Genomic DNA, 57,671 nt, shown 5'->3' on the forward strand with positions numbered 1-57,671 from the left:
ACCGAAGTCGGTTATTTTGACAAAGGGCTTGATTCGACAATGGAGATTTTAAAAGAACATGGTGTGATCAAAGCGTTGAAAGGGTTTGATTATTTTTCTTCGATGCATGATGGAATCGCTAAACGTGTGAGTCATCCAAAAATGCAAGATATCTTAGGGTATTTCAGCAAATATGTCGGTTCCTCTCCTTATGATGCGCCAGCGGTTTTAAATATGATGAGTTATATGCAGCATGAGCAAGGAATTTGGTATGTTCCGGGCGGAATGCATAAAATTGCTGAAGGAATCGTCAACCTTGGGAAAGAGCTCGGCGTAGCGTTCCATACTGGCTGTCAGGTTGAAAAACTAAATGTAGTGGATGAACAGATCCGTTCGGCACGACTAGCGGATGGGACGGTGATCAAAGCAGATTATTTTGTTTCGAATATGGAAGTGATCCCAGCTTATGAACAATTATTAGATGAAAAACCAGCGTTTACAGAGAAATTAGAAAAGAAATTTGAACCCGCAAGTTCAGGTTTTGTCTTGCATCTAGGTGTTAATAAAGAATACCCACAATTAGCCCATCATAATTTTTTCTTTTCGAATGCTTCTAAAGAAAACTTTGATCAAAACTTCCATCAGCATCAGTTGCCAGACGACCCAACGATCTATCTTGTGAATGTCAATAAGACTGATCCTTCTCAAACCATCGAAGGACATGAGAACATCAAGATTTTACCGCACATCCCTTATTTACAAGATCAACCATTTACAGAGGCAGAATACGATGCCTTTCGGGAGCGTATCTTGATCAAATTAGAAACGATGGGGTTAACGGATTTGAGAAAACATATTGTCTATGAAAATCGTTGGACCCCGGAAGATATCCAAAAAAATTATTTATCCCATCGTGGAGCAATCTATGGGACTGTATCTGATCGTAAGAAAAATCATGGGTTCAAACATGCAAAACATAGTGAGCGCTATGACAACTTATACTTTGTAGGTGGGACAGTCAATCCAGGTGCAGGTATGCCAATGGTCACTTTGAGTGGGCAACAAGTGAGTGACAAGATTGCCCGAAGAGAAGCGGATGTATAGGAAGGAAGGCTTATTTTGTTACTAATAATGATCGTCCTTTTTGTCGCTTGGCTTTCAGGTTGGTGTATCTTTTATCGACTGCCATTCATCACAAACCTAACCTCTGCAAAACGTTTTGACACAAATGTTTCAATTATTATTCCTGTACGTAACGAAGTAAATACGCTCCCCAAATTGCTACAATCGATCCAAAGGCAAACGATCCAACCACGAGAAATCATCGTCGTGGATGATGCTTCCACTGACGGTACAGCAGAAATCGCCAAAAACTTAGATGCAACAGTTTTCTCAAATGATCGTGAACAGCATGGAAAGGCGGCTGCTTGTTGGTTAGGTGCAACAAAGGCCCAAAGTGAGCATTTCTTATTTTTAGATGCAGATACATTTTTTCAGACAGACAATAGTTTGGAAAGACTATTGAATGAATACGAAAAAAGAGGGAATAGTGGCTTGCTGTCGCTTCAACCGTTTCATCAAACTGTTCGCTTTTATGAACAGCTCTCGTTTGTTTTCAATGTGGTCATTCTGGTAGGGTTGAATACTTTTTCTGTGCTAGGTGAAAAATTAAAAGCAGCGGGGGCGTTCGGGCCGTGTATCTTATGCTCGAAAACCGATTACTTCCAAGTCGATGGGCATAAAGATATACCTAGTGGGATCTTAGATGACATGGCTTTAGCCAAACGGTTTCAAAAGGCAGGATTCCCCATCCATTTATATGGTGGGAAAGAGTTGATTGCTTTTCGCATGTATCCTGAAGGTTTCAAGCAATTGATCCAAGGATGGACAAAGGATTTTGCCACAGCTTCTAGAGCAACCAATCCCTTTATTTTGTTAGGAGTCATCCTCTGGATAAGTGGCGGAGTTGGTACGGTGTTGGCTTTTGGTATGGCACAATGGCCGCTTGTACTGGTCATCTATTGCCTGTATGTGCTCCAATGTATTGTATTTGCCAAACGTGTAGGAAATTTCAAGCCGATTTTCTTGTTCGTTTTTCCGTTCTTTTTTATCTTCTTTCTTTTCTTGTTTTTGTGGTCGTTGATCCAAACCTATCTTTTGAAATCAGTGACTTGGAAAGGAAGAAAAATCAAACTTTAGGAGGTTTTTATGCCACTGATCCATTTGACCACTGGAGTATTAGTGATGCTTGACATTCTTGCCTGGTTTATTTTCCATTTAGGTATTTCTTACGGTGTCCGCCAAATCGCTGACTCATTTTTTGAAAGAAAGCGTCGTTGGTTTCGTTCCTTTTCTTTTGAAAAGCAAGGAGTGATTTGGGAGAAAAAATTTCGGATAAAAAAATGGAAAGATAAGCTGCCAGATGGTACTGTGATTGCTAAGCGAGGATTCGATAAATCTAGGCTTGGTAAGACTGATTCCGCCGCACTGAAGAAATTCATCATCGAAACACAAAGAGCAGAGCTGACGCATTGGCTATTGATCACGCCAGCGTTCCTTTTCTTTTTGTGGAATCCAAAATGGGCGGGGTGGGTCATGGTTTTTTATGCGCTTCTTGTCAATGTCCCATTCATTATGATTCAACGCTATAATCGGCCACGATTGGAACGAGTCCTAAAAAAAGTAAAAAAATAGCATTTAGTTGGGGCGCAATCGGTTTAGCTCTGAGAAATAAGGCGGAACCTACAAAATTGCTTTTCAATTTTTGTGGGTCCCTCTTTATGTCGATAATGGTTTCTTCGATTCGCAGCGTTTATTCCATGTTAAGTTGAAAAGGTCTGGTCATTCGGTCTATCTCTTTCTAAAAACGAATAAATGGTTTTCTAGAAGTGAATACTACATAAACAAGCACCAAAATCCATTGATGAATAATTGTGGGGTTTTGGTGCTTTTTAGCGGAGCTTAACACTTTTATCAGAATCTCACAAACTGTCTTTTGTGCAAAGTTAGTGATTCAAAATGTAGGAATGCTCAAAATAAAGTTGATTTTTTTGAAACTTTTCTTAGAAAACGATCGTCTAATTAAGTATAAAAAAAGAAAGCGGAGTGAGCGTATGAAACATGACAAAAACTATTCATTTTTAACGATAGAGCTAATTTTCCTAGTCTTATTGTTCCTGTTTACTAGCCTCTTTTTATTGATGTATTCAATGGATACATTTTCAATCAGAGAAGAAAAACAAAAGGAAATAGAGATAAATGAATTAAAGAGAAGGGAAGATACGCAACTAAGTAAGGAAGCAAACAGGGATTTTACGAAAATACTGGGTCATATATATTATTTGAGGTGAAACAATCAATGCAAATCATTTTTCTGAGAGAGGGAGGTGTCTAATATTTTTAATCGGATCGCAAAAAAGCATCGAGTCAAATATTATGAATCTCAGTTAGAACAGTTGATTGAGACACAATATCAAAAAATGTATCGGATCGCTTATAGTTATACACACAGTTCGGAGGATGCACTAGATGTTATCCAAGATAGCTTTCAAAAGGCGTTGATGGATTTCTCAAAGGTAAAGAAGATTGATCATTTTCAAGCTTGGTTTTATAAGATCTTAGTCCGAACAGCAATTGATCATTGGCGTAAGAATAAACGAATGCCTTTGAATTTTGAATTGGAAGACGGTCCAGGACTTGAATTCATCGATTTTCAAAATGATGTTTCTTACATGGAATTACGAGAATTATTGAGCCAAACGCCTAGCCCAGAACGCGAGATCATTATCTTGAAATTTTTTGAGGGATTTACATTGAAAGAAATTGCGCATATTTTAAATTTAAATGAAAATACCGTGAAAACAAAAATGTATCGCTCGCTAGATAATTACAAAGAAATTTTAAAATAAAGGAGAGTGAATAGCGAAATGGGAGGAACAAAGAAAAAAATAAGTATGATGAATCAGGCGTATCAAGCGGGTGAAATCCCTGAACAACTAGAAGAAGAACTTTTTAAGCGTTTTGTGATTGCAAAGAAAAAAGTGAAAGTGAAACGACAAGTGAAAAAAGCTAGTCGTATCAGCTTGGGGATCGCCTGTTCAGCACTTATTTTGTTCGCAAGTGTTCAAAATAGAGACTTTCGCGTATGGGCGACAGAAATCCCTGTTCTCGGAGAGTTGGTTTCGATCATTACTGGTAAAACCTATTCATTCCAAGAAGAAAAAGCAGGTGTCTCGATTGCTGTACCAAAAATAATGGGGAAAGAAGAAATCCATGACCAGTTGAATCGAAAATATCTCGCAGAGGGACAACGAGCTTATGAGGAAGGAATGAAAGAAATCAAGAAAAACGGGCAACAGATTGATACAACAGGTGGATATCGCATATTGGTCAATGATGAGCGTTTTTTAGTGATTGATCGTTCAATCGAACAGACAATTGCGAGTACGCAAACGAACAATCAATTTGACACGTTAGATAAACAAAATGAGGTAATTGTGTCATTGCCTTTATTATTTAAAAATGATGATTATCTCATTGCTCTTTCAAAGGAAATTGAAGAACAGATGAAAAATCGTATGGAAAAAAATCCAGAATTAACTTATTTTGCTCTAGAGGATCATGGCTCATTTTTATTAAAAAAAGATCCTAGTTTTTATATCAATAAAGAACACCAGCTTGTTATCTTCTTTGATAAATACGAGGTAGCACCTGGTGCTATGGGGACACAAGAATTCATTATTGATACAAATAAAATCCAATCTTTATTGGCTGACCCAAACTATTTGAACTAAAGCTTTCAAACTTTACGAATAGAATCGTTCTTTGCCGAGAATAGTAGCATCAACCGGTAGAATCTTTTTTACATGTTTACCGGTTGACGCTTTTTAGGTTGAGAGAAATAGCATTCAATAATGGCCGAAGAATCCAATGCTTATCTGAATTACTCAATCGCTTGCTTGACGATTTCTTGCCAAAAATGAAAATATTCCTCTTCTAAATCGATCGAATCAAGTTCATCCCAAGCGATAAAGCCCTCGTTTACATAAAAGCCATCTTCTGTCATCTTTTTTTGAATCGTTCCTCGATAGTTTTCTCCTTTTTTTGTTTGGATCGTAATTTCTTGTTTGGCAATATAAGCAGTGATTATGACAGTCTCGAAATGATTCTTTACCATTGTCATCGGTAGCGCCTCCCTTTTATTCATTTTCCTCTTCAAAATATTGATAAAATTCATCTTTGATCAATTGCAGTTCAGCTTGTTGCTTTGGCTTGTTCCAATCGATTGATCGGGAGATTTGTTCGTCATATGTCTTGTTGGTACTAAACTCAAACCATTTTATTTCTTGTTTCAACCCAACGTGACGAATGTTCTCCCAGAGAATATGGTACTGGTCAATCGTCAGATATTCTTCATCACATTCGCCTAAGAAAACGCCCTCGATATTTTCTCTATATCGACCAAATTCATCTTTTGTGTTTAATTGGATGGTCACTTTTTGTCGGTAGAGAAAGGACTGTAATAGTACTTGGTCGATTTCCTCTCTCGTCATTTGCGATTGGGAAGGGAGGTCTTTTAAGGCGGCTTCTGCATTTTCTTCGATCCCTTTCACTAGTTCATCCATGGCAAAAGCGGTTCCCCATTTCAAGCCAAAGGGGCGATCGCGGTATTCATTGTAATCGAGAAATTCTTTTTTCGTGCGTCGCATGTCCTTCACCTTCAATACCAGCCATTCCGCCAGCATGACCGCCTACAAGCGAACTGCGGGCGATTGCTCGACCACCTTCCAGTAAACTATGTGCATGGACGATTGCTTTGAATCCATATTTTTGTCGAATCTTATCCACGACAAAGTCAATCTTTGCCGCATTGACTTGCTCTTTAGGATCATCGAATAGATTCAATTGCAAGCCAGTCGCATAAACTAAACGAGAACAATTGACGCCGATACTTCGGATATCTTGCCGTTGATAATGTCGATCAAAAATCATCAATAGTGCTTCTGCTAAGACATGACTGGCGTTGGTCGGCTCGATTTTCATCTGTTGGTGAAACCCGGTTTTTCCTGAAACATCTGTGTAGCCTAAAGAAAAACCGACCCATAGACTAACTACTTGTGCTTTTGCTTCTTCTCGACGTAAGCGTGTGCCAACTTGATCCGCCATTTCCTTGATCACGATTTCAATCTCTTCTCGGCGGGTATAGTCCTTATTGAGGATTTGACTATTTCCGATGCTTTTTGATTTAGGGGTGTAGACTTCACCAAGAAAGCTTCGATCGATTCCCCAGGCATGAGCATAAAGTTGTGTACCAATTACCCCCATTGCACTTTTTAAACGATAGTAATCCGCATGTGCAAGCTCATAGATGCTATGGATGTTCATTTTATTTAAACGAATCGCTGTTTTTCGACCGATCCCCCAAAAATCTGTCAGCTGAGGAATCCGCCAAAGTTTTTCAGGGACGTCTTCATAACGCCATTCGGCGATCATGTCTCGGGTATCCTTGGCTTCATTATCCAGAGCTAATTTTGCCAATAGTGGATTATCACCGATACCGATCGTGGTATAGATCCCTGTTTGATCATAAACGTCTTGACGAATCTTTTTTGCAAGTGCCCGGGCATCAGGAGCATCGAACAAATTCAAACTATTTGTGATATCCAAAAAACTTTCGTCGACCGAATAGACATGATGGTTACTTTCGTCTGCATAGGTTTTATAAATCGCATTGATTTCTTTGTTCTTCTCCATATAATAAGCCATTCGTGGTGGGGCAATATATAAATCACTGGGATAAGGAAAGGGCAAATCACGCGCACGACTGATATTCGTGATCCCGTAGGCTTTTTTTGCAGCTGGACTAGAGGCAAGGATCAACCCGCTACCACGTTCTTCCCATGAATTTCCGGGATACGACATAACAACTAGTTTGGTTGTTAAAGGGTCTAATCCAAGTGAGACACATTCAACAGAAGCATAGAACGACTTACAATCAATACATAAAATATCTCTAGAAGGTTCTTTATGATAGTCAAATACAGGATTTTGATTTTTAAACATAACAGTCACCTCTTCTACATGATTAGAACACATGTTCGTATTTTTTGTCAACGAAAAAATCAACAGGAACTTTAAAAAAACATCGGTCTTCTAAAGGATCATTGGCATAAAGAGAAAAAGATTTGAAAAAGTAGTTGACTTATTTCAGAAAGAAATCTATACTTAAACCAATCTTAAATCAGTTTGGAGCGATTTCTTATGAAAATCACATTGAATTCACAACTGAATACGTATTACTTTAGCTATTTTAGATAGGTTTGTATTCATGACATTCATGGATGCAAACACAACGTTTGTATCTATGATGGCTAAGGATGTTTGAGATGACTTGTCCGCCACATAGATGAAAATCTATAGTGGCTTTTTTGTTAGAATTGGTGAAGGCCCACTGTAGATTTGTCTACGGCGGGCTTTTTTTATACCTAACGAAAGGAGAACCACATCAGTTCATTTTCCAACGAGTTATTTTAAGTAAACAACGAACGATTTTCCATTGTCGATCAAGTGTTCAAACAGTGATAAAAAAATAAAAATAAAAAAGGATGTTATCTTATGATTTTAATTATTAAACCAGGAATTGAAGTAAACCAACTAGAACCAGTACTTTCACGTATCAAGGAAGAGGGCTTGGACGTCCAGATCAACCATGGCAAAGATCGTCTTGTTTTAGGATTGATCGGTGATCCAAAAATTATCCAAGGTGTACCATTTGAAAGATACGACATGGTGGAGCGTGCAGTAAAAATCTCTAATACGTACAAACTGACTTCTCGAGAATTTCATCCGCAAGATACAGTCGTTGATGTGGATGGTTTGAAAATCGGTGATGGTAGTTTTGTGACGATGGCTGGTCCTTGTTCGGTAGAAGGCGAAGAACAAATCATGGAAACTGCTCGTATGGCGAAAGCTGGTGGGGCAACGGTCCTACGTGGAGGAGCCTACAAACCTAGAACGTCACCATACGCTTTCCAAGGATTAGGAGAAGAAGGACTGAAAATGATGCGTAAAGCAGCGGATCATTACGGCTTAAAAGTTATTACTGAAGTCATGGATGAAGCCCATATCGATGTCGTTTGCGAATACACAGATATCATTCAGATCGGTGCCAGAAATATGCAAAACTTTCGTCTATTAGAAGCAGTTGGGAAAACAGGAAAACCAATTGGCTTGAAACGCGGGATTTCAGGGACGATCGAAGAATGGTTGAATGCGGCGGAATACATTGCGGTACAAAACAACCCAAACATCATCTTTATCGAACGTGGTATTCGTACTTACGAAACAGCGACACGTAATACCTTCGATCTAAGTGCTGTACCGATCATCAAAAAATTAAGTCATTTCCCGATCATCGTTGACCCAAGTCATGGTACAGGGGTTTGGGATCTCGTATCACCAATGGCAAGAGCTGGTGTTGCTAGTGGCGCAGATGGGATGATCGTAGAGATCCATCCTGATCCAATCCACGCATGGTCAGATGGACAGCAATCATTGAATGAAAAGAACTACCTAAGAATGATGGAAGAAGTCGAGATTTTAGTTGAAGCAATGAATAAAATCAAAGCCTTATAGAAAAGAGGAGCGTCATGTTAGAAGTTGTCTTACCAGAAAAAAGCTATGAGATCATCATTGAACGAAATGCACTCGATCATGTGTCTGAGTGGATCGAAGGAATCTGGAAAAATAAAAAAATCGCGATTATCAGTGATACGAATGTTTTTCCGATATACGGCGAAAAAATTTGTCAACAGTTGCGGGCAAGCTACGAAGTCGTCCATTATGTTGTTCCAGCTGGGGAGAGTAGCAAATCATTCGACATGGCAGCTAACCTCTATGCGTTTTTAGCAGAAGAACAATTTACGCGTAGTGATGCGGTGATTGCGCTTGGAGGAGGAGTGATCGGCGATTTAGCCAGTTTCGTTGCTTCCACCTATATGCGAGGGATTTCATTTGTCCAGATCCCGACTTCCCTACTGGCACAGGTCGATTCAAGCATTGGAGGAAAAACAGCAATCAATGCACCCATGGCGAAAAATATGATTGGGACATTTGCACAACCAGACGGGGTATTGATCGATCCAGAGACGTTAATGACGTTATCAGAGCGTAGAATCCAAGAGGGAATTGCTGAGATCATCAAGTGCGGCGCAATCAGTGATGAAACGCTATGGCAAGATTTGGCAAGCTTAACAGGAGTTGCTGACTTACTGGCTAATAGTGAAAAAATCATTGAAAAGGCGTTGCGTGTGAAGAAACAAGTTGTTGAAGAAGATCAATTCGATAACGGGAATCGTTTGTTACTGAACTTTGGCCATACGATCGGACATGCCATCGAAAATACTGCTGGTTATGGTCAGATCAGTCATGGCGAAGCCGTAGCGATCGGTATGGTGCAAATCACCAAACAAGCCGAAAGGATGGGACAATCACCAGTGGGTATCACTGCGCAATTGATCCAAATGATCGAAAAGTATCAGTTACCGATCAAGTACCAACCTTGGGAGGAGCAATCCCTTTATGATGCGATCACCCACGATAAAAAGGCACGTGGAAAGACATTGAAAATTATTTTATTAGATAAAATCGGACAAGCAAGAATCCAAGAAATCCCGCTTGAGTCCGTGAAAGACTATTTAAAGGAGGGGAACTAAATGCGTTTTTTAACAGCAGGAGAATCTCATGGTCCACAGTTAACTGCCATTATTGAAGGTATCCCGGCAGGTTTAGAAGTTTCACTTGAAAAAATCAATGAAGATCTTGCGAGGCGACAAGGGGGTTACGGTCGTGGTGGCAGAATGAAGATCGAGAAAGATCGTGTCCAAATCACCTCAGGTATTCGACATGGTAAAACGCTTGGTTCGCCAATCACAATGATCGTGGAGAATAAAGACTGGAAGAATTGGCAGACGGTGATGTCAGTCGAGCCAATCGAAGAAAAACATGTCACACGTCGTCGAGTAGCCAAACCTCGTCCAGGACATGCGGATCTAGTTGGTGGAATGAAATACCAACATCAAGATCTTAGGAATGTGTTAGAACGGTCTTCAGCTAGAGAAACGACCATGCGTGTAGCAATCGGCTCTTTAGCAAAACAGATCCTAGCAGCACTAGATATTGAAATTGCCAGTCATGTAGCAGTTCTTGGAGGGGTCAAAGCAACGATTCCTGAAGTGCTACCTGTGGCGGTGATCAAGGAAAAAACAACGATCTCCGAAGTCAATATGGTAGACCTTGAGATCGAAGAACAAGTCAAAACATTGATCGATGAGACGAAAAAAGCAGGTGATACCTTAGGTGGTGTCGTCGAAGTCCGGGTTGAAAATGTACCAGCTGGTTTGGGTAGTTATGTCCAATGGGATAAAAAATTAGATGGAAAATTAGCACAAGCCATGCTAAGTATCAATGCCTTCAAAGGGGTAGAATTTGGGATCGGTTTTGATGCAGCGACTTTACCAGGTTCTAAAGTCATGGATGAAATCACCTGGGATCAAGAACAAGGCTACCGCCGGACAACCAATCATTTAGGTGGATTTGAAGGTGGGATGACAAATGGGGAACAAATCATCGTTCGTGGTGTGATGAAACCGATCCCTACACTTTACAAGCCGTTGATGAGTGTGGATATCGACACGAAAGAAGCCTATAAAGCAAGTGTCGAACGTTCCGACAGTACCGCTGTACCAGCAGCTTCTGTGGTTGCTGAACACGTTATTGCAACGGCACTTGCCGTGGAGATCCTTGAACATTTCCCAGCGGATAACATGAATGAGCTGAAAAAATCTGTTGCCAGTCATCGGCAGATGATCCAAGACTTTTAGTGAGGAGACTGATATGAAGAAAAAGGTATTTGTCTTAGGTTTAGGTCTGATTGGTGCTTCGCTTTGCCGAGCCATCAAAGGATCGAATGTGACTCTTTATGGATGGGATCATTCAGCAGAAACAAGAAAAATTGCAGAAGAAGTCCAATTAGTGGATCATCTGGTGTCTGGGATCGAAGAAGCAAGTCAAATGGATGTCATTTTATTAGCGGTTCCTGTACAAGTTAGTTTGGACTATTTGCAACAATTAGCGACACTTCCGCTAAAGGAAACTGTATTGGTCAGTGATACTGGCAGTACGAAAGCAGCAATCATGACAGCGGCTAAGGAATTACCTTTTACTTTTATTGGTGGACACCCAATGGCAGGCTCGCATAAATCTGGAGTCAAAGCCGGCAATCCCAATTTGTTCGAGGAAGCTTATTATATATTGACCAATGATCATGAGAGTGATCGTGTAGCTGAACTGATGGAACTATTAGAACCGACTCGAGCAAAATTTGTGTTGATGGAAGCCAAAAATCATGACGAGATTGTGGGTGTTTTAAGCCATTTGCCTCATATCGTGGCTGCTGGTTTAGTGCAAACCAGTGAGGAACTCAATCAGAAACATCCAAGAGCCTCCCAACTTGCCGCCGGAGGGTTTCGAGATATTACGCGTATTGCTTCCTCCGACCCCAAAATGTGGACAGATATTTTATTGACAAATCAAGAAATCATGCTGTCCTTACTAGCAGAATGGCAATCCTCCATGGAAACATTGAAAACACAACTTGCGAAAAATGATGAAGAGGCCATTTATCGATTTTTTGCACAAGCGAAGCAGACAAGGGATCAGTTGCCGAAGAAACGACAAGGAACGATTCCAGCATTCTATGATCTATACGTTGATATTCCGGATATTTCCGGTGCAGTTGCTAAGGTAACAACGGCTTTGAGCCAAGCAGATATTTCAATCATCAATCTAAAAATACAAGAAACTAGAGAAGATATTTTCGGAGTCCTTGAACTGTCCTTCAAAAATCAAACCGATTTAGAAAAAGGACAAGCATTGATTCAAGCGGAAAATTTTCACTGTTGGATCAGGAGTTGAGACAATGAAATTACTTAACGCGACACATGGAATCAAAGGTGAGCTAACGGTTCCAGCAGATAAGTCGATTTCTCATCGCAGCATCATGTTTGGTGCAATCAGTCATGGAAAAACGACGATAACGAACTTTTTAAAAGCAGAAGATTGCTTGAGTACGATGTCCATATTTAAACAATTAGGTGTGAGAATAGAAGAGGAAGAAGAGAAAATCCATGTTTATGGTCATGGCGTAGAGGGATTACAAACACCCACAGAACGTTTAGATGCAGGTAATTCTGGTACAACGATCCGTTTACTTTTAGGGATTTTAGCTGGAAGTAAGATTTCGGCAGAAGTGTCTGGAGATGACTCGTTGAATCGTCGCCCGATGGGGAGAGTGATGAATCCTTTACGTGAAATGGGTGCGGATCTTAAAGGGATCGAACATCCAGATCTACCACCTTTACGAGTGACTGGTGGGCCTTTGAAACCAATCGAATATGAGATGCCGATTGCCAGTGCGCAAGTCAAATCAGCGATTTTATTCGCAGCACTTCAAGCAGATGGTGAGACAACGATCATCGAAAAAGAACGATCACGGAATCATACAGAAGAAATGATCAAACAATTTGGCGGAGAGATAAGAGTAGAAAATAAAGTGATCACACTTGCTGGCGGGCAACGGTTAGTTGGACAAAACGTGGCGGTACCTGGAGATATTTCGTCAGCAGCCTTTTATCTAGTCGCAGCAAGTATTTTGCCAGATAGTGAAGTCTTATTGAAACAAGTAGGAATCAATCCAACACGAACAGGGATTTTAGATGTATTGATCGAAATGGGTGCTTCGATCCAAGAAATGCAGATCGATCAACAAAATCAAGCGGCTGACTTAATGGTACGTTCTGCCAACTTGCAGGCGTGTACGATCGAAGGAGAAATCATTCCTCGCTTGATCGATGAATTACCAATTTTGGCATTAGCTGCGACACAAGCACAAGGCACGACGATCATTCGGGACGCACAAGAATTAAAAGTGAAAGAAACAAATCGCATCGATGCGACAGCGGAAGAATTGATAAAAATGGGCGCAAACATCGAAACAACAGATGACGGGCTGATCATTCATGGTCCAACACCTTTACATGGGGCAATTGTTGACAGTCATGGGGATCATCGCATTGGCATGATGTTACAGATTGCCGCGTTATTGACCGATGAGCCAGTTGAATTGAACCATCCAGAAGCGGTAAATATTTCTTATCCTGACTTCTTCACTGATCTAGCTGATCTGATCAAGGAGAAAAACTAATGGCTGCGATTGTGCTGATTGGTTTTATGGGCGCCGGTAAAACAACGATCAGTCGCAAGCTTTCTATGCAGTTAAAGAAACCATTGATCGATATGGATACAAAACTAGTCGAGGAGTTTGGCTGTTCGATCAGTCAGTATTTTGAATTACATGGCGAAGCTGCCTTTCGACAGGAAGAAACGAACCTGTTGAAAACCTCGTTGCAAGAAGAAGCGATCATTGCGACAGGTGGTGGGGTTATCCTACAAGAAGAAAATCAACGACTGCTGACAGATCATCTGGTGGTTTACTTAAAAGCTGATCCCGATCTTTTAATCAAACGTATCCGCCAAGATCACAAACAAGCCCGTCCGTTGGCACTCGATAAAGATGATACAGAGTTAAAAGAATTATTTTTTTCGCGAAAAAAACACTATGAAACATTAGCAGATCTTACGATAGAAACAACTGGTAAATCACCAGCAGAAGTTGTCTCAGAAATCATAAAGCAGGTGATGAATCGATGAAAATTGGTTATCTAGGCCCAAAAGGTTCCTTCACATATAGTGCAGTAAAGAATTATTTCAACGAAGGCGATTGGTCTCCGTATCAAGCTTTAACAAATTTGATTGATGCCCAGATCAACGATGCGATCGATTATGCGATGGTACCGATCGAAAATTCCATCGAAGGTTCCGTATTGCCCACATTAGACCATGTCTATGAAACCTTACCAACGATCCAAGGAGAAATCGTTTTGCCCATCAAGCAACAATTGATGGTGCATCCTGAGCATCAACAGACGTGGCAAGAGGTAACAAAAATCTGTAGTCATCCGCAAGCGTTGGCACAATCGCAAGTATTTTTGAAGCAACAGTTCCCTGACGTGGAAATCGAGCAAATGGGTTCGACTGCCCAAGGTGCCCAACAAGTTGCCGAGCATCCTGAACAAAAAATCGCGGCAATCGGACCTAAAGAAGCTGCGGAACAGTTTGGTTTGACCATCGTTCAGCAAGATATTCAATCGATCCGCAACAATGAAACCCGTTTTTGGCTACTAGGTTCCTCACCGATGTCATCTAAGTTACCAGTCAGTACTTACAAAGCAACACTATTTGTAGACTTGCCAGAAAATCGCCCAGGTGCGTTATATCAAGTACTTGCGGTATTTGCAGAACAAAAACTTAATTTGACCAAAATCGAGTCTAGACCGCAAAAAACCTCGTTAGGTGAATACTTTTTCGTGATTGAAGTAGAGATTGAACAAGCAGATACAAAATTGAACGAAGCAATCAAGCTACTGGAACAACGATCATTTCCAGTCCAATTGATTGGAGAATATCCAGTGTACCGTAGCCGTGAGAATAGTCAGTCGCTCCAAAGAAAATAAACCAAAGCAGCCAAACTTCGATAGCTGCTTTGGTTTATTTTTTGTTGGATAATTTTTCTTTGTTTATTTTATGATGGTAAATAGATATATATTAACTTAACACGTATAGCACGTGTTTTTACTTTTCTTCACGTGTTACACGTGTTAGTATAGATATGTCGGGAGGTATTGTAACAATGCCAATGACACAACAGGAAATGGTCAAACTCTTGATTTCCATAGGTGGGTTAAAAGTTAAGGGTGGAAAAGGTTCTCATATAAAAGTGAAACTACCAGGAGTAAATCGACCAATCATTGTTCCTTACAAGCTACCTAAAGGGACAGAACATGCGATACTGAGGCAGGCAGGGTTAAAATCGCTCTGTTCCTGTTTCTTGAGAGAGGAGGAGAATCATGCTTGTTTCATATCCGGCATTATTCTATTTAGAAACAAGTGAAGGCTATGACTCGGGATTTTCTGTTTTCTTTCCAGATTTTCCGGAGATGGCTGGTACAAGCGGATCTGACATTCCTGAAGCGCTCGAAAATGCCTCTGATTACTTAGGTATTCTTTTGGCGGCTGAGATAGAAGAAGACCGAACATTACCTGAACCATCTCTTATCAGTGCATTGTCACTTATAGAAAATAACCCTTTTAAAAGTGACTCCGAGTTCATATTAGAATATGATGCTGAAAAATCATTTATTTCAATGGTCTCTGTAGATCTAACAGAATATTTAGGCTCAGAGGAACCTATAAAAAAGACGTTAACGATTCCAAAATGGGCAGATAAGTTAGGTAAAGAAATGCATCTAAATTTTTCAAAGACATTGACCGAAGCCATAGTTCGTGAAAAACTAGGTGCTTAACTTTAAAAGAGAAACTATCATTTTTCTTTTAAATAAAATAAGTTATAAATCATAAACAGATGATTTGCACACTTTTCTGAAATCCTTTAGGCTAGAATCAAGCGATAAGAAAGGAAGAGGAAAAATGGCAAAAAAAATTGCAGCAATCGTAACTGATTTAGTCGAAGATATTGAGTTGACTTCACCAAAAGAAGCATTGGAAAATGCGGGGAATGAAGTGACAACGATTGGTTTTGAAGCAAACCAAACGATCAAAGGCAAAAAAGGTGGCGAGTTCACGATCGATCGCAGCATTGATGAAGTTTCTCCTGAAGATTTCGATGCGCTCTTGATCCCTGGAGGATTCTCACCGGATCAATTACGTAAGGACCAACGTTTTGTTGATTTCGTTACTTACTTCTTGAAAAATGACCAACCGTTATTTGCTATCTGTCATGGCCCACAATTGTTTATCCAAACCGGTCTAACAGAAGGTAGAACAATGACTGCCTATGACACTGTTCGTCCAGATGTGGCTTACGCTGGCGCCAATGTCAAAGATGAAGCAGTGGTGATCGATAATCAATTAATTACTAGCCGTACACCAGATGATTTGCCTGAGTTCAACAAAGCGATTGTTGAGATCTTAGGTTAAACGATTGAACACTTTGTAGAGTCGCAAGTCAGAATAGTGATATGAGGAATAAAGAATTTTAGAATGATTGGGACAGAAAGAATGCAAATACATTCTTTCTGTCTTTTTAACTGAAAAAGAAATTTATAATTAAAATAAGATTCAACTAATCAACAGCTGATTTTTACATTTTTTCAAAATTATTTAAACTAGATTCAAAATCATGATTCAATAAAATATGCGCCTGAGTTTGGTTGTTTGCCAAGCCCAGACGCATGTTTCTGTTTTTAACTAAATTTTCGTCGTACCGCTTCCGATATGTGCTACATAAAACTCTGGTTCATATCCTACAACCTCTAAATAACGTGCATGGACATTTTCTTTAAAGGCGGGGATTTCCTCTTCTTTGACTAGAGCGATGGCACAGCCGCCAAATCCTGCTCCTGTCATACGTGCGCCTAAAACACCAGGTTGTGCTTGTGCAGCATCTACAAGTGTATCTAATTCGATGCCTGTGACTTCGTAATCATGACGGAGTGAGTAATGAGAGTCATTCAATAATTGACCAAATGCTTCTAAGTTTCCTTGCTCTAATTCAGCTTTTGCTTTTAATGTTCGTTGATTTTCAGTGACTGCGTGACGTGCACGACGGATCAAGGTATCATCACCGATCAAGTCCGTATGCGCTTCGAAAGTCGCTTCATCCAATTCACCTAAAGCTTTGATGTCCAGCTTCGTTTGCAGACGTTTCAATGCTTCTTCACATTCACTGCGGCGTTCATTATACTTCGATTCTGCTAATTCACGTCGCTTATTCGTGTTCATGATAACCACGGCATAGCCATCTAATTTAACTGGGACCATTTCATAGTGTAATGTATTCGTATCTAGCAAGATGGCATGGTCGATCTCACCAAAACCGATCGCAAATTGATCCATGATCCCTGAATTGACACCAATGAATTCATTTTCTACTTTTTTTCCAGTTTGAACGAGTGTCAAACGATCGATCGCTAAATCAAACAAATCTTCCAGAACAACCCCCACTAATAATTCTAACGAAGCACTGCTAGAAAGTCCGGCACCATTAGGGATCGTTCCTTCAATCACCAATTCAAAACCGCTCTCGATGGTATAGCCAGCTTCTTTTAGTTTCAAGATCATGCCTTTGACATAATTTGCCCAGTTGTCTTTTTTATCAAATGTCAGGTCATCAAGCGTGAATTCGATCACGCCGATTTCCTCAAAGTTTGTTGAGTAAACTAATACTTTGTTGTCTTCTCGATGTGCAGCAACGCCGTAAGTGCCATAAGTGATCGATGCAGGAAAAACGTGTCCGCCGTTGTAGTCCGTGTGTTCACCAATCAAGTTGATTCGTCCAGGTGAAAAATAGTTTGTTGTTGGTTTTTCACCAAATAATTCGTTGAATTTCGTCGTTAAATGTGCTGTTTTATTCATCTGTCTTGTTCCTCTCTTGCTTCAAGTTTGAATTCTGTAATCGTCTCAAATGGTGTTTCCGGTACCAAAGATATGTCGCCGAAAGAAGGGTAACGTTCTGCTCCTGGAGCGATTTGTGTTTCAAAAGTGATCCCGCCATGGTTCGCTAAACGTTGCCCGCGCATGTCAGGTGTATCTTCCCCAAAGTTGGCAGTGAAAATGACGATACTCGATGCATCCGTCCTGACGCTGACTTTGATTGCTTCATCTGGACTTAAAAGAGAAGCGGCTGTTTTATCTAAGCCTGTTTCCTTTAGGAAGAACGGATGATCGATTCCATCAAATAATTCTTTTTGTGGAAAGTCACTGGTGAAAACAGTCGTGAGTTTTGTTGGTGTTTGAAAGTCAAAAGGTGTTCCAGTCACTTCTAATTGTTCACCTGTCGGAATGCTGTCCGGTCGTAATTCAGCAAAGGCATGGCTGTTGACCCACAGCGTATGGTCATCGATTGGTTGCGTCACATCACCACTCAAGTTGAAATAAACATGATTGGTTGGGTTGAATAGTGTCAATTGATCACTGACTGCTTTCGTTGTGACACGCCAAATATTATCTTCTGTAAGGGTATAACGAACTTCTACGGATAAATTCCCTGGAAAACCACGCTCTTTGTCGGGACTAGTCGTGGTAAAGATCACAGTGGCTTCTTGTTCGCCATCAATGATTTCGTATTGCCAGATTTTTTCTTCAAAACTTGGCGCACTACCATGTAAGGAGTGACCAGTTGCGGGATCGACAGGTAGTTGATACGTCTGACCGCCAAGGGTGAATTTGCCTGCATCGATCCGCCCAGCAGTTCGTCCGATCGTTGCTCCGATAAAGGCATCTTTTTCGAGATATTCTTCTGCTGAATCAAAACCTAGAATCAACTCTCTATCCATGAATGTCAAACTGACGATCCGTGCGCCTAAATCAGTAACAGCGAGGGTCGTTCCCTGTTGATTGGTTAAAGTAATCAACTGTGCAGATTGTCCAAATGTTTTTTTAGTAATGTCCATTTAAGTAGTCCTTTCTTGGTGCTGGATTAGTAGTTGGTGTAGGCGCAGTTTACGCCTAATCAAATTAACTATACCATTAAATGAAGCGTTTACAATGAGGTAGTTACTGTTTTTACCATTCAATCATATCAAAGAAGAGCACTTACTTGAATGTATTTCTGTGAGCAGTATTTAACTTTTTGTTGCATCTATAGTAGAATAAAGAAAATACGAAAGAGGGTACGTCAATGGAAAAAGCGATTTTTTTGAAAAAAGAACATCAATCCATCTCACAAGAACTATACTTTGATTTTTGCGGTTTTTCTAAAACATTGCCCTTTCATTCATTCGGACCAGCCATTCGTCAAGATTATATTTTGCATATCGTGATGGAAGGAAAAGGGGTCTATCGCGTAAAAAATCAGCAATATCAATTGAAAAAAGGTGATCTTTTTTTGATTAGACCGGGAGATTCTACTTTTTATTTGGCGGATGGTGAAGATCCTTGGGTCTACTGTTGGATTTCCTTCGGTGGGTCAGTAGCCGATAAAATCATTCAACATTCTTTATTTAAAGATGATCAATACACGATGGTTTCTTCAGAAATTGCTAGATATGTGGAGATTATCTTGGCATGTATGAATTACTCGACAAAAAATCTAGTCGATGAGCTGCAATTAAATGCGTTGACGTATCAATTGCTCGCGCTCTTATTAGAAGATGGTGGCTATGTTCATTTAGGAGAACAAAAAAGTTATTCAGCCCTCGCTGTTGATGCGGTACAGTATATCGAAGAACATTACAGCGAGCGTTTGACTGTTGAGGAGATCGCCCAAAAATTATCCGTTAACCGAAGTCATCTCTCTCGTGTGTTCAAAAATCACATGGGGATTAGTATCAAAGAATATATGATCGGTGTTCGCATCAATCGGGCAGCGTTTCTCTTATCTCTGACGGAAGAATCCGTGGAAGCAATCGCTTATCAAGTGGGCTTTAATAGTTTGGTCGTATTTAGCCGCATGTTCAAGAAATTCACTGGTGAGACGGCGACAAACTATCGTAGACGAATGAATAACGAAAAGATCAAAGGCGTTTCCGCAGAACAATTGAAAAAGCAATTAGAAGAACAAGCCATCATTTCTTGGGCAACCTAAGACATAAAGGCATCGTTGACTGGGTTTTTCTTGGGATATGCTAGACTAGAAAACGGGAGGAAAAAGCTATGAAAACATTGATTATTGTCAGCCATCCGACAATTGACACATCGTTGAACCAACAGTTTTTTAAAGAAGCATCCAGCCAGCTATCGACTACTTGGCATCATCTAGAAGCTTGTTATCCAGATGGGGAAATTGATCTTCAAGCAGAACTTGCTTTATTGAAAGAGCATGACCGGATCATCTTCCAATTTCCTTTCTATTGGTATAGCGCGCCAGCCCATTTGAAAATGTGGCAAGACCAAGTGTTAGAAGCGGCAACAGCAGTCTTATCAGGTAAAGAATTAGGGATCGTTTTAACAACCGGCGTGAGTGAAAAAGAATACCAAGCAGGTGGGAAAGAAGAGTATACGATCTCGGAGTATTTGCGTCCGTATCAACGAATTGCCCATAAATTCCAGATGACCTTTTTGCCTCCGTTTGTTTTAGCACAGTTCATGTACTTAACTCAAGAACAACGATTTGAACGCCTGATCAGTTATCAGCAATACCTCACATTAGTCGAAAAACCTTCACTGATCAATCGGATCGATTGGTTTATCGAACGATTTGCGCAAAATGAACGCATCAAGGAAAAAGCACCGATGAAGCAGCAGATGATCGAAACGATGTTAGAAGAAGCCAAAGAAAACATTGAAGATCTGACATTTATACTACAAGAGATGAAAGGAAGGACCTTATAATGGATCAATGGTTGACAGAACAATTAGCCGAATTGAGTACGCAAGCGGATTATGAGGGCAAAGCCTTACTTTATGAAATGTCACGCTTATTTGTCGAAATCAATGAACGGATCGAGCAGTTGCAAGGAGAAATCGATGGAGAATCTTGGAATCATCAAAAATGGTGATTTTTCTTCAGTAATAACAGAATAAAAAATGTTCATAACGCTTATTATTTGCTACAATGGAACTACAAGAAAGTTGGTAACGCTATTTTTTTTACAGAAATAACAGGTGGTGAATAAAATGAATGAAGAAAATGAACAGCGTGGCAATGTTCGATCAGCTCGAAGACAACAACAGAAACAAGCATCACGCATGCGTATGATGAAAATCGGTGCCGCTGTTGCAGTAGTCTTACTACTGGTTGGTGCAGGTACTGGATTATATCTCCATAGTAGAAACAATGCCAGTGAAAACTCGGTAGCAAAGACGAGTGAAACGACGCAATCGTCCACAGCTTCAACTACTGCTTCATCGGAAACTGAAGCAACACAAGAAAGTAGCGAAGCAACAGAACCTTCAGGAGCTATTTCTGAACAACTACAAGCAGTCGTTGCAGATTATTCGAAAAAAATCGAAGATAAAACCCCAGTGTTGATCGAAGAATACCAGGCAGAGATCCAAAACAATCAAGACGGTGTCAATGGTCTTTCGGTCATTGCCAATCGAAAAGCTAGAGAACTTCAAGCCTTATCGGATGAAGGAATCAGTAAATTAAGAGGGATGTACCAAGATGCTTCCAACAAAGAGGATATCGACCTAGATACCATGATCAATCAGCTATCTGCAAGTTACACGGCACAGGTCGCTCGGATCTCCGATATTTATCTGCGAACAAGTGCGGAACTTCAAGCAGCGACACCTAGTAGCGAATCTTCTTCGGAAGAGACGACACCTTCGACAGAAGCGACACCAGAAACAACAGAAACGTCGGAGTCACAAGCAAATCAGTACACGGCACAGTCCACAGAAGATACGAGCAATCAAGCCAATCAAGCAGCTACAACCGTTGTACGTGAAGGCGAAGGTCCAAATCAAATTGCGCAACGGACGGGTGTACCAGTTGAGACGATTTTGTCCTTGAATGGCATGACGATGGATGATTTCTTCTTTAACCCTGGTCAAGAATTACGTTTGAATTAGGATAATCAAGAAGAAAGATTCAACTTCAATTGATTAGATGAAGTCACAAAAATGGTTCTTTTTGCCAATTTTTGTGGCTTTTTTGTTCTAAATACGTTTCGTTCTCCACTGGCTCGTCATGAGTGGGTTGTGATTGGTTGTTTTTTTGTTAAGATAAAGAAGTGAATGTAACCCGTAAAGGAGAATATCATGAAAAAACGAGAATTCATCGTCCAAGATTTATTGAGTAAAATCTATCAGGAAGAATTCAAAGATGGAAAATTACCGAATCAACGAAAACTAGCGGAAATCTATCATGTTTCTCGCTTTACGATCCAACAAGCGATCAAAAACCTAGAAGAAATCGGTATTGTCCGTGTCGTTCAAGGATCAGGCATCTTTATCCATGAGAAATGGGTCAAAAATCCCTTGATCTTCAATTCTTTGACACGTACCCCTTATGATCGAATCCATTCAAAAATGATCAGTTTAAACAAAGCGCCAGCAACGGCTGATGAGCAAAAAATCTTTCAACTTGATGAAGGCGCCGAAGTTTGGACATTTGAACGTATTCGAATCGTTGATTATAAAATCGAGCAGTTAGAAATGTCAAAAATGCCGGTAGCAATGTTTCCCGACCTGTCCCAAGAAATCATCGAGCATTCCATCCAAAAATATGTGGAACAAAAAGGCTATCGGATTTCTCACTATATCACGAGTTATGACCCAATCACGACTTCCAAAGAACAATCAAAAGTATTGCTATGTAAACGCGGTACACCAGCCATGCAAATCACGAACCGAGCTATATTAGAAGATGGACAAGTCTATGAATACAGCAGCATCATTGCCATTGACTACTCAGTGACTTACATCCGCCCCTTTGACCGTGAGATCCATCGGTCGAGGATTGATTGAGGGGTTGAGTAGGATCAAAATAGTTTAATGAAAAAACTTCTGTAAAAATATAGCTTTTTTGAAAGGTAAGGGAGAAAACATTAAAACGAATTAGTTGATAGTAATTGTGAAGAAAGCACTGATGAAACGTAAAACGAAATCATCAGTGCTTTCTTACAAATGCTTGATAAGTGAAGTAAGTTATATCTATTATTTATAATAGAAAATATAAAACACAAAAAAATAACTTACAATAAGTATGAACCAAATAAGTCTTTCAACTATTTGAGCTATTGTTGATTGATTGTATGTAAAGATAATACCAAATTTATAGTTTCTGTTACTACGTATAAAAAAACTCTGTAAACCTAGCGTGAGCATGATAAGTAACTTCATGATCAGATTCGATAGCTGATATGATTGATCGTTAGTTGTTAGGAAAAAAGTATACAAAGTTAAAAGTTGTAACAACCAAATAACTTGAATAAGTTTACTCCCAGCTTGGGTTTTATTCGACATAGATGTTCATTCTCCTTAAAATTATTATTGTGATTTAAGTTGATTATATGCCTTTTTTAAGTCAATATTCAATAAGTGTTTAATGAGAATGTGGCATTAAATAAAAGATTAAGAAGGTCTGAGACACTCTATTGATTTATTTTTGTATTAGTATCTTTTACGTTGTAAAATTTATTTTGTGAGGAGTGATAAATGATGTTTAATGTAAAAGCTCGTAAAGTAGGGAATTCTATCTATATTTCAATTCCTAGACAGTATCAGGTTGAAGCTGGATCAGAATATGTCGTATATAAATCTAAGAATGGAGGATTAATATTCACACCAAAAATAGAAAATCCATTTTTATTGGATGAACCATTTCAAAAGGATGAAGATGAGGTATGGCAAACAATAGCAAAAGAGGAGATTGGGAAAAATGTATGAACCTCAACAAGGTGATTTGATCTGACTTAATTCTACGCCTTCTTTTGGCAGGGAAATAAGAGGGAAGCACCCAGCTTTAGTTGTTTCCTCAAATGCTTACAATAAAAAAACGAACTATATTATTGTCTGTCCGGTAACGACTGGGGGGAACAACTTTTCTGGGTATGTTTCTTTGAATGATTACAAGATACGTGGAAGAGTGAACGCAACACAAATTCATATAAGAGAAGACGATTTTCTTCAAGTCAAACAGATTTTAGATTATTCTTTAGAAATTGATTTTTGAGAATTATGTTTTACATAAAAAGCTACTAAGGTTTACACGTGTATTCATTATTGTAATAATAGGTATACAGCGGAACCAAAAAAAGCTATCCTTACATGTTTCGTGTAAGGATAGCTTTTTTGGGAATTACGGTGTCATGATCGTGCCGTCTGGTGTACGGCTTTGTGTCCATTCGTGTGGTCGATAGACAACTGGAAATTCTGCCGCCTGTTCTTCATTGAATGTGACACCGATCCCGCTTTGTTCGATCGGATAGAAAAAGCCTTTTTTTGGTGTGGGGATATTTCCGAAAAGTTGTTTCGTATTTTCAGGAATATCGATGTTTTCTTGGATCGCCGCATTGTGCAAGTGGATGTTCAAATGCGTATTCACTGCTAAGCCGATTGGTGTGATATCAGATGGCGTATGCCAAGCGATTCGTATCCCCATCGCTTCGCAAAAGTGTGCCAATTTCAAGGCAGGAGTGATCCCGCCGATTTGTGAGACATGGGCACGCATATAGTCGATTTGGCGATTGCGAACTAATTCTTTCCATTCCATTGGATTATTGAACAATTCCCCAGTAGCAATCGGAGTCGTTGATTGACTTCGCAATTGAGCCAACCATTCATTTTGGTTTGGGGGTAGAATATCTTCTAAAAAGAAAAGATTGTACTTTTCTGCTTTTTTTGCAAAACGGATCGCTTGATTAGGATGCAAGCGTTCGTGAACATCATGTAACATTTGGAAACGATCGCCATATTTGTTTTGGATATGTTCAAACATGGATAGCGTAGTAGACATGTATTCTTCTTGATCGAAATAAGAGCCAGCAAGTGGTTGTTCAGGTGTTGCTAAATTCGTTGGATTTCCCCCATAAAAACCTAATTGACAACGAATATAGCGATACCCTTGTGCGAGAAATGTTTCGATTTCACGATCGAGGTCCTCTAGATTATCTGCGACAGCATGCGTATACGCAGGAATTGCTGTTCGAGCTTTTCCGCCGAATAACTGATACAATGGCATATCAGCGATTTTCCCTTTGATATCCCAGAGCGCCATATCGACACCTGAAATGGCGTTATTTGTGATTGGCCCATTCCGCCAGTAAGAATTGACATTCATGACTTGCCAAAGGTCTTCGATTTGATTCGCATCGCGTCCAATCAGTAAAGGTTTTAAGTATTCTTCAACTACGGTCTGGACAGCCAAAGGACGGAATTGGAAAGTGCCGCAACCGAAACCGGTCACGCCTTTATCTGTTTCAACTTTTACGACTAACAAGTTGTGACGATCTGGTTTGATTGCGTAACTTTTTATATTTGTAATGATCGTTGGTGTCATTTTTTTCACTCCAATATACATAAATATGAATCATGTGCATCCTCATTGAAACATGGGGAAGAACATCCTGTCAATTTGGTCTAATAAAAACATCTAAACCAACTAAAAATCAGTCCAATTTTACGTCACTATTTTTTAAAACGTTGATATTAAAGCTTTTTTTATGGTTATTTACTAAAAAGGACTGGTTTTACAAGTGGCGTTCCACATGCTACTATTTGGGTGAAAGCGGAAACAGGAATTATTGTTTGATGAGAATAAGGGGGAGAACAAGTGAAGCATGAAGAAATAGCAAAACAAATCATACAACATGTGGGTGGAGCAAGTAATATCAACAACGCTTGGCATTGTATGACACGATTACGGTTTGATTTAAAAGATGAGAAAAAAGTGGATTATGCTGCGTTGGAAAAAACACCTAAAGTGGTGGGGACAAAATATCAAAGCGAACAACTGCAAGTTGTGATCGGTACAGAAGTCGCTGACTATTTTGCACCAATTGCGAAAGAATTAGGGTTAGATGAAACAAGTGAACGAAGTGAAGGAGAGAAAAAAGGAGTCGTATCCTTATTTATGGATACTGTTTCCGGTGTATTTGGTCCGATCGTACCAGCAATTGCTGGGGCAGGAATGATCAAGGGTTTGATGGCCGGTTTAGTGGCATTGAATGTCATTTCGAATCAGACGGATACGTATTTGATCATTGATATGATTGCGAGTGGCGTATTTACTTTCTTGCCATTTTTCGTTGCTGCTTCTGCCGCTCGGATCTTCAAAACGAATCCATATTTAGCGATTGCGATCGCTGCAACTTTACAATTTCCCACCATGACGACAGCGGTTGCTGAAGGTTCGATCTCTGCTTTCCAACTGTTTGGTATCATTCCAGTTCCTGTCTTTAATTATGCAGGAACAGTTATCCCGATCATTTTTGCGGTATTAGCACTCAGCTACATTTATCGTTGGGTGGATAAGCTGTTGCCACAAGTGTTACGGACGGTGTTCACACCAACCATTTCCCTGTTTGTTGCAGGATTATTGACACTAACAGTGATTGGTCCAATCAGTATTCATTTAGGTAACCTCTTAGCAGCTGGTGTGGCATGGTTATTCTCAATCTCGCCAGTGTTAGCTGGTATCGTGGTCGGTGCGATCCGTCCAATTGCAATCTTTACTGGATTGCATCATGCGATGACCCCAATTGCCTTACAAAATTTTGCGAATCAAGGCTATGACATGTTGATGCCGATGATGTTTATGGCAAACATGGCGATCACTGGGGCGACAGCGGCTATTTACTTGAAAGTGAAATCAAAAGAAGAAAAATCATTGGTTCTATCTTCTGCTGTTTCTGGTCTATTAGGAATCACTGAACCTGCACTTTTCGGGATCTTATCAAAATACAAGAAAGCGTTTATGGCAGCAACGATCGGTAGCTCGATCGCTTCAGCGTTTATCAGTTTCTTCGGTGTTCGGATCTACGGCTATATTTTATCAAGTATTTTTAGCTTACCCGCCTATATTGGTCAGTATTTTGTGTTTGCGGTACTTGGGATAGTGATTGCCTTGGTTTCCTCTTTTGCGATCACTTATTTCTTAGTACCAAATGAACAAGCAGAAGATACTGAGTACACGAACGAAGTGAATCTACACGCTGTGGCTAAAGGGGAATATATTCCTTTAGAAGATGTGCCAGATGAAGTTTTTTCAACGAAAATGATGGGGGATGGTTTTGCAATCGAGTCAATCGATGGCGCCATCTTTGCACCGGTCAGCGGAAAAGTCACTACGATTTTCCCTTCCAAACATGCGTTAGGAATCAAAACAAATAATGGCGTAGAAGTCTTAGTCCATATGGGGATCGATACTGTCAACTTGAATGGGGCAGGTTTCGATGTACTTGTAAAGGTCGGTGATCAGGTAACCGTTGACACTAAAATTGCTCAAATGGATTTGCCGTATATCCATAGTCAAGGGAAAAAGAGCATGGTCATCGTTGTGATCACGAACATGGATCGCGTGTCGAAATTTTCAGGTGAACGAAACTTAGAAGGGCAGCACCAAGCTGGAGCGCTCTTGGAACGCGCTTTGTTGAATGGATAAATGAACGAGTAACAAAAAACACACGTAGCCTTTAAAGGTTGCAGTGATACCCAAATGGACTTGGTATAATAAACTAGACAATAAATTAAGAGAAAGAGAGGATCTAGATTATGCCAAGACGTTCATTTGATAAAGCATTTAAAATCGCCGCTGTAAAACTGGTAACTGAAGAAGGATTTTCTGTTAAAGAAGTTAGCCTACAGCTAGAAGTTCACGCTAATAGCTTGTATCGATGGGTTCAAGAAGTTGAAAAATATGGAGAAAGTGCGTTCCCTGGAAAAGGGAGCGCACTTTTTGATGCCCATTACGAAATAAAGAAACTCGAACAAGAAAATCGTTACCTAAGAGAGGAATTAGACTTATTAAAAAAGTTCCAGGTCTTCTTGAAGCCAAACAAGAAGTAAGATTTCAGTACTTAAAAGAACACAAAAATGAGTTGAATATCCGGAGAGCTTGCCAGACATTGAACGTTTCAAAAGCTGGTTTTTATGAGTTCCTTAAAAGAAAACCATCCAAAAGAAAAAAAGAGAATGAACTCTTGAAAGAAGAAATCGCTACTATTTTTCAGGAACATCATGGAAGATATGGAGCGATTCGAATAACAAAAGTATTAAATAAAAAAGGAATTCTTGTTAATCGAAAACGTGTAGGAAAGCTTCTCCATCAACTTGGTCTTTATGCTAAAGGCAGTACCTATAAATACAAGTATTATAATCGAAAATCGCCCTCTCTTTCACGACCCAATCTTATTAATCAAACGTTTAAGGCAACAGAAAAAAATAAAATTTGGTTAGGAGACATTACCTACATCCCTCTGAAAGAAGGAACACTTTATTTATCTGTATTTATTGATGTCTGTACGAGAAAGATTGTTGGATGGTCTATGTCACCTAGAATGAAAGATCAATTAGTTGTGGATTCTTTTCTTCAAGCATTTGGAAAAGAGCAGCCTGGACCGGGATTGATTATTCACACGGACCAAGGCTCACAATACACAGGTACGAAATTCCAATCGGTGTTAAGAAAAAAAGAAGCACGCGCTAGTATGAGTCGAAAAGGAAACCCCTATGACAATGCCTTAATGGAATCTTTTTATAAAACGTTAAAAAGAGAGCTGATCAATGATGCTCAATTCAGTGATATCGATCAGGCTCAAATGGAGATATTTAAATATATTGAAACTTACTATAACACAAAACGCATACACTCTGCCCTTGGCTACCAATCTCCTAGAGACTTTGAAAAAAAATCCGCTTATTCTCTTAACTAAGTGTCTAGTTTTTCTTGACAAATCCAAAAAGTTAGATTTTTTTGGTCTAACTTTTGGGGGTCGCTGCACCTTTGAAGGTGGGCGTGTGTTTTTTTGATTTCTAAATGAAATCAAAAGTTGGATGGATGATTTTTATTTGCTTGACAGATGATGAAATGATTTAATCAATAGAGATGAGAGAGTAGCAGAAAATTCCTAGGAGAAAAGAGGAGAACAAATGGAACATAGAATTAAATTGTTCACTAATAATATCCAATTAGAAGAAGTTTCGTACAAAGAAACTGCCAATACTTCTATCCATCTATGTGGTACCTTTCTAATAGATTCAGAAACAGACTGGGTATTTCGTATGGAAGATTATAATCCGACTTATCTGGTACAGGTAATCGATGAGCAACATACTGAAACAAATAGCATACATGTAGAAAATAAAAATAATTTTACTTGTGTATCCTCGAAAAAATTAGTTTTTGATTTTTCAGAAGAATGGGTAGGGACAGTTTTGAAAATAATAAAAGCGAAAAATTTATATTTTTCTGAAACGAAGTTATTTAAAATAACTTTAAATGTTATTGATTTGTTAAAAAAAGAAAAAGTTGAAGTTGGTCATATTTATATAAGTATTTGAATGTAGTCTGTATCATTCGTATATTTGTCCTTTATTTCTTGTCTATTTACGTTTTTTTGCTATTTTTTTATTGGCGGTAAGTGATATTTTAAATGGAGAAAAGTTTGGATATGAGTGGAATGGCTTATTTACGCTTGTTAAACTATCTCAGGTTGTTTTATTTGATGTTTTTTTAAAAATAAATTAATCTTATTTTAAGAAGCGGTAAGCGCTTTTTAAATAATCTTAGGAGGAGATATGTATGACTGGAATTGACGGAGGGATCACTATCCCAGAATCGCCAACAATTACTGATGAACACAAGAAGCTGGTAGAAGAAGCTCGTAAAACGCTAATGGACAGTAGTAAAGCAATACCTTTTGCACTATTAGGCACACAAGTAGTTACTGGGACAAACTATTGGATCTTGTGCAAAGTCAACATGTTAGGCCCAACTCAGAATGAAAAATTAGTGACTTACAAAATCAACAAAAATTTACAAGATGAAGTGACACTTTTGGAAGCGGTGACATTTGAATTTTAAGTAAACGTACTTTCTAAGAAATCCATACTTTCAATGGAAAATTTGAGAATAGGAGCCTATAACAATGGATAAATCGAACGAAATGCTCATGTTGGATATCATGGATGACGGAATATTAGAAAATTTTCAAGTAAAAGACCGATTAGTTAATTCATCGATTCATACGGAAGAGTTAAGAGAAATCCATGTTCAGCGAGGAAAAGGAAAGTTGGTACAGGGTGGTGCACGAATTTCACGTGGTGTAACTGGTAGTCTAACAGTCGATATCAAAGTTCATACGATCAGTCAGGAAAATTTTAAAGAAATTGTTAATCAAGTCACAAGGAACTACAAATCGGAACACCATGAAGAACTAGAACAACATTCAAGGCAAAACACAAGCCGTACTAGTTGGTTGTTAGGCTTGTTTGGTGTAGCTAGTGGAAATAGTTATGATAACTATCAGAATCAAAAATCATTTACTGCTTCTCTCGAAGACACTGTTCTTCGTAATTCAGTCAAAGAGATTTTTAATAAAGCAGAAGAAGAGTGCACGGTCACAGGTTCGTTCACAATGGTTGGTATGGGAACAGAAACAACAGCAACTGTTTTTGCAGAAATCATGGTGATTGAATCTGCAGATAGAAAAGAAAAAATCCAAATCGTGAGTGATCGAGCGACAGTTGGAGATATCAATACAGGGTCAGGAGCAAATGTTCGTTTAGAATCCGATGATCACCTAGATATTGTTTCGTTTATGTAGGTCGGGAAAACACAAACATGTATAAATAACTAGGGATTCATTGTCAATAACTCTGTAAATTTTTTCATGTAGAATAGAGATTTCCTAACTATCTTTTGCTCGTTGGGATAAAACGATAAGTAGGCGCAACACTTTTGATTATTAAGCTTCCCCATAGAGTCGATAAGGAATTTCCCTCGTTCCAAATATCAGCTTTATGGGGAGTTTTGTTTTCAGTGAAAAATTCATCGATTTGATAAAACAATCAATAGTCATTGATGATCTAAATAAGAAAATCAATCTACTGTGTCAGGTGAAAGATCAGCAACGACTTCATAATAATGGTCGCCCCAATCGCATATATGTTGGACGATCGTTGAGAGTTCACGCCCGATCTCGGTCAATTGATACTCTACTTTTGGCGGGACTACGGGATAGACTTTACGTGTGAGTAAATGATCGCTTTCTAATTCTCTTAATTGCCGAATCAACATCCGTTGGTTGATATCTGGTAACATTTTTTCGATCTCACTTAGTCGCAAAATTGGTTGTTGTAAAAAACACCAAATCAAGACGATCTTGTATTTTCCACTCAGGACATGCATGGCTAAGTCTTTTGTATTGGTAAACTCTTTTTCATGGTATTGATACATAAAGGACCTCACTTTGATTTATTTATTCGACAGCAATAGTTGCTATTATACAAAGCTCACCAATGGAAGTAAAGAAATTGAGGATACTGACAAGTTTGTCAGTTTTGTTTCTCAACACAGCCTATGATACGATGAAGTGGAAAGATTGCGGATTCGCTCAATAACTAAGAACCAGACGAGCGGAATAAGAAAGAAGGAAGAAAAATGAAAAGTAGAGCTGCCGTAGCATTTGAACCAGGAAAACCGTTAGAAATCGTTGAAATCGATGTTGCTGATCCTAAACCGACGGAAGTCATGGTAAAAATTTTGTACACTTCTGTCTGTCATACAGATGCGTTTACCTTATCAGGGGAAGATCCAGAAGGTGTTTTTCCTGCGGTCTTAGGTCATGAAGGCGCCGGTATCGTTGTTAAAGTTGGGGATGATGTGTCTTCTGTTGAAGTGGGGGACCATGTGATTCCATTGTATACACCTGAATGTGGGAAGTGTGAGTTTTGCTTGTCAGGAAAAACCAATCTATGCTCTGCTGTCCGTGAAACGCAAGGAAAAGGTCTAATGCCAGATGGTACGACCCGTTTTTCTTATAAAGGCGAACCGATTTATCACTATATGGGTACGAGTACGTTTAGTGAGTATACTGTCGTCAATGAAATCAATTTGGTGAAAATCACAGAGGATGCTCCTCTAGATACCGTTCCTCTATTAGGCTGTGGTGTAACAACAGGATTAGGCGCCGTGGAAAACACTGCAAAAGTCGAAGAAGGTGCTGTCACAGCTGTCTTTGGACTAGGAGCGATTGGTTTAGCAGTAATCCAAGGCTTGAAAAAAGCCAATGCTAAACGAATCATTGCAATCGATATGAACCCTGAAAAATGGCCGTTAGCTAAAAAAATGGGCGCAACGGACTTTGTTGATCCTAAAACACACGATCGTCCGATCCAAGAAGTCATCGTAGAAATGACCCAAGGTGGCGTAGATTATAGTTTTGAGTGTATTGGCAATGTGGAAGTGATGCGTTCCGCGCTTGAAGCATGTCACAAAGGCTGGGGCGAAAGTATCATTATCGGTGTAGCCGGAGCTGGAAAAGAAATCCACACGCGTCCGTTCCAACTAGTGACTGGTCGTGTCTGGCGTGGTTCGGCTTTTGGCGGTGTCAAAGGGCGAAGCCAATTGCCAGGTATGGTGGAAGATTACTTGAACGGTGGAATCGATTTAGATTCATTCATCACCCATCGTTTGGATTTTACACGAATCAATGAATCACTTGAATTATTGCATCGTGGTGAATCGATTCGCACCATGCTTACTTATGGAGGTGACACGGATGGAACTACAGAAAATTGAAACACATCGGTCGTTTGGCGGGCAACAAACCAAATACCGTCACCTGTCAGAAACACTACATTGTGAGATGACATTCAGCGTGTATTTACCAGAAACGACCGTTGAAAACCAAGAAATCCCACTCATTTGGTGGTTAGCTGGTTTAACAAGTACAGATGATAACTTCAGTATCAAAGGTGGATTCCAACGCTATGCAGCAGAACAGCAAATCGCCTTCGTCATGCCGGACACATCGCCTCGGGGAGATGTTGCTGACAGTGAAGATTGGGATCTCGGTCAAGGGGCCGGCTTTTACTTGAATGCCACACAAGAACCTTGGAAGAAAGACTTCCAAATGTACGACTACCTTACGAAAGAGCTGACTGAGATCATCTACTCCTTGATCCCAAATCTTTCTGGAAAAGAAAGTATCATGGGTCATTCCATGGGTGGGCATGGTTCGTTAGTGATCGGTCTGAAAAATCTAGCACGCTTTGCTTCGATCTCTGCTTTTGCACCAATTTCGAACCCCTCGAACGTACCATGGGGACAAAAAGCATTCACCGCTTATCTAGGTGCTGACCAAGCGACATGGAGTGAATGGGATGCCACTGAGCTGATCAAAAAAGAAACAACCAGTCAACCGCCTATCCTGATCACACAAGGAACGGCTGATCCATTCTATGAAGTCCAGCTCAATGAAGAAGCTTTTTTAACAGCAGCAGAATCAGCGAAACACGAAGTTTTCTACCAAAAAGAAGAAGGCTATGATCATAGCTACTTCACCATTGCTACATTTGTAGAACAACATATTGCTTTTCATGCAACCTATCTGAAACAGTGAAAAGATCATTGTAAGAAATGGAATATGAGTCAGATGAACGAGCAACTAACTGGAAAATCTGAAGAAGACAGAAAGATGCAACTATAAGCAATAAGCAGTGAAACCTGAAAATGTTTTTTGAGAGATACCTCTTTAGTTTGATCAGATCGTGTACAGAGTAACGAAAGCTAATTAGTGAAAGTAGTTCTGCCGGATACTAGTTTCAATTGTTTAAATGTGTGTAATTCTGTGAGTCAAAATTAAAAAAAATAAAAGTAATAGGTTTACATTTTAGAATAGTTGTGTTAACTTAATTAAAGTTTCGGAGGATCCAAAGGGATTAGATAAGAATATTCTTATCTAATCCCTTTTTGTGTTCTTGTATTAAAAAATATTAGGAGGCGCATATGAAAAATCTATTCAAATATTTAATGATTACTTTGGGGCTATTGATACTATCAATTAGTATCAATATGTTTTTTGGCCCACATTATATTGCTGCAGGAGGAACGAGTGGTTTAGGAATATTACTTGAATACCTTGTTCAAGTAGATCGTTCACTCATCGTGCTTGCGCTAAATTCAGTTATGTTGCTATTAGCAATCGTTTATTTAGGTAAACAAGTATTTATGAAAGTTTTATATGGTAGTTTAGTTCTACCGTTATTGTTAACTTATGTACCTAAAATAATGTTTACTGAAAATAAAATTTTATCGATCGTTTTGGGGAGTCTAATTTTTTCTGTAGGTATGTCCATTGTTTATTCACAAAATTCTTCTAGTGGAGGAACGTCCATTCCACCGATAATTTTAAAAAAATATTTCAATATAAAACTCTCTACAGGCTTGTTTTTCATAGATGGTATAGTCATACTGCTAAATTGGAGTATTTTTGGTTTTGATCAATTTTTACTTGCTTTGACTTCGAATATTCTAGTTTTGCTAACGATGAATCTATTCTCGAAGCTATCCAACAAAACTGTGAAAAACTGTTGGTTTTCGAGTTGCTAACGGCACCCCTCATTCCGAACGGCAGTCATCATCCAGCTAGAGAGGATGGGCGACTTCTGCCTAATTACGTTAAATAAAAAATCAATCCTTTTACCCTAATAGCTAGATAACAATTATGATTGATTTTTTTCCCGTGAATAGTTGTGATGGCAAACATCAGTCGTTTCTAACTCTTAAATAGAGAATAATTCACCGGACTCATTTACAATGGATGCTTACAGTTGAAATTCTAACAAAAAATTTAAACTATCAGAATAATCGGATGATAAAAAAAATCATGTGCTATAAGAGTAAAAAGAGCAAATCTTGCTACTTTTTCATGTCTAGTTCCATTTAGTAACAAAACAATATAGTTTATCATTCCGCTTGCTTATGTTATTTATATTTAAGTATAAAGAAAAGCGTTCATTTAAAAATGAGGTGGAAAACTTGAAAGATCTACAATTGGCATTTATCAGTAATCGGACGACGAGCCGTTTGTTTCGAATATTGAGTATGATTGAACGAAGACGTTTGTTTACGATTGGAGAAGTGGCCGAAAAAATCCAAGTGACACAACGAACGATTGCCAATGATATCAAGTACATCAAAGACTATTTTGATGATTGTATCAGTTTAGAGTCAGGCAATAGTGGAATCCTTTTTGAAGAAAAAAAACCTTCGATATACCAAGAAAAAAAACAACAATTATTAGAAAATGAATGTTTATTTGAAATTATCGGCAATATTTTTTTAGGAGAATTGTCAAATATCGATGAACTTGCACATTTCTATCATTTTTCAGAGAGTACCTTTCGGCGATTATTGAATCGATCAACCACAGTTTTAGAGAGTTATGGACTAGAGTGGGTATCTAATCCTGTGTCGATTGAAGGAAGAGAAGCTAATTTGCGAAAATTCTTCAAAGATTTTTATTATGAAGGAGTAGAAACGCCCTATACGCTTGTTCCTGATATTGAATTACATGAATTGGTTTTAAAAAAATTAAGCAATAAATTGGGCCAAGATGAGGTTGGATCTGGCACTACGCCAGCAGCCTTTTATTATACTTTTTATATCGCAATCAAACGTGCAGGACTGGGTTTTTCTATAGAGATTCCAAGAAAATTAGCGAAATTAGCATACAAAGCAAAGAATTTCTCTCTCCTTCATTCTTTGAAAGAGGACATCAAGAAACTTTATAAGGTCGAATTATCAAAAGAAGAATTCGCTTGGATTTATTTAGTCACTATCTGCAAACGTACCCTAGACCATGAAGAATCAGAGAAAAAGTTTTATAAAGATTTTCATGAAGGCACAGAAATTTCTCAACTCACGAATCGATATCTAAAGGAATTTGATTTCCCCCCAAATATTGATCAAAAAATCACAACATTCTTACGTTCGTTTTTTCTCTCTAGAAAAATAAATGATTTGTTATCACCTGTGTTAAATAAAGAGGCGATAGAGATAAAAAAAGCAGTCATACGCTCAGATAATGAGAATTATCAGCGGAATTTAGGTTTTTTAAAAAAAGAAAGGAAAAGCTACTCTATTTCTTCAAAATACATGGAAGATATAAGTGTGAGTTTAACGATTTATAGTAATTTGATTTTCGATTTTTATTTACCAAGTAAAACAATTTACTTTCTTCTGGAAGGGGATCATTTTGTTTGTCAACAAATTATAACTCGTGTACGCCAACAATTTGGGAGTAAACATACATTAGTTTTTTTACCGCTTTATTATCTAGCAGAAGAAGTATTGAACGCCGCACATATTGATTTGATTGTGACAAACTACAATCGCTATCTTTTAGATTACATCATTGAGAGCGATTTTCTCTTGTTGAAAGCTGTTCCAGATGATCATGATTGGCAACGACTAGAAAGAAAAATAAATCCTTATCGTAAAACCTATAATTAATGTTTTTCTTACAGTTGCTAATAAAAATAGCGACTGTTTTTTTTCATTTATTTCAGACGTTAATGAAATAGATGATTTTATTTCATTAAAAAATCAATGTAATCTTAGTGAAGTAATAAACATGCAAATTGACTTACAGAATTTTTGGGAAAAGAGTTATCTTCGAGCCCACAAGAAATGACAGTTGATAAAAAGAATGTCTAAACGTTGCTCGCTATAAGTTTCTAATAAGAATAATGCAGTAGGTCAAATACTAGGAGGAGTGGTATGAACATAAATACAATTAGCCGAATCGTTGGAAAGTTATTATTGATTATGGTTTTGCTTTTGCACCATCTCCCGTTTCAACTTACTTATGCGGATAATCAGTCAAGCTCTTCTGATAATCATGAAGTAACAGCGATTTCGGAATATCCAGAAAAGACAGAAGAATCAGAAGAATTAGAAAATAGTAAAGAGGGAAGTAATCGTACGACTGAGTATCGTTTAGAATTAGTTGCAAGTCCACCAGCTGGTGGTAATCCTAGACGAACTGATTCGTCAGGATCGAATGTGGTATGGCTCCGTGTAGGAGAGAGCCTGGGTAATATGAATGCATTTCCCAATCCCGGTTACCGATTTTTACGCTGGGAAGTCGCTTCAGGTCCAATAGTTATATTTCATCCAACTAGCCAGGAACTTGCTGTAAGCCAAAATGGAGCTGGAAACTCTGTGATTCGTGCAGTCTTTGAACCAGTTCAAGGTGGAAATGTTACTGTAAAGCATGAAGATGAGGAAGGGAATCAATTAGCTGATTCTAGTGTGCTGACTGGATTAGTTGATCAAACCTACACAACCGAAGCGTTAAGCATTAGTGGTTGGCAATTGAGTAAGACTCCCGAAAATGCCTATGGAACTTTTAGAGTAGAAGAACAAACGGTTGTCTATACCTACGAGCCTGAACAGAATCTATGGGGAACGGTTCCTTGGTCGTATGAGGAAGGAACTGAAACAATCAGATTATATAGTGGAGAAGCTGGCGCAGTAGCAGATGCACCTTGGAAAACCCATTCTTCAGTTAAGCAAATCATCGTGGAAGATCAAGTGATATTACCAAAAAATTCACGGGCTCTGTTTATAGACTTGCGAAATCTGGAAATAATCGAGAATATTGATAGAATGGATGTTTCAAATGTCGAAAACATGCAGATGATGTTTTCCGGTACATCAAATCTAAGAGAATTAGATTTACGTAATTGGGATACGTCAAATGTCACAGATATGGGTGGCATGTTCCAATCGGCAAGCTCAATCACAGAACTAGATTTAGGTAATTGGAATACCTCCGCTTTAGTTTCTACTGTGTATATGTTCAATGGTGCAACGTCTTTAACAAAATTAGATATCAGTAATTGGGATATAGCAAGAAGCATTTTTGTTGTAGCTATGTTTAATAATACACCTTTAAAGACAATCGTTCTGGGAGAAAAAACGGTTTTCCTAACCGCGTCATCAGTTGGTTCGACAAATTTGCCACAGATTGAAATAACTGATCAATATACAGGACGGTGGGTTTTAGAAGAAAGTTTAACGAGCGGAACTGGGGTTATCGCCTTTGAAAACTCAACCGAGTTTATGAATAACTATGATGGCACTTATCCAGGTACTTACATCTGGGAGCCAGTTCCGCCTGAACAACTCATTGCCAAACTTGACCCTATGAGTGACCAATCTGTAGCGATTCACGGTCATGCCACAGAATCAGTTGACCAGTTGACGATTACCTATAAAAACACAGAAGGAAATACGATTGTTCTTGAAAAAGATTCTCCTCGTATTGTCTGGGGAGACTATCAAGATAACCAACAGAAAGTTCGTTCCTTCCAAATCAACTTAGCAGAAAATGAACGTCTGGAAACGGGATCAACGGTTGGAATCAAACTGTCAAAGCCTTCTGGAGACACAACTGGAGATGTGACAGAAGAGCAAATAGTCATCAAAGGGATTGATTATCGGAGCAATAACTTTACGTTAGATCGTTCAAAGATCACTGAGTTAGAGACAGTCGAAGGATTACATGCGCTCATTCTCCAAGAAAGTCGTGCGCAAGCAAGAAACATCTTATCTGAAGAAGACATGACCAATGATTTTCGCATCATTGAAACCGATCTTTCGTTAGATAGTAAAGAGGACGGAAGTTATTACGCTATTCTTGAAGTCGGCAATAAAGCGTATCAGATGACGATCGGTATCGATCTTACCTCAAAAGTTGAACATTTGCGGGTAACGATCCCAGTCAAAATGATCTTTGAATCATTGTATGACGAAGAAGAATCGAACCGCCAGTTTGAAAGCCAAACCTATGAGATCCACAACCAATCTTCGGTAGCTGTCGATACGTATATCAACCAAGTTGCTATTGATGATTCTGCTGGAATCGTTCTTTTGAAAGAAGGGGAAGATCCACTTGATTATGTAGAAAGTAATGTGGAGGATCCTAGTTACGAGGATATTACGAAGCCATTGTTGCGCTTGAATATTCAAACTCCAGAGGTCAAAAAACAGTTATACGCAACGATGCCAGAGCAACATCTGATTCGTTTATCAGAAGGAGATCGTACACCCCTTTCCTTATCGGGAGAATTTTATGGGGATTATCCACGGTGGGTTGATCATCATGAACTTGAGCAAGGGGGCTATTACGAGAACACACTTGTACCTAGTTACCGAATCGTGTTACGATTCGTCCCACGAATTTAAAGAAAAAAATAGTTAACAAGGAGGGGAATCCATTGGAGGAAACGAACCAAGCACAAAATAAAAATAAGCGTAAATGGCTCATGTGGTTTTTGCTATTTTCGTTGATTACCGGTGGTCTCGTCTATTATTTCAATCAACCAAAAGATCACGTTCCATTGGTCAGTGCAGATCTTTTACCAGCAGTCGGCGATGCCTCTGATCAACAATTGGCGGAACGTGCGCAAGAAGTAGCCGATGCCAATTATTTTACATTACAAATCAATCCAGAAGCCGTCTTTGAGAACGGACAGAGTGAAGGCTCGATCGAGATTGTCAATCCTGGGACGAATGTTTATCCGATCGCAGTTGATATTTCTTTACTCTCTACTGGAGAGTTGATTTATTCTTCGGGAGCCATCCATCCAAACCAATTCGTAGAGAATGTAAAATTGGAAAAACAATTAACTAAAGGAGAGTATCCTGCTAGAGCCACCGTTAATATTTATGACCCTGAAACGAAAGAAAAACAAGGGGTCACTGAAGCGGAAGTAATGATTATCGTTAAAAACTAAAAAAGAAAATGAGGGAATTTAGATGAAAAAAATAGTAGCAGCACTTCTAAGTACAGCAACAATCGCAGGGATCATGGTTACTGGGACAATCGTAGGAGCAGAGCAAGTGGTTGATGGACGCGAAGGCGAGACGTCAGGAGACGTGACTGTACGGGGAATCATCGGTGAGTTCGATAATACGACACCTGGACCAAATCCTGAGGATTTGGATCAATGGATCAATGTGACGATTCCAACAACCGCCTTATTTTACACAACAAAAGCCTCAAATCATACCACAATTACGTCACCTGAACACACGATTACGAATAATTCTGCTGTTGGCGTGATTGCTTCCGTTTCTGGCGTAGATACACCAACGAATATGGCTGAAGTAGACTCATTGAAAGTGAATACGATTGATTTGTTTGAAGATGGCAAGCCAACAGAAACGGTAGCTGAACTTTTCAGACTGCAAGGAAATCAAGGGACGAATGAAGGAAAATTTACTTTCACTGGTAAAGTCACGCCGGTCAATGCCTCAGCAGAGTTAAACCCAACATTTAAATTAGTTTTGAGTTTCTCTCCTAATGTAGCGTAAAAAAGAATCACTTAAATCCCAAAAAGAAGGGATCAATCGTATGCAAAGAAGAATGAAGTTGTTCTATATCACGGGACTATTCTTTATTATCGCTAATGGATTGCTTACTGAGGTAGTTGGTGCAGATACGACAACGGGACAAATCACTGTCACTGGACGAATTGGAGAAGACACTAGCACAGAAAAAAGTGTAACGATCAATGGATCACATGGAAACGAGGACAAGAAGCACACCCTTGTCGCTGATATTTCCGAACTAAAACAAGGGAAGCTACCAAAAACAAACGCTTTGAGCGGTCAGCGTTTCTTGTGGCTAGGCTATTTAATCGTTACCGCCTGGCTTGTTATTTCGACTAGAAAGAATCATTGCTCAGGTAACAAACGTCCGAAAAAGAATAGTTACTAAAAACAAAATAATAAAGAAGAAACAAACCAATAGGCCTCCGTCATTGAAAGGGGCTTATTGGTTTGTTCGTTTCATGGTGGATGTATATGCCGAGTGAGCACAACTTCTAGTTGTAAAAACAGAAAAATTCTTGCTTTGCAGAAAAAACATTTTTGATATTCCATTTTGCTTTCAGGTATGATCGCTTTATAAAAGGAAGGCGTGTTAGATATGAAAAAAATTATGCAGCTCAATTTGGTATTTTTTTTAGGAGGAATAATAGGCTTACTCTTTGTACGTTCAACAACAAGTGAAGCGACAATGCATGATTTCCAAACAAATCTTGGAATCGGAGTGAAAGAATCGGTCAATGGGATTTTGCTGGAAGATGGTGAATCATTAGCCGATAACGTCCATCATTTTATCAGTGAAGATGGGGCGTACTATGTCGTAAACAAGGAAAATCGTAAAACAGTGGAGGTAAGAACGTGGTACCAATTTCGAAATGCCATCAACGATCAAAATGTCAGCGCTATCAATGTGTCAGCTAGCTTCAATACGACCTTTCATTCGTTGGATACGATTGATCGCCCATTGACGATCAATTTTATCAATGCTGCTCGTATAGATTTAGAAAATAATCATGCACTCAAGCTGGCAAAGCATTCTACTTTAGAAATCAAAGCGAACGCCAAGTCGCCTATATTTGTTAGTCAAAATCAATTAAAGCAACCATTTATCCAAAGTTCTTATGGGAGTACGATTCGTCTAGAAGGTGAGGTGGTCATCGGAGATGGTTCAACTGAACTGAGAGAGCAACCCTTTATTCGAACAGAAGGATTGATCGAGGTTCCATCTGGCGCCAATGTAAGGATACATGAAGCAATCGAAGCGAATGATTTATTTGTGATCAACTATGGTCGTTTAGAATTACGCGCACATGAAATCACTCCTATAAAAATGGGAATCAATGGGACGATTAGAGTCGGTGAATTTTCTTCGCTAAAAGTGACGCATGGGGGGAGTCATTCAGTGATCAAAATGACTGGCGGGGAGATTTTTTTTGATAATCCGTACAGTATACATTTAAAACAGACTGGCTTCGGCGGGCTTGTCGCTCCATTGATCGATTCTTCTGCCGTACTCATGCAAATCAATGCCGTGAGAAATGCCTTTTGGGAAAATTATAATATGAGTTTTCGTCCCACTCATGTTTGGAATAGTCAATTACAGACACGACTTGGTGGCCCCCATGGTTCACAAGTTCTTCGTTCTAATTCAGTTAGTTTTGAAAAACATTTTTTAGGATTTGGTTCTTATCGAGAATACACTGCTGGAATGGAGATGCCATTATATCCTGAGACATTTCCGGAGTAAGATGAGTGGAGAAAATGAAAGAAAAGGTTATGAAGAACTTTAAAAGAATCAATTAAAAAATTTCGTATAGTCACGAAAAAACACTTTTGATTCAATATGAGTTCTTCGTTAATCTTAAATTATCAAATGAATGGAGGAAAGAAAATGAAACGAATGACTCTTATGAGTACCTTATTATTAAGCGGTATGCTCCTTGCTGGCCCAATTTCAGTAACGAATGTCGCTGCAAGTGAAGTCGTACCAGAAGCACAATCATTGACAGAAGGCGAAACTGCTGGTGGTGTTCTTCTGAAAGATGGGGAAACGTTATCAATGTATGGGGAAACCTTTACAAATGATGAGGACGTGGAATTTTTTGTAGATGATCAAAATCGCACAACTGCATCCGTAAGAACATGGTCTGGATTTAGAAGTGCCATCAATAATTCAAATGTATCAGTAATCAATGTCACCTCAAGTTTCAATAGCGCTTTAACTAGTCTAAACACAGTCAATCGAGCGGTGACAATCAATTTCCTCAATAATTCGACTATCAATATGAATAATAATCATTCCCTACATGTAGGGTTTGGTGGACATGTTCATTTTAACTCTAGCTCGAATCGACCAATTGTTACAAACGGAAACCAAGTCAGACAACCATTTGTACAAGGTGTTTCTGGTTCAACAGTAAGTTTTTCTGGGAATACGTTGGTTGTTGGGAATGAACAAACAAGACAGAGACAACAACCATTTATCCGAACAGATGGTCTAGTGCAAATCGACTCTGGCTCCCAAGTGATCATGAATGAAGCCATCGTGGCGAATCAATTGAATGTGATCAACAACGGTAGTTTGACTGTCAATTCGAATATTTTATCACCTGTACAAATTTCAACAAATGGTCGGATGTATGTGGGGGAATTCTCAACATTTAAAGCAGATCATACTGGTGGCGAGCCAGTAGTAAAAGTCCTTGGATCTGGACATTTAACAATTGATAATCCTTACCAAATCCATTTAAGACAAACAGGTTCTGCCGCTTATTCTAGTCCATTGATCCATACGTTAGGAACAAATATCCAGATCAATGCCGTTCGAAATGCTTTTTGGGCGAATAATAATTTTGGACCAACACCGACTCATGCTTGGACAGCCCATCTACAAACACAGTTAAGTGGTGCAAATGGGAGTCAAGTGGTTTCTTCGAACATCAATAGCTTTACACAGAATTTCTTAGGGTTCAATGGTTATCGAGAGTATACTGCTGGAAGTGCTAGTCAGCTGTACCCAGATACATTTCCCTCAACTGAATCAATGAACGACTAACGTTATCACGTTTTTACTCCCTCAAAGATTATTTCCATTTGAGGGAGTTTTTTTGTCTTAAAAATCGATACATATTTGCAAATCTAAACAACAAGCATTTCATGATACAGGTGCTGATAAAATAATCGTAAGCCAGGGTTAGGAGTAATCGTAGACATAGTTAAAATCTGCTTAGCAAAGACCCATTCGAAAGGCCATTGGAGTATGGTGGATTTATCATTCGTATATGGATGAGGGAAAACTCGTTTTGTCAGCTAAAAAATATTGATTGATGATTTTCGGATTGATTTTTTCGAGTAAGCGATTCCAATCGGAAGCAGAAGGAATAGACCGAAAAAGAATACATTCTGTTACTTCTTGGAATTCTTCTACATGTTCAGGATGATTAGTGATCAAAAAATCAATTTTATTTTTAAGAAGATAGTTCTTATTTACTTCACTAGCGTTTGGATAGAACACATATTGATATTCCATAAAATATTTATTCGATAGGGCTTCAATGAACTGGATGACATGATTATTGCCTTCAAAAAGAAAGGCAATATTTTTTTTGTTTTTCCAGTAGCGTTCTCGAATGGTTTCAACGTAGATCACTAAGTTAGAAGTGAAATCTACTAAAAAGTCATGAGAGTATAGCGAATGATAATCCGAGCTGTTTTCTAGAAAATGTTGGTACTTACGACACTCATTCGGGAAGATTTTTTGAATAAATCGATTGATATCTTGCGTATTTCGATTAGCAGAAATGCACAAATATTCTTTCACTTTCGCCGTTGTAAAAAAAGATTCTAAAAAGGTCAGATTGACGAGCTTATTTTCATCGCTACAGTCTAATATTTCTAGAAAATCTTCTGCAAGGCGCTTGCTTTCTGGCCACTGATTGTATGTTGAACAAAACTGTTTTTCAACAATGATATCACTCATTTTTCTCTGTGTAATAATGCTACAGAATAAGAAAATCAGTTCATCTTCAGGTAAACGGATGCCGTAATATTTTTCAATTACGTCATTTATTTTTTCGGCATGTACTTGTTGCATCCGATCAGTCAAGACACAGCGTAAGTGGTTATTTACGTTCACTGTATTTCCCTGCATGAATCGTTCAACCGAGATATAAAGTAAGTAAGTGTATAAGAAAAATGAGGTATTTCGATAGAAGTCATTCTTATACAGACAACTGATTTCATTCACCGCTTGCTGAGCGGAAACAGAAGGGAAGATGGTGTGCGGAGTGATTTCAGATTCATAAAAGAACGTGCAAAAAAAATGTCGTATATCTGCTTCTTGACCAATGATATTTACGGGATCATGCGTGATATCCAAATCAAAATGAACTAACTGTGATTGGATTTTTTTGAGGTATTTCAAGAGGGTCGTTTTAGAGAGATGTAACTGATCGGACCAATCGTCAAGGGTATATAATTCAGCAAAAAAAATTTTCTCAAGAATTAAAAAAAGTGGCTCGTTCTCAAGTAAAGCAGTTTTTTTCTCTTCGTAAGTGACTAATTTCAATTGTTTGAATACATACCCCTGATGGGTAGATTCAATCGTGATCGAATCCTCAAAATAATCTCGGATCTGACAGATATCTTTACCGATTGTTCTAGAAGTGCTCTCAGTAAGTATTGCTAAGTCATTCGCGTTGCAACAAGCATTCTTTTCAAATTCATTGAGGATTTGAAGCCATCGTATCAGGGGTTTATTGGTAATGAAATTCAGTTGGAATGTTTTCAATGTACCCACCTCTCATAGATCAGTTTAGTTTAGGGTAGTTGATTCTTTGTTTTAGGTGTAGCTAACTTTAAGTAAAGTATATCTGTTAAGTATAATTAGTAAATAGTAATAATTTCAGAGTATGGTGAAAAACGCTAATTGCGAAAGAATACGTGTGTTGTTTAAAGTATATAATGTACTCTTCTAAAAAACAAACTTGAGTCATAAAAATGTTATTTAGAAGAAAATAAATGTAGTTATCTAGAATAGGAGGAATGAAATAAATGTGAAAAAGAAGCCTTGGTATTTGTTATGGACCATTTTATTGTTTCTTGGGATGTTTTATCAACCAGTTCAAATCTTTGCGGCAGAAGGCTCCTCTGTAGAAACGAATAAGAATGTAGGGTTTTACGGAGAAATCGATTATGAAGGGGACCCTAAACCACAACCACCTTCTGAAGAGCAGGCGCAACCCTCAGATAGAGACGAATATGTACAGGTGAATGGACAATTACCAAAATTAAATCAAGTGATACCAAGTTACGGGTTGCTGGGTCTACTAATTCTTTTATGGGTCATTCGAACTTGGTTAAAACGAAGAGATAAGAAAATAAACGAGCAAGTCGCACTATCAAGTAGATGTTTTACAAAAAAATAAAACAAATAGGGAGAACGAATAAATGAAAGCATTAAAACTAGTATCAATGTCAGTGTTATTAGCAAGTCTAGCAACAGGAAGTATGGTTGTTCATGCAGACGATACAGATCAGGATGGAACACTAAAAACGAATGGACAGATTCAATATCGTGAAGCGGACGAGGAGAACGGTGAAACAATTGATCCAAACCCAGGACCAGAAGAAGTCATCGTACCTCCTACTCAAGAAGGTGCTTTCGCAATTGCATACGTTGGCGATTATGATTTTGGTTCACGTCAAAATTCAGCATTAGATCAATCTTATCCAGCTGCGGCTTGGTGGTTTGACATCGATGAAGAATCAACTGACTTTCCTAATCCTGATATGAATAGCCCATGGGTCAATGAAGCGACAAATCAAGCAGCCCGTGCACAATTTGCTCAAGTACGTGACTTACGTGAAGACCTAACAGGTTGGAATCTGGCATTGAAACAAGAAGCACAATTTACGAATGGGGAAAGAAGCTTAAATGGTGCTCAAGTCACGTTTGCAAATGGGACAGCTCAAAATACAAGTGACGAATTACCAACGATAAATTCAGGTTTCACGTTGATTCCGGAAAATAGCCGCGTGATCATGACTGCCGGAAGTAACATAGGCTATGGACTAAGTACTGCCATGTGGGGAGATAAAGCCAACTTAGTGCAAGACAGTGAAGTAGATGGAGGATTGGCTAATCCTTCTGTACAATTAAATGTACCTGGCACAACACGTACAGATGCTAATTCCAAATATACGACTAATTTATTATGGACATTGTCTGCAACACCGGCAAATATCAATTAACTAGCTAGAGATTTGAAAGGTTGATAAAAAACAACGATGCAGTCAGCATCGTTGTTTTTTAGAAAGGAGATAACTATGCCTTTATTGAACAAGTTTACAGCATCTTTTCTGGTTATGCTTTATGTAATGATCGGGTTTGTTGGTTTTTCTCAAGAGGTATTTGCCAATGGTGAACTAAATTTTAGTGTTCGCACCATTACGCCTGAAAGTCAATTTGGGGATGATAAAGGCTACTTTGATGTGGAATTGCAACCAGGAGAAACAGAAGAACTCACATTAGTGGTGAAAAATGTTAGAAATATCCCGATCGATCTCTCGATCACAGCTCATACTGCCTACACAAATATCAATGGTGTGGTTGAATATGGCGGAGAAACGGATCAGCCCGATCCTACATTAAAAGTGGAGATGAAGGACTTACTGGATGTCGAAGATGAACCCATTCGTTTAGAAGCAGGAGAGGAAAAACGGATCGTAACAACCCTCACTATGCCTCAGGATGAGGTAGAAGGATTATTAGCCGGTGGCTTACAACTAAGCGAAGTGGCGCAAGAAGAAGAGGAAGAGGATTCTGAGGATAAAGGAATGCAGATCATCAATTCTTTTTCTTATGTAATTGGTGTCGTAGCGAGTAATGATCGTACACAAACGATTGTTCCAGAATTGGCGCTTTTAGATGTATTTGCGGATCAAATCAATTATAGAAATGCCTTTAGTGCGACGATCCAGAATTTCTTACCTACTTTTGTGAATGAACTAAGTGTGGAAGCCTCGGTACGTAGAGAAGGATCTGATACGATTTTATATCGAGCATCAGAGGAGATGATGCAAATGGCACCTAACTCCAATTTTAATTTTCCAATCTCACTCAATGGTGAACGTTTTAGAAGTGGGACATATGTACTGAATATGACAGCTCGCTCTGGCGAACATGAATGGTCTTGGGAAGAAACTTTTGATGTGACAGCAGACGAAGCAAGACGCTTGAACCAATCAGATGTTTCCGTTAAAGATACCAACTGGTGGTTGATTGCAGCAATCGTTCTAATCGTGATCATTATTAGTGTACTCGCCTATACGACATACAAAAATAAGAAAAAAGCAAAACTAATGCAAGAAAAATACATGGATACCCTTTCAGAAAATAAAACAGATGACTAGAGGAGGAGGACCAATGCGTCAAAAAGTATGTAAAATGATGACTAAAATAAGTATTTCAATCTTTGCACTATATACTTTGGGTATACCTTTCCTCGCTGTTGCGGAGACAATCGATCAAGGGAGTCAACCTTTAAACACGCTAAATAGTAATAGTCAACCGACAAAATCATCTGAAGTGAAGGATACCCAGTCGTTGACACCCGCTTTTTCTTTTGAGCAAGCGGTAATAAAGGGAACTGAAAAGACGGTAACTGCCCTTTCGTTTATAAGTACAGAAGAAGTGGATAACGTGGCAATCAAACTTCCGTCAACTGCTGAGATCATTGAAGATGAATTGTCCTCAGGGATGAGTAGCAGTTATGATGAAACGTTCGACCAGTGGCTCTTATCATCAGAAACACCGAAAAAGGAATTTACCGTACCTGTGATGTTTGCAGAAGCAGGAACCTATTCAGTAACTGTAGGAGAAGTGGCAACTGTTAAAGTAGAAATCACGAAGGCTGAGCCGAACCATTCTTCAGGAGAAGAAAAGTCAGAAAACGACGAACCAAAGGAAGAAAGAAATCGCTCGGAAGAGAAACAGGACGAAGAAAATGTCTTTCAAGGAGCAACGGTACCGGTTTCGACTCGTGCAGAATTTTTAAGTGCACTCGCCAATCCAGAGGTTTCTATCATCAATTTGGAACGTTCGATCGATATAGGCTCAGTTATCAGTCCAGAAAACTTGGACATTGATCGTTCACTAAAAATCAATGGGCAAATGAATACTTTGAATATCGGCACCGGACAAGTGCGTTTATTGACGACTACTGAGAGCAAAACTTTAAGAATTGAAAATACTTTTCTTAATAAAACAGATACCAATCCCTTTGTTATCGGGCAATCGTCTGGTGAAAATTGGACCCTTCAAATGGAAGATGTTTCAAGAGACAGCTCATCGATCAATTATTTTAGAGTAGCTGATATCTCAAGCGCAGTGGTACGAATAACTGGCGGTGAGTTAACCATAGATAATAGGATCAATCTACCAGGCGCGCTGTTTACGACAAAAGAATTTATCGTAGAAAATCAGGCAGTCGTGAAGCTGGGGAATACTCAAAATTCTGCGTTGGCATTTACGAGAGCGAATGCTAAACTGACCGTCGCAGACGGAGCAGAACTGTTTATTACGAACAGTGGAACAACTGCTTTGCAAAATTCCGTCTATTTTACGGGGAGCAATGCGACAGTTTCTGTTAAAAACAACGGTAACTTACAAATCCAAGCGGATGGTGCAGCATCTACTTCGTCAGACGCTACAAGTAGGAATGCGCTCTCGATGACAGGGAATCAGTCGAGCATTGAGCTGGAAAATGGAAGGTTAAATGCGACAACTACAGGTGGACAGGCAATTATCATGACAGGGGAAAACCCAACAATTGATGTGGCATCAGGTAGTCAATGGCAAAGTCAATCGAATACAGCGCATTCCATCAACCTTACAGGTGCAAATGGCGCATTCAACATAGCTAAATCAACGGCGGTAATCCAATCGACTACAGGAAATAGTCTAGTCATGTCTGGAAACGATGCAACTTTTGAAGTAAATGACTCAAGTAATGTAACGATCAACTCTAGTACAGGCAATCGGCTGACAATGACTGGTACAACGCCGACAATGACGATCAATGACAGTGATTTGAAGATGACTGCGACAACTGGGGCAGGTATTCGATTGTTGAATCAAGAAGCGATGTTAACTGTTGATAATAGTGCTGTTGCTATTACAAATACAGGGAACCGAACCGAGGATATCAATCAACTCGGCACCACCACATTAGGTAAAAATTCTACGTTACGTATGCAAAATGGTGCAACGCTAGACGTACAAGGTGCGTTAGTATCTACCGCAGGTGCGAATAGTTTGATTGGACTTTACGGGGAAGAGTCAAAAGCGACTCTTTCAGAAAATGCTCAACTGAATCTGACAGTCAACAGTGGAACAGGCAATGGCATATATTTACAAGGAAAGAAAGCGGGTATTACATTTGCAGATTCTAAAGCTGACATACAGACAGTGACAGGAAGAGCGGTGGAACTATCTGGGGCTGAGCCATCTGTCCATTTAGATAGAAGTGACTTGACAACGAAATCAACAAGTACCGGTGGAGCTGTTCTTCTGACAGGTGAAACTAGTTTATTTACCCTAGATAACCAAAGTAATATGAGTGTAGAAAATGAAGGCGGAGCAATTGCTAATGTCTCTCTTCAAGGAAATCAAGCAAAAATGGTTGTTGACAACCAATCACAACTATCCGTCGCAGTTCCAAGTACTAATTCAGCTGACACTGTCATAACGAATAATAGTATCTATTTAAAGGGAAATGCTCCTACCATGGAAATTACTCGAGGAGCTAGCGTGGATGTATTGGTCCGCTCGGGTACGAAGAGAGGGATTCGCTTAGACGGTGCGAATGCTGTTTTATCACTTAATCAAGGCGGAAAGTTAACTGCGGAAACGCAAGCAGCGACAGCGATACAATTGAATGGTGATTATGTCAAACTCCTCGCAGAGAATAAAGAGACAAGTATCAATGCGAAAAGTAACTATATCGCAACCACTGTAAATGGTGTATCCACTGTGAAGTTAGGCGAAGAAGAAACAGAAAAAATTGGGCGTGAGCCAATTGTAGGAGCATCCGATTCAGCAAATATCACACTTTGGGCGAACTCATCCTCTGCATTAGTATTACAAGGAATCAATGGACAGTTCAATGTAAATAGCAAGGCGACATTAAAGTTAGATTCAGGTCCTTCTGGACAACTTGAAGCAAATAATGCGAATGCTACTTTAAGATTTTTACGTTCCGGTCCAAATAATACAGGAACGACGCACGGTGGCTATCAATTCAATATCAATGGTGGAGATATGACCGTGACTAAGCGAAAAGGTAACGCAGGGGGTGCAGCGCAAATGGCGCCAGCAATCCGGATGTGGGGCAGTAATAATCAAGTGACTGTTAGTAATGCGGGGCGATTGTTAGTAGTCAATGAGGGGACTGGTATTGCTCACGATGGGAATACAGGTGGTGGAAACCAAGGAATCCATTATACTGCGGGATCAAATAATGGGTTTTCTGTCAATGATCCGGGTTCAGAAGTAAGAATCTATGCGAATGATGGTCCCGCATTGGATATGAGTGATGCGACAGTGGCCGGTGGAAATACCGTCGGTGGAAATGGTGAGATCAGAGTGAGTAATTTAGGTTATTTTGAAGCTTCCGGTCGTACGGCAAGCGCAAATGCAGGTATTTTTCGTGGTCGTTCAACTACTGTGAATTTCGATAATCCGCTATTTATGGACTATCGGAATAATCGTGTAGGTGGCGGGAATATTTTTAGTAATATTGCGAGCTCCACTTTAACTGCTACTGCAAGTGATTTTGCTGTTTGGAAAGATGGTACAGACTTAGATGCCGATCCCTATCTTCACTCGAACAATATGGATTATACTTTCTCTGGCACTAACTTTTCTACGCTCACTTCAATGGAACCAGCAGAACGTTTCGATTTTGATGCATTTGGTTCATCGGGTTTAACTTCTTATTCTCGACTCAGCTCAAACAATGCACGTTGGGCAATTGTAAATGAATTGAGAGTACCGACGAATGCGGATAAAAAAATCCACGGGTTGATCCGTATGCCAGTTGGTCTCCATGACAGCCGCCCCGCGTGGCAAGATGAAGTGAAGGTAACTGTGGAAATCGAAAGAGATGGGGCAGTGATCCAGACATACGAAACCTTGACACATGGTCACACAGCGGAAAAACCAGGTATTAGTATCTATGATGAAGAGCCACAAGGCGGCGTTTTTGAAATCGAACTTGACGAATATTTACAACCAGGCGATCTTGTACGTATCACAGATGTTGAGGTTTTAGCAGGTGAAATGGAAGGCGATTTTGAAAATGTGTATGAAGTGGAAGATGTCACCGTATTTCCTATCATACCACCTTCACCTGCGACTTTTTCCAATCATTTAGTTCCGGCAAATGCGCGGGTTATTTCAGGTCATTCCGACGATCCTGAGGTAGAGGTTACGGCGACTCATAATGGAGAAACAATCGATCCTACCCTCATTACCATAGATGATAAAGGGGATATCAGGATTGCTGTTGAGAAATTAAACTTAGCAGTAGATGATGTCATCCAAGTCTTCTTAAGAGATCGCCAAGGTTCTGCTAGTGAAGCTGGTGTCATGAATCCACCAGAGACGAATAATCACGTAGGAAACATCAATCCGAAAACGCCATTAGCATTTCGGGATGCAACGTTTGTTCCTGCTACCACATTGATTGTCGGTGGTATGGTCGATGGAGAGCTAACGATCGATCAAGCAAGTAATTGGGACTTTGGGACCCAACCGCTTACGACTAAAACACAAACGTACCATGCACTACCGAGTCAGATAGGCGGTACGGAGCAGGGAACTTCCAGACCGAATTTTGTTCAGGTGACAGATGAGCGACCGGTATCAGAAATAAGTGGCTGGAGTTTGTTCATCAAACAAGAAGAACAATTTTCTAATCAAAAAACAGGTGAATTGAAAGGTGCCCAACTTAGTTGGAAAAATGGACAAGCCATTTCAAGCACTGGAGAAATCGGCAATGAAGATAATTTAGGTATCATCCACACGAGTGGGATCTTGATTCCTAATAATAATAGTATCCAATTGATCGATGCCAATCTATTCATAGAGAAGCAAACATGGTTTTATAATTTTGGGGATGATTCGAATAAAGAGAGCAGTATCTTTCTAAATGTGCCGAATACAGCAAATGCAAAAGCAACAAACTATACGACGCACATCAATTACTCGTTTCAAGCCACTCCTAAAAATCGAATAGAATGAACCAGTCAGTGGTGATTAAAATCGACTGGAAATGAAAAAAACATAAAAAGGAATTCAATTGATCGGTACATTAAGGTCAATTGAATTCCTTTTTTAGATGTAAGATGTGGCAAGTGATGATTATAAGTATAAATATAAATGCACTGAAAGAGTCGTCGGAAGACCATCTACTCCGAGTCGGTGGAATTGTATTTACTTGTTTGGATCACCACATTATGCAGTAGAAAAAATGAATAACTGTAAGTTTTACTAATGTTGCGTTCTAAATTTTTGTAATAATTGAGGATCAATTTTATTTAGTAATTTTTTCCAATCTGAGGCATCAGGTACTGTTTTTAATAAAAGACATTCTAGACCTAACGTAGAAAATGTCAAGTATTCATTGTAATTCGTGACTAAGAGATCGATCTCATGATTTTCAATATAAGAGGCGCATAGCTCATTTGGACGAAGAAAGTAGATATTTTGAAATCCCCCTAAATATTTTCGAACTAAGGCTTCGAGATGTTGACTGATATACTCGTTTCCTTCAAAAATAAATGCGATATTCGTAGGGTTTTTCCAATATTTTTCTTTGATTGACTCAGTGAATATCGTTAAACTAGCACAGATATCGTCCAAATGATCATCAGAGAACAAATGATGGAAGGAGGGATTTTTTTCTAAAAAAGCTCGATTTTTTTTATATTCATTGCTAAACAAGGTTTTGGCATACTCATTGGTATCTTGGATATTTTTATTTCCACTTTTAGACAATAGACTACGTAGCTTGATGGACGTGAAAAAAGATTCTAATAAGATTAACTCGTGTGCTTGTGTGTGCGTATTTCTCTTGATCATTTGATAATAGCCGCTTGTAAGCGCTATTATTCTAGGCCATCGATTATACCTTTCACAAAAATATTTTTCCTGTTTCGGATTTTCGATACCTCTACGGCATAAAACAGAACTAAAAATAAAAATGGCTTCTTCTTGTGTTAGGTCAATATTAAAATAATCTTTCACAATCGAATAGGCAGGTGAAAGTCGGTGAAACTCTGGATCATTAAGGACAATATCTTTTAATTCAGGGTCGAGTTCCACCATACAACCACATAATATCCGTTCAATAGAGAGGTATAATAAATAACTAAAATAACCAAATGAAGAAACTTTTTGATTAGGACGCTCCAATAGGTTAACAATTTTAATCACTACTTCTTGCGTCGCAATTGATGGGAAAACCGTGTGGGGTGTAATATCTGATTCATAATAGAAAGCAAAATAAAAATTTCGAATATCGGCTTCTGATCCGACCAAATTGACGGGATTTAGCTCAAGGGTGATATTGAATTCTTTTACTTGATCTGCAATTTTTTTAACGTACGTGATCATCGTGCTCTCAGAGATATGAAAATAATCTGCCCAATCATAAATAGACTGAAGTTCGTTGAAAAAAATTTGTTCAAGAATAATAAAGAGTGGTTCATCTTCGAGAATCGCTCTTTTTTTTTCTAGGTAGGTTTCTGAAGAATGGATGTTTAAAGAATAACCTTGTTTCGAGGATTGGATATCCGCGACGTTCTCGAAATATTCTCTCAAATAATTGATGTCGTTGACTAATGTCCTGGCTGTACTGTTTGTCATGCCAATCAGTTGGGCTGTCGTACAGATTCCAGTAGACTCTAACTCTTTCAAGATTTGGAACCAACGTAATTTTACTTTATCTGTTATAAAATTTAATTGAAAATTTTTCAATAGAACTTTTACCTCCTATCTAAATCTTTCTAGGGAATAGAAAATAGAACATAGGCTTGTATCCATTGCGAAAGTTAAAGATATATTTTTGGAATTTTCCAATTTCTTATTTGTTAACAAGTGAGATAGAAATTCAAAAAAAGTTAGAATATTTTCAGATGTATGTTTTTAATAAAAGAGTAAAGGAGAATTGCTTTTATCATAGTATTCATTTAGTTAGGAACTCATTAGATCTAAGTTTCTTACATGTTGAATATGAGAGTAATGTTCAAATTGAGTAGTGGACATTCATATAAATTAAAAGTAACTTATGTTATCTTTTGAGTGAAAGGTTAACGTTTTTTATTTGCTTATTGGAGCGTTCGATTTTACATGGTTATTTTAATCAGTATCAAATGGTCGTTGGTTTCACTTCTATGATCAGTTTTTGATAGTGGTTCAAAGTGTTCAGTAGATAAACGAGCTACAAATACCATTAATTACCGGATATTCGTCCTTTCTATTATTTTTAGCGATCCACTTTTGCACTAGCGTAAGGTAAAAAAACAAATCGCTTTCAGATTGATAATTAATATTACCTAATAACTATATTAAAATAACTTAATGACAACAATCTATAAATTTCAGAAAACTATGAAATTATTCAATTGAAGTATTATTTGAATACTGTAAAATTGCATGAAGAAGTTAGAAATTAGGAGTGTTATTAGTTCAATTTGTTTGTTAATTATTGAGACGAAGAGGCTTGTTCTTAAGGTAGTCTCACATAAACAATTTCAAGTAATAGGGAAAACTGATTTGGATCTAGTAAGATGTTCTCTGCATTAAATGTTATTATGGAACACATAAAATATAGAATCTGTTACTTTCATTAATGAGTAAATATAAAAATAATCTGTGAAGAAAGATATATTTTTTTGTAATTATTTTCTTGAGTGAAGTATCAAAATGTAAGCGTAATTAAATTTAGTGAGTCTGACAAATAAATCTTAAAAGAAACATTAATGTGGTTTTTAATGTTTTAAGGAGGGAGCGAATGGAAACGAAAAGAATTGAAACGCCTGAAGAATACTTGGCCTATTATGATCAGAGAGTAATCAATCATTCTTTTATCAGTAAACATCCAGAAATGTTTGAATTTTATCTTGATTTACGAACAAAATTCCTAATGACTTATCAGCAAACAGATGCCACTCTTTTTCTGAAATTAGCAATATTATTAGATATTGATGCACAGCTACAGATCCTATTAGAATTGATCAAAAGTACAAACAAAAGTTTATGTGAAGAATTAGGGATGACAGAATCAGAAATCATTTCAATGATCGCCAAAGATAAAAAATGTTTTTACAGAGAACTAACAGGTCTTGACATGAACCACTCAGTACCTTGGCAGTTGATTTATCTTAGTGAATCTTGAGGGAGCTTGATTGCTCTCAGTAAGGTAGAAAAAATTCAACGAACTAGTCGCAGGTAAAAAAACAAAGGTCGGGACAAGAGAAGTTATCTCTATCCCGACCTCATATACATATAAAAATTAAGAGATTATTTCCGGTTCTTGATCATATCATACACGTCATAAGCTACAAATCCCATTGCAAGCAAATAAAGTGCCCAAGTAAAGATCGAATTTGTGATGAATTGGTAGTATAAATTTAAACTACAAAGGGTGTATAATGCCAAGCGTAGGAATGTGAATGGTTTGGAATGATAATTAGTCAAAATATAAGCCTCCAGAAAGATAGATATTGTATTTTATCAATAAGTTACTCTTTAACTATAGTGTACGGTGAAAGCTATTTCATTGTCAAATTCCTACAGGGGTCAAAGCCAATTCGCTCGCAAGAAGATACGAGTAAAAGCAAGTTTATCTATGAAATAAATCACGTCATCTTTTCTTTATTCTGTTATGATAAGGATAGTAAAGCAAACAGATAAAAAGGAGCTGAATGTATGGCAAAGAAAATTGCTTCTCCAGAGCTGCCCGAATTAGTTGAGGGAAACTTTTATTTAGAGGATGAAACAACCTTTTCAGGTATTATTTCTGAAGGGGAAGACCAAAGCTATCTTAGTTCTCGCAATATCGTATTGAAAAATAGCCATATCAAAAAATTAGCGATGCAAAAATCTCGTTTAGAGCGGTTTGAATGTAGCGATGTCATTTTTGAGAAGTGTGATTTCTCAAATTTAGAATGGTTTGGCGCAAGCTTTCATCGTGTGCATTTCAAGCAATGCAAATTGACCGGAACCAATTTCTCAGACAGCTTCTTGCGTGATTGTGTTTTCGAAGAGTGTGTAGCTAATTTGTCTTCTTTTAGCTACACGAATATGAAGTTTGTCAGGTTTAGCGACAATCAATTGAAAAATACTGATTTTTTTGAGAGCAATTGGAAAGATCTAGTAGTAGAAAACAATGACCTTTCAGGCTCAAATTGGGTCAATACGCCACTGAAAGGATTAGATGTTACAACGAATACTTTTTCTCAAATCAATCTATCTATGGAGCTACTTCGAGGACTGATCGTCAATCAAGAACAAGCGATCATTATTGCGGCGGGTTTGGGGTTGGTGATTGAGTAGATAAAACAGAACGAACAATGTTAAGAAATTAGTCAATCTGATCGAATACATCCTAGAATCAACCTAGAGCATAGTTAAATTGTTTCATGACCACTCAGTTTAGTTTATTGGCAGAAAGGAGAACTTACCGATGGATTTGACAGAAAAACTTGTCGATTTTGCTGCTACCTTGGAAGCCGTCCAAATGGATCATCCGTTTGGAAAATTTCCAGATTATATCGTGTTCCGCCATCAATCAACAGGTAAATGGTTTGGTTTGATCGTATCTGTTGAAAAAGACAAATTAGGTATAGAAGGCGAAGGTCAAGTTCCCCTCGTCAATGTCAAAGCAGATCCAGAAATCATCTCCATCCTGAAAAAGAGTAAAGGCTATTATCCTGCTTATCATATGAATAAAAACCATTGGATAAGTGTAGCTTTGAATGGTGCAGTCGCAGAAAAGCAACTCTTTTATCTGCTGAAAGAGAGTTATGATTTAACAAATGGTTAATAAAAAATCAAAATAATAGCAGAATATCTCAATTTAGCCAAAAGCAATCCAACGATCACTTGGATTGTTTTTTTTTTTTTTTTTTGAAATTTAAGCGCTATCTTTTTGTTCAAAAAAAATTACCAAAAAAATTACACAAAAAACAGATTAGCTTTAGAAAGAGAATAGGTCTGTTATGTATGATAGTAAATATAACAAGAGAAACATAACTAAAACAAATAGAAGAGGATGGTTTTTTATGATGAAAAAAGGAAGAAAGTATAAAGGTTATCTGGTATTAGTATGTTCTATCGGTCTTTTAGCAGCATGCAGCTCAGAGACCAAAGATAAGAGTGAATCAGAGATGCCAAAGGTGAAAAGCGAAAGAAAAGTGACTGTTGATGGAAAAGAAGGGACAGAACAAGTTATGGATGATGGAACAGTTGTTCAAATGTTTGAAGAAGAAATATCGAAACAAAGCGAAGATTAAGCATTGGATCAAATGTGATAAGGGTACTTTTTTATGACTAATCTGAATGAAGGAGTAGGTACATGAAGCCTAAAAAAAGAAAAAAATTCAACCGAAAATGGTATTTGCCAGTAGCAGTCATCACCGTTTTACTAGTGGTTGGTGCAATCAGTATAGTTGCTTCTAGTGGGAAAACAAAAGAAGAAAA

53 protein-coding genes and 2 pseudogenes (2 of these 55 running past the window's edge) are annotated in these 57,671 nt (G+C 38.6%); 46 read left to right on the forward strand and 9 right to left on the reverse strand.

Annotation, left to right across the window (positions count from 1 at the left end; translation table 11 throughout):
• The 5 genes from IGJ19_RS02630 to IGJ19_RS02650 form a co-directional block, all read left to right on the forward strand.
• Positions 1–1,083, forward strand: the 3' portion of a protein-coding gene (locus tag IGJ19_RS02630; protein ID WP_430604389.1) for a phytoene desaturase family protein. It extends 414 nt beyond the left edge of the window; only the last 1,083 of its 1,497 coding nucleotides appear in the window; its start codon lies beyond the left edge, outside the window; it ends in the stop codon at positions 1,081–1,083.
• 15 nt (positions 1,084–1,098) lie between these two features.
• Positions 1,099–2,178 carry a glycosyltransferase gene (locus IGJ19_RS02635; RefSeq protein ID WP_142433665.1) on the forward strand — a complete coding sequence of 360 codons (1,080 nt, stop codon included), beginning with the start codon at positions 1,099–1,101 and terminating at the stop codon, positions 2,176–2,178.
• A 9-nt stretch (positions 2,179–2,187) separates the two neighbouring features.
• Positions 2,188–2,673, forward strand: a complete 486-nt coding sequence (locus IGJ19_RS02640; RefSeq protein ID WP_074801627.1) for a glycosyl-4,4'-diaponeurosporenoate acyltransferase — start codon at positions 2,188–2,190, stop codon at positions 2,671–2,673.
• Positions 2,674–3,365: 692 nt separating this feature from the next.
• The gene (locus tag IGJ19_RS02645) at positions 3,366–3,887 is read left to right on the forward strand and encodes an RNA polymerase sigma factor (protein WP_108173526.1); all 522 of its coding nucleotides are present in this window, start codon (positions 3,366–3,368) and stop codon (positions 3,885–3,887) included.
• A gap of 18 nt (positions 3,888–3,905) precedes the next feature.
• Positions 3,906–4,772, forward strand: a complete 867-nt coding sequence (locus IGJ19_RS02650) for an RsiV family protein (protein WP_115357288.1) — start codon at positions 3,906–3,908, stop codon at positions 4,770–4,772.
• A 149-nt stretch (positions 4,773–4,921) separates the two neighbouring features.
• Here the strand turns inward: IGJ19_RS02650 and IGJ19_RS02655 are convergent, their stop codons facing one another.
• From IGJ19_RS02655 to IGJ19_RS02665, 3 genes are read right to left on the reverse strand one after another with little or no spacing between them, the layout of a single operon-like run.
• The gene (locus IGJ19_RS02655; RefSeq protein WP_086334316.1) at positions 4,922–5,161 is read right to left on the reverse strand and encodes a hypothetical protein; all 240 of its coding nucleotides are present in this window, start codon (positions 5,159–5,161) and stop codon (positions 4,922–4,924) included.
• Between the two features lie 16 nt (positions 5,162–5,177).
• On the reverse strand, positions 5,178–5,687 hold the full coding sequence (locus tag IGJ19_RS02660) for a hypothetical protein (RefSeq protein ID WP_115357289.1): 510 nt from the start codon (positions 5,685–5,687) through the stop codon (positions 5,178–5,180).
• Complete coding sequence (locus IGJ19_RS02665; RefSeq protein ID WP_062805667.1) at positions 5,650–7,041, reverse strand: Y-family DNA polymerase; 1,392 nt, start codon at positions 7,039–7,041, stop codon at positions 5,650–5,652. The genes IGJ19_RS02660 and IGJ19_RS02665 overlap by 38 nt, the downstream gene beginning before the upstream one ends.
• Positions 7,042–7,593: 552 nt before the next feature.
• On the opposite strand from IGJ19_RS02665, the gene aroF reads away from it, so the two are divergent.
• The 10 genes and pseudogenes from aroF to IGJ19_RS02715 all read left to right on the forward strand — a co-directional run bounded on the left by aroF (position 7,594) and on the right by IGJ19_RS02715 (position 16,092).
• Positions 7,594–8,613, forward strand: a complete 1,020-nt coding sequence (aroF, locus tag IGJ19_RS02670; RefSeq protein ID WP_066025183.1) for a 3-deoxy-7-phosphoheptulonate synthase — start codon at positions 7,594–7,596, stop codon at positions 8,611–8,613.
• Positions 8,614–8,627: 14 nt separating this feature from the next.
• Complete coding sequence (gene aroB, locus IGJ19_RS02675; protein ID WP_142433667.1) at positions 8,628–9,692, forward strand: 3-dehydroquinate synthase; 1,065 nt, start codon at positions 8,628–8,630, stop codon at positions 9,690–9,692.
• On the forward strand, positions 9,693–10,859 hold the full coding sequence (aroC, locus tag IGJ19_RS02680; protein ID WP_142433668.1) for a chorismate synthase: 1,167 nt from the start codon (positions 9,693–9,695) through the stop codon (positions 10,857–10,859).
• Positions 10,860–10,872: 13 nt separating this feature from the next.
• Positions 10,873–11,952: a prephenate dehydrogenase gene (locus IGJ19_RS02685; RefSeq protein ID WP_430604390.1), complete on the forward strand. Its 1,080-nt coding sequence runs from the start codon at positions 10,873–10,875 to the stop codon at positions 11,950–11,952.
• A 4-nt stretch (positions 11,953–11,956) separates the two neighbouring features.
• On the forward strand, positions 11,957–13,240 hold the full coding sequence (gene aroA, locus IGJ19_RS02690) for a 3-phosphoshikimate 1-carboxyvinyltransferase (protein ID WP_108173523.1): 1,284 nt from the start codon (positions 11,957–11,959) through the stop codon (positions 13,238–13,240).
• Positions 13,240–13,746 carry a shikimate kinase gene (locus IGJ19_RS02695; protein WP_115357291.1) on the forward strand — a complete coding sequence of 169 codons (507 nt, stop codon included), beginning with the start codon at positions 13,240–13,242 and terminating at the stop codon, positions 13,744–13,746. The genes aroA and IGJ19_RS02695 overlap by 1 nt, the downstream gene beginning before the upstream one ends.
• Positions 13,743–14,609: a prephenate dehydratase gene (pheA, locus tag IGJ19_RS02700; RefSeq protein ID WP_115357292.1), complete on the forward strand. Its 867-nt coding sequence runs from the start codon at positions 13,743–13,745 to the stop codon at positions 14,607–14,609. Before IGJ19_RS02695 ends, pheA begins: the two co-directional genes overlap by 4 nt.
• A 176-nt stretch (positions 14,610–14,785) precedes the next feature.
• Positions 14,786–14,962 (forward strand): annotated as a pseudogene (locus IGJ19_RS02705) (type II toxin-antitoxin system HicA family toxin); the annotation flags it as partial.
• Between the two features lie 40 nt (positions 14,963–15,002).
• On the forward strand, positions 15,003–15,458 hold the full coding sequence (locus IGJ19_RS02710) for a hypothetical protein (protein ID WP_086334323.1): 456 nt from the start codon (positions 15,003–15,005) through the stop codon (positions 15,456–15,458).
• A gap of 124 nt (positions 15,459–15,582) precedes the next feature.
• The gene (locus tag IGJ19_RS02715; protein ID WP_086334324.1) at positions 15,583–16,092 is read left to right on the forward strand and encodes a type 1 glutamine amidotransferase domain-containing protein; all 510 of its coding nucleotides are present in this window, start codon (positions 15,583–15,585) and stop codon (positions 16,090–16,092) included.
• 270 nt (positions 16,093–16,362) lie between these two features.
• On the opposite strand, the gene IGJ19_RS02720 is transcribed toward IGJ19_RS02715, so the two are convergent.
• Positions 16,363–17,529 carry a galactokinase gene (locus IGJ19_RS02720; protein ID WP_430604391.1) on the reverse strand — a complete coding sequence of 389 codons (1,167 nt, stop codon included), beginning with the start codon at positions 17,527–17,529 and terminating at the stop codon, positions 16,363–16,365.
• Positions 17,526–18,566 carry an aldose epimerase family protein gene (locus IGJ19_RS02725; protein WP_142433671.1) on the reverse strand — a complete coding sequence of 347 codons (1,041 nt, stop codon included), beginning with the start codon at positions 18,564–18,566 and terminating at the stop codon, positions 17,526–17,528. The genes IGJ19_RS02720 and IGJ19_RS02725 overlap by 4 nt, the downstream gene beginning before the upstream one ends.
• Before the next feature lie 227 nt (positions 18,567–18,793).
• Here IGJ19_RS02725 and IGJ19_RS02730 point away from each other — a divergent pair, with 227 nt between their 5' ends.
• The 7 genes and pseudogenes from IGJ19_RS02730 to IGJ19_RS02760 all read left to right on the forward strand — a co-directional run.
• Positions 18,794–19,699, forward strand: a complete 906-nt coding sequence (locus IGJ19_RS02730) for an AraC family transcriptional regulator (protein ID WP_074801575.1) — start codon at positions 18,794–18,796, stop codon at positions 19,697–19,699.
• 68 nt (positions 19,700–19,767) lie between these two features.
• Complete coding sequence (locus tag IGJ19_RS02735; RefSeq protein ID WP_086334327.1) at positions 19,768–20,445, forward strand: NAD(P)H-dependent oxidoreductase; 678 nt, start codon at positions 19,768–19,770, stop codon at positions 20,443–20,445.
• Entirely contained in the window at positions 20,445–20,612 is a 168-nt protein-coding gene (locus IGJ19_RS02740; RefSeq protein ID WP_176285257.1) for a hypothetical protein, read from the forward strand. The genes IGJ19_RS02735 and IGJ19_RS02740 overlap by 1 nt, the downstream gene beginning before the upstream one ends.
• A 118-nt stretch (positions 20,613–20,730) precedes the next feature.
• Complete coding sequence (locus tag IGJ19_RS02745; RefSeq protein WP_062805658.1) at positions 20,731–21,630, forward strand: LysM peptidoglycan-binding domain-containing protein; 900 nt, start codon at positions 20,731–20,733, stop codon at positions 21,628–21,630.
• A 189-nt stretch (positions 21,631–21,819) separates the two neighbouring features.
• Complete coding sequence (locus tag IGJ19_RS02750; RefSeq protein WP_161642545.1) at positions 21,820–22,527, forward strand: GntR family transcriptional regulator; 708 nt, start codon at positions 21,820–21,822, stop codon at positions 22,525–22,527.
• A 693-nt stretch (positions 22,528–23,220) separates the two neighbouring features.
• A complete protein-coding gene (mazE, locus tag IGJ19_RS02755) occupies positions 23,221–23,448 on the forward strand; it encodes a type II toxin-antitoxin system PemI/MazE family antitoxin (RefSeq protein WP_229078064.1) in 228 nt (75 codons plus the stop codon).
• A 46-nt stretch (positions 23,449–23,494) separates the two neighbouring features.
• Positions 23,495–23,734, forward strand: a pseudogene (locus IGJ19_RS02760) (type II toxin-antitoxin system PemK/MazF family toxin); the annotation flags it as partial.
• 126 nt (positions 23,735–23,860) lie between these two features.
• Here the strand turns inward: IGJ19_RS02760 and IGJ19_RS02765 are convergent.
• Positions 23,861–25,060 (reverse strand): enolase C-terminal domain-like protein, encoded by a 1,200-nt coding sequence (locus tag IGJ19_RS02765; protein ID WP_142433673.1) that lies wholly within the window; start codon positions 25,058–25,060, stop codon positions 23,861–23,863.
• 273 nt (positions 25,061–25,333) lie between these two features.
• Between IGJ19_RS02765 and IGJ19_RS02770 the strand changes: the two genes are divergently transcribed.
• The 5 genes from IGJ19_RS02770 to IGJ19_RS02790 all read left to right on the forward strand — a co-directional run bounded on the left by IGJ19_RS02770 (position 25,334) and on the right by IGJ19_RS02790 (position 30,326).
• Positions 25,334–27,163 (forward strand): glucose PTS transporter subunit IIA, encoded by a 1,830-nt coding sequence (locus tag IGJ19_RS02770; RefSeq protein ID WP_074801562.1) that lies wholly within the window; start codon positions 25,334–25,336, stop codon positions 27,161–27,163.
• Positions 27,164–27,273: 110 nt separating this feature from the next.
• Positions 27,274–28,433 (forward strand): IS3 family transposase gene (locus IGJ19_RS02775; protein ID WP_185953894.1). Its coding sequence is split into 2 segments (ribosomal slippage): positions 27,274–27,520 and positions 27,520–28,433, totalling 1,161 coding nucleotides; the frame shifts between segments, so codons are not numbered across the junction.
• A gap of 217 nt (positions 28,434–28,650) precedes the next feature.
• A complete protein-coding gene (locus IGJ19_RS02780) occupies positions 28,651–29,061 on the forward strand; it encodes a hypothetical protein (protein ID WP_161642541.1) in 411 nt (136 codons plus the stop codon).
• A gap of 241 nt (positions 29,062–29,302) precedes the next feature.
• Positions 29,303–29,584 carry a hypothetical protein gene (locus IGJ19_RS02785; RefSeq protein WP_074801558.1) on the forward strand — a complete coding sequence of 94 codons (282 nt, stop codon included), beginning with the start codon at positions 29,303–29,305 and terminating at the stop codon, positions 29,582–29,584.
• 64 nt (positions 29,585–29,648) lie between these two features.
• Positions 29,649–30,326: a hypothetical protein gene (locus tag IGJ19_RS02790; RefSeq protein ID WP_074801555.1), complete on the forward strand. Its 678-nt coding sequence runs from the start codon at positions 29,649–29,651 to the stop codon at positions 30,324–30,326.
• Positions 30,327–30,601: 275 nt separating this feature from the next.
• On the opposite strand, the gene IGJ19_RS02795 is transcribed toward IGJ19_RS02790, so the two are convergent.
• Entirely contained in the window at positions 30,602–30,958 is a 357-nt protein-coding gene (locus IGJ19_RS02795) for a winged helix-turn-helix transcriptional regulator (protein WP_074801552.1), read from the reverse strand.
• A 204-nt stretch (positions 30,959–31,162) separates the two neighbouring features.
• On the opposite strand from IGJ19_RS02795, the gene IGJ19_RS02800 reads away from it, so the two are divergent.
• The 10 genes from IGJ19_RS02800 (at position 31,163) to IGJ19_RS02845 (ending at position 42,959) form a co-directional block, all read left to right on the forward strand.
• Positions 31,163–32,302 carry an S-(hydroxymethyl)glutathione dehydrogenase/class III alcohol dehydrogenase gene (locus IGJ19_RS02800; RefSeq protein ID WP_108173697.1) on the forward strand — a complete coding sequence of 380 codons (1,140 nt, stop codon included), beginning with the start codon at positions 31,163–31,165 and terminating at the stop codon, positions 32,300–32,302.
• Complete coding sequence (gene fghA / locus IGJ19_RS02805) at positions 32,283–33,125, forward strand: S-formylglutathione hydrolase (RefSeq protein ID WP_430604392.1); 843 nt, start codon at positions 32,283–32,285, stop codon at positions 33,123–33,125. The genes IGJ19_RS02800 and fghA overlap by 20 nt, the downstream gene beginning before the upstream one ends.
• A gap of 386 nt (positions 33,126–33,511) precedes the next feature.
• A complete protein-coding gene (locus IGJ19_RS02810) occupies positions 33,512–34,114 on the forward strand; it encodes a YitT family protein (RefSeq protein WP_430604393.1) in 603 nt (200 codons plus the stop codon).
• A gap of 429 nt (positions 34,115–34,543) precedes the next feature.
• On the forward strand, positions 34,544–36,019 hold the full coding sequence (locus IGJ19_RS02815) for a helix-turn-helix domain-containing protein (RefSeq protein WP_142433256.1): 1,476 nt from the start codon (positions 34,544–34,546) through the stop codon (positions 36,017–36,019).
• Positions 36,020–36,286: 267 nt separating this feature from the next.
• On the forward strand, positions 36,287–38,758 hold the full coding sequence (locus tag IGJ19_RS02820) for a BspA family leucine-rich repeat surface protein (protein WP_430604394.1): 2,472 nt from the start codon (positions 36,287–36,289) through the stop codon (positions 38,756–38,758).
• Between the two features lie 32 nt (positions 38,759–38,790).
• The gene (locus tag IGJ19_RS02825; RefSeq protein ID WP_142433254.1) at positions 38,791–39,309 is read left to right on the forward strand and encodes a hypothetical protein; all 519 of its coding nucleotides are present in this window, start codon (positions 38,791–38,793) and stop codon (positions 39,307–39,309) included.
• A gap of 22 nt (positions 39,310–39,331) precedes the next feature.
• The gene (locus IGJ19_RS02830) at positions 39,332–39,889 is read left to right on the forward strand and encodes a hypothetical protein (RefSeq protein WP_142433253.1); all 558 of its coding nucleotides are present in this window, start codon (positions 39,332–39,334) and stop codon (positions 39,887–39,889) included.
• Between the two features lie 40 nt (positions 39,890–39,929).
• Positions 39,930–40,295 (forward strand): hypothetical protein, encoded by a 366-nt coding sequence (locus tag IGJ19_RS02835; RefSeq protein WP_195273826.1) that lies wholly within the window; start codon positions 39,930–39,932, stop codon positions 40,293–40,295.
• A gap of 210 nt (positions 40,296–40,505) precedes the next feature.
• Positions 40,506–41,651 carry a pectate lyase-like adhesive domain-containing protein gene (locus tag IGJ19_RS02840; RefSeq protein ID WP_161643440.1) on the forward strand — a complete coding sequence of 382 codons (1,146 nt, stop codon included), beginning with the start codon at positions 40,506–40,508 and terminating at the stop codon, positions 41,649–41,651.
• A gap of 144 nt (positions 41,652–41,795) precedes the next feature.
• On the forward strand, positions 41,796–42,959 hold the full coding sequence (locus IGJ19_RS02845; RefSeq protein WP_115357318.1) for a hypothetical protein: 1,164 nt from the start codon (positions 41,796–41,798) through the stop codon (positions 42,957–42,959).
• Positions 42,960–43,175: 216 nt separating this feature from the next.
• Here IGJ19_RS02845 and IGJ19_RS02850 read toward each other — a convergent pair whose 3' ends face one another.
• Positions 43,176–44,693 (reverse strand): helix-turn-helix domain-containing protein, encoded by a 1,518-nt coding sequence (locus IGJ19_RS02850; RefSeq protein WP_161643438.1) that lies wholly within the window; start codon positions 44,691–44,693, stop codon positions 43,176–43,178.
• A gap of 265 nt (positions 44,694–44,958) precedes the next feature.
• Here IGJ19_RS02850 and IGJ19_RS02855 point away from each other — a divergent pair, with 265 nt between their 5' ends.
• From IGJ19_RS02855 to IGJ19_RS02870, 4 genes are all read left to right on the forward strand, one after another.
• Complete coding sequence (locus IGJ19_RS02855; protein ID WP_074801954.1) at positions 44,959–45,330, forward strand: hypothetical protein; 372 nt, start codon at positions 44,959–44,961, stop codon at positions 45,328–45,330.
• A gap of 22 nt (positions 45,331–45,352) precedes the next feature.
• Positions 45,353–46,156, forward strand: a complete 804-nt coding sequence (locus IGJ19_RS02860; RefSeq protein ID WP_115357320.1) for a WxL domain-containing protein — start codon at positions 45,353–45,355, stop codon at positions 46,154–46,156.
• Positions 46,157–46,231: 75 nt separating this feature from the next.
• The gene (locus tag IGJ19_RS02865; protein WP_430604395.1) at positions 46,232–47,317 is read left to right on the forward strand and encodes a DUF916 and DUF3324 domain-containing protein; all 1,086 of its coding nucleotides are present in this window, start codon (positions 46,232–46,234) and stop codon (positions 47,315–47,317) included.
• 13 nt (positions 47,318–47,330) lie between these two features.
• Positions 47,331–52,208, forward strand: a complete 4,878-nt coding sequence (locus tag IGJ19_RS02870; RefSeq protein ID WP_430604396.1) for a WxL domain-containing protein — start codon at positions 47,331–47,333, stop codon at positions 52,206–52,208.
• 249 nt (positions 52,209–52,457) lie between these two features.
• On the opposite strand, the gene IGJ19_RS02875 is transcribed toward IGJ19_RS02870, so the two are convergent.
• Positions 52,458–53,945: a helix-turn-helix domain-containing protein gene (locus tag IGJ19_RS02875; RefSeq protein ID WP_430604397.1), complete on the reverse strand. Its 1,488-nt coding sequence runs from the start codon at positions 53,943–53,945 to the stop codon at positions 52,458–52,460.
• A 1,036-nt stretch (positions 53,946–54,981) separates the two neighbouring features.
• Here IGJ19_RS02875 and IGJ19_RS02880 point away from each other — a divergent pair.
• From IGJ19_RS02880 to IGJ19_RS02900, 5 genes are all read left to right on the forward strand, one after another.
• A complete protein-coding gene (locus IGJ19_RS02880; RefSeq protein ID WP_019724361.1) occupies positions 54,982–55,365 on the forward strand; it encodes a DUF7006 family protein in 384 nt (127 codons plus the stop codon).
• A gap of 533 nt (positions 55,366–55,898) precedes the next feature.
• Positions 55,899–56,525: a pentapeptide repeat-containing protein gene (locus IGJ19_RS02885; protein WP_430604398.1), complete on the forward strand. Its 627-nt coding sequence runs from the start codon at positions 55,899–55,901 to the stop codon at positions 56,523–56,525.
• Positions 56,526–56,655: 130 nt separating this feature from the next.
• Complete coding sequence (locus IGJ19_RS02890; protein WP_161643426.1) at positions 56,656–57,015, forward strand: MmcQ/YjbR family DNA-binding protein; 360 nt, start codon at positions 56,656–56,658, stop codon at positions 57,013–57,015.
• A 238-nt stretch (positions 57,016–57,253) separates the two neighbouring features.
• Positions 57,254–57,484 carry a hypothetical protein gene (locus IGJ19_RS02895; protein WP_430604399.1) on the forward strand — a complete coding sequence of 77 codons (231 nt, stop codon included), beginning with the start codon at positions 57,254–57,256 and terminating at the stop codon, positions 57,482–57,484.
• A 62-nt stretch (positions 57,485–57,546) separates the two neighbouring features.
• On the forward strand, positions 57,547–57,671 hold the beginning of the coding sequence (locus IGJ19_RS02900; RefSeq protein ID WP_430604400.1) for an efflux RND transporter periplasmic adaptor subunit. Its footprint extends 1,129 nt past the window's final position; 125 of the gene's 1,254 nt are visible here — the first part of the coding sequence; it begins with the start codon at positions 57,547–57,549; the stop codon falls past the right edge of the window.

Origin of the sequence: Enterococcus sp. DIV1368b (assembly GCF_050529595.1) — a bacterium.
GTDB classification, from domain to species: Bacteria; Bacillota; Bacilli; order Lactobacillales; family Enterococcaceae; genus Enterococcus_B; species Enterococcus_B mundtii.

Excerpts from the sequence above, each read along its gene's own strand:
- IGJ19_RS02640 (WP_074801627.1), top strand. The coding sequence starts at position 2,188 with ATGCCACTGATCCATTTGACCACTGGAGTATTAGTGATGCTTGACATT.
- IGJ19_RS02695 (WP_115357291.1), top strand. The coding sequence starts at position 13,240 with ATGGCTGCGATTGTGCTGATTGGTTTTATGGGCGCCGGTAAAACAACG.
- aroB (WP_142433667.1), top strand. The coding sequence starts at position 8,628 with ATGTTAGAAGTTGTCTTACCAGAAAAAAGCTATGAGATCATCATTGAA.
- aroA (WP_108173523.1), top strand. The coding sequence starts at position 11,957 with ATGAAATTACTTAACGCGACACATGGAATCAAAGGTGAGCTAACGGTT.
- IGJ19_RS02785 (WP_074801558.1), top strand. The coding sequence starts at position 29,303 with ATGACTGGAATTGACGGAGGGATCACTATCCCAGAATCGCCAACAATT.
- IGJ19_RS02890 (WP_161643426.1), top strand. The coding sequence starts at position 56,656 with ATGGATTTGACAGAAAAACTTGTCGATTTTGCTGCTACCTTGGAAGCC.
- IGJ19_RS02685 (WP_430604390.1), top strand. The coding sequence starts at position 10,873 with ATGAAGAAAAAGGTATTTGTCTTAGGTTTAGGTCTGATTGGTGCTTCG.
- IGJ19_RS02800 (WP_108173697.1), top strand. The coding sequence starts at position 31,163 with ATGAAAAGTAGAGCTGCCGTAGCATTTGAACCAGGAAAACCGTTAGAA.
- IGJ19_RS02720 (WP_430604391.1), bottom strand. The coding sequence starts at position 17,529 with ATGAATAAAACAGCACATTTAACGACGAAATTCAACGAATTATTTGGT.
- IGJ19_RS02740 (WP_176285257.1), top strand. The coding sequence starts at position 20,445 with ATGGATCAATGGTTGACAGAACAATTAGCCGAATTGAGTACGCAAGCG.
- pheA (WP_115357292.1), top strand. The coding sequence starts at position 13,743 with ATGAAAATTGGTTATCTAGGCCCAAAAGGTTCCTTCACATATAGTGCA.
- IGJ19_RS02745 (WP_062805658.1), top strand. The coding sequence starts at position 20,731 with ATGAATGAAGAAAATGAACAGCGTGGCAATGTTCGATCAGCTCGAAGA.
- fghA (WP_430604392.1), top strand. The coding sequence starts at position 32,283 with ATGGAACTACAGAAAATTGAAACACATCGGTCGTTTGGCGGGCAACAA.
- IGJ19_RS02725 (WP_142433671.1), bottom strand. The coding sequence starts at position 18,566 with ATGGACATTACTAAAAAAACATTTGGACAATCTGCACAGTTGATTACT.
- IGJ19_RS02830 (WP_142433253.1), top strand. The coding sequence starts at position 39,332 with ATGAAAAAAATAGTAGCAGCACTTCTAAGTACAGCAACAATCGCAGGG.
- IGJ19_RS02845 (WP_115357318.1), top strand. The coding sequence starts at position 41,796 with ATGAAACGAATGACTCTTATGAGTACCTTATTATTAAGCGGTATGCTC.
- IGJ19_RS02790 (WP_074801555.1), top strand. The coding sequence starts at position 29,649 with ATGGATAAATCGAACGAAATGCTCATGTTGGATATCATGGATGACGGA.
- IGJ19_RS02795 (WP_074801552.1), bottom strand. The coding sequence starts at position 30,958 with ATGTATCAATACCATGAAAAAGAGTTTACCAATACAAAAGACTTAGCC.
- IGJ19_RS02735 (WP_086334327.1), top strand. The coding sequence starts at position 19,768 with ATGAAAACATTGATTATTGTCAGCCATCCGACAATTGACACATCGTTG.
- IGJ19_RS02860 (WP_115357320.1), top strand. The coding sequence starts at position 45,353 with ATGAAAGCATTAAAACTAGTATCAATGTCAGTGTTATTAGCAAGTCTA.
- IGJ19_RS02820 (WP_430604394.1), top strand. The coding sequence starts at position 36,287 with ATGAACATAAATACAATTAGCCGAATCGTTGGAAAGTTATTATTGATT.
- IGJ19_RS02880 (WP_019724361.1), top strand. The coding sequence starts at position 54,982 with ATGGAAACGAAAAGAATTGAAACGCCTGAAGAATACTTGGCCTATTAT.
- IGJ19_RS02835 (WP_195273826.1), top strand. The coding sequence starts at position 39,930 with ATGCAAAGAAGAATGAAGTTGTTCTATATCACGGGACTATTCTTTATT.
- IGJ19_RS02730 (WP_074801575.1), top strand. The coding sequence starts at position 18,794 with ATGGAAAAAGCGATTTTTTTGAAAAAAGAACATCAATCCATCTCACAA.
- IGJ19_RS02665 (WP_062805667.1), bottom strand. The coding sequence starts at position 7,041 with ATGTTTAAAAATCAAAATCCTGTATTTGACTATCATAAAGAACCTTCT.
- IGJ19_RS02765 (WP_142433673.1), bottom strand. The coding sequence starts at position 25,060 with ATGACACCAACGATCATTACAAATATAAAAAGTTACGCAATCAAACCA.
- IGJ19_RS02865 (WP_430604395.1), top strand. The coding sequence starts at position 46,232 with ATGCCTTTATTGAACAAGTTTACAGCATCTTTTCTGGTTATGCTTTAT.
- IGJ19_RS02885 (WP_430604398.1), top strand. The coding sequence starts at position 55,899 with ATGGCAAAGAAAATTGCTTCTCCAGAGCTGCCCGAATTAGTTGAGGGA.
- IGJ19_RS02650 (WP_115357288.1), top strand. The coding sequence starts at position 3,906 with ATGGGAGGAACAAAGAAAAAAATAAGTATGATGAATCAGGCGTATCAA.
- aroF (WP_066025183.1), top strand. The coding sequence starts at position 7,594 with ATGATTTTAATTATTAAACCAGGAATTGAAGTAAACCAACTAGAACCA.
- IGJ19_RS02870 (WP_430604396.1), top strand. The coding sequence starts at position 47,331 with ATGCGTCAAAAAGTATGTAAAATGATGACTAAAATAAGTATTTCAATC.
- IGJ19_RS02840 (WP_161643440.1), top strand. The coding sequence starts at position 40,506 with ATGAAAAAAATTATGCAGCTCAATTTGGTATTTTTTTTAGGAGGAATA.
- IGJ19_RS02660 (WP_115357289.1), bottom strand. The coding sequence starts at position 5,687 with ATGCGACGCACGAAAAAAGAATTTCTCGATTACAATGAATACCGCGAT.
- mazE (WP_229078064.1), top strand. The coding sequence starts at position 23,221 with ATGTTTAATGTAAAAGCTCGTAAAGTAGGGAATTCTATCTATATTTCA.
- aroC (WP_142433668.1), top strand. The coding sequence starts at position 9,693 with ATGCGTTTTTTAACAGCAGGAGAATCTCATGGTCCACAGTTAACTGCC.
- IGJ19_RS02715 (WP_086334324.1), top strand. The coding sequence starts at position 15,583 with ATGGCAAAAAAAATTGCAGCAATCGTAACTGATTTAGTCGAAGATATT.
- IGJ19_RS02895 (WP_430604399.1), top strand. The coding sequence starts at position 57,254 with ATGATGAAAAAAGGAAGAAAGTATAAAGGTTATCTGGTATTAGTATGT.
- IGJ19_RS02750 (WP_161642545.1), top strand. The coding sequence starts at position 21,820 with ATGAAAAAACGAGAATTCATCGTCCAAGATTTATTGAGTAAAATCTAT.
- IGJ19_RS02780 (WP_161642541.1), top strand. The coding sequence starts at position 28,651 with ATGGAACATAGAATTAAATTGTTCACTAATAATATCCAATTAGAAGAA.
- IGJ19_RS02810 (WP_430604393.1), top strand. The coding sequence starts at position 33,512 with ATGAAAAATCTATTCAAATATTTAATGATTACTTTGGGGCTATTGATA.
- IGJ19_RS02710 (WP_086334323.1), top strand. The coding sequence starts at position 15,003 with ATGCTTGTTTCATATCCGGCATTATTCTATTTAGAAACAAGTGAAGGC.
- IGJ19_RS02655 (WP_086334316.1), bottom strand. The coding sequence starts at position 5,161 with ATGACAATGGTAAAGAATCATTTCGAGACTGTCATAATCACTGCTTAT.